This is a genomic window from Marinobacter sp. M1C, from assembly GCF_023314135.1.
In the GTDB taxonomy this organism is placed as follows: domain Bacteria; phylum Pseudomonadota; class Gammaproteobacteria; order Pseudomonadales; family Oleiphilaceae; genus Marinobacter.
The window spans coordinates 4594290-4651960 of the sequence record NZ_CP092289.1; the positions used below are offsets into that span (position 1 = coordinate 4594290).

At 52.6% G+C, this 57671-nt stretch carries 54 protein-coding genes and 2 pseudogenes (2 of these 56 cut by a window edge); 19 read left to right on the forward strand and 37 right to left on the reverse strand.

All coding sequences use genetic code 11. The features are described from left to right. Both MIH19_RS21725 and MIH19_RS21730 read right to left on the reverse strand, forming a co-directional pair. Positions 1-84, reverse strand: the 5' end (the start) of a protein-coding gene (locus tag MIH19_RS21725; RefSeq protein WP_249006835.1) for a YkgJ family cysteine cluster protein. 204 nt of this gene lie to the left of the window's left edge; 84 of the gene's 288 nt are visible here — the first part of the coding sequence; the start codon lies at positions 82-84; the stop codon falls past the left edge of the window. 36 nt (positions 85-120) lie between these two features. Beyond that, positions 121-768 (reverse strand): diaminopimelate dehydrogenase, encoded by a 648-nt coding sequence (locus tag MIH19_RS21730; RefSeq protein WP_249006836.1) that lies wholly within the window; start codon positions 766-768, stop codon positions 121-123. A gap of 451 nt (positions 769-1219) precedes the next feature. Here MIH19_RS21730 and kdpA point away from each other — a divergent pair, with 451 nt between their 5' ends. From kdpA to MIH19_RS21755, 5 genes are read left to right on the forward strand one after another with little or no spacing between them, the layout of a single operon-like run. Further along, on the forward strand, positions 1220-2932 hold the full coding sequence (kdpA, locus tag MIH19_RS21735) for a potassium-transporting ATPase subunit KdpA (protein ID WP_249006837.1): 1713 nt from the start codon (positions 1220-1222) through the stop codon (positions 2930-2932). Positions 2933-2945: 13 nt separating this feature from the next. Continuing rightward, positions 2946-4964 (forward strand): potassium-transporting ATPase subunit KdpB, encoded by a 2019-nt coding sequence (gene kdpB, locus MIH19_RS21740; RefSeq protein WP_249009067.1) that lies wholly within the window; start codon positions 2946-2948, stop codon positions 4962-4964. A gap of 10 nt (positions 4965-4974) precedes the next feature. Further along, positions 4975-5577, forward strand: a complete 603-nt coding sequence (kdpC, locus tag MIH19_RS21745; protein WP_249006838.1) for a potassium-transporting ATPase subunit KdpC — start codon at positions 4975-4977, stop codon at positions 5575-5577. Continuing rightward, on the forward strand, positions 5574-8270 hold the full coding sequence (locus tag MIH19_RS21750; protein WP_249006839.1) for a sensor histidine kinase KdpD: 2697 nt from the start codon (positions 5574-5576) through the stop codon (positions 8268-8270). Before kdpC ends, MIH19_RS21750 begins: the two co-directional genes overlap by 4 nt. Continuing rightward, the gene (locus MIH19_RS21755) at positions 8267-9013 is read left to right on the forward strand and encodes a response regulator (protein WP_249006840.1); all 747 of its coding nucleotides are present in this window, start codon (positions 8267-8269) and stop codon (positions 9011-9013) included. Before MIH19_RS21750 ends, MIH19_RS21755 begins: the two co-directional genes overlap by 4 nt. Positions 9014-9309: 296 nt before the next feature. Here the strand turns inward: MIH19_RS21755 and MIH19_RS21760 are convergent, their stop codons facing one another. Next, entirely contained in the window at positions 9310-10041 is a 732-nt protein-coding gene (locus MIH19_RS21760) for an SDR family oxidoreductase (protein ID WP_249006841.1), read from the reverse strand. 566 nt (positions 10042-10607) lie between these two features. Between MIH19_RS21760 and MIH19_RS21765 the strand changes: the two are divergent. Both MIH19_RS21765 and MIH19_RS21770 read left to right on the forward strand, forming a co-directional pair. Further along, a pseudogene (locus MIH19_RS21765) lies at positions 10608-12202 on the forward strand (IS481 family transposase). 4 nt (positions 12203-12206) lie between these two features. Then, a complete protein-coding gene (locus MIH19_RS21770; protein WP_249006842.1) occupies positions 12207-13163 on the forward strand; it encodes an AAA family ATPase in 957 nt (318 codons plus the stop codon). 245 nt (positions 13164-13408) lie between these two features. Here MIH19_RS21770 and MIH19_RS21775 read toward each other — a convergent pair whose 3' ends face one another. The 8 genes from MIH19_RS21775 to MIH19_RS21810 form a co-directional block, all read right to left on the reverse strand. Then, the gene (locus MIH19_RS21775) at positions 13409-14620 is read right to left on the reverse strand and encodes an MFS transporter (RefSeq protein WP_249006843.1); all 1212 of its coding nucleotides are present in this window, start codon (positions 14618-14620) and stop codon (positions 13409-13411) included. 181 nt (positions 14621-14801) lie between these two features. Continuing rightward, positions 14802-15962, reverse strand: coding sequence for a DcaP family trimeric outer membrane transporter (locus MIH19_RS21780; RefSeq protein WP_249006844.1), 1161 nt, complete (start codon positions 15960-15962; stop codon positions 14802-14804). A 444-nt stretch (positions 15963-16406) separates the two neighbouring features. Beyond that, complete coding sequence (locus MIH19_RS21785) at positions 16407-17717, reverse strand: TRAP transporter large permease subunit (protein WP_249006845.1); 1311 nt, start codon at positions 17715-17717, stop codon at positions 16407-16409. Position 17718: 1 nt separating this feature from the next. Further along, a complete protein-coding gene (locus MIH19_RS21790) occupies positions 17719-18222 on the reverse strand; it encodes a TRAP transporter small permease subunit (RefSeq protein ID WP_249006846.1) in 504 nt (167 codons plus the stop codon). A 57-nt stretch (positions 18223-18279) separates the two neighbouring features. Continuing rightward, entirely contained in the window at positions 18280-19293 is a 1014-nt protein-coding gene (gene dctP / locus MIH19_RS21795) for a TRAP transporter substrate-binding protein DctP (protein ID WP_249006847.1), read from the reverse strand. 58 nt (positions 19294-19351) lie between these two features. Then, the gene (gene leuD / locus MIH19_RS21800) at positions 19352-19960 is read right to left on the reverse strand and encodes a 3-isopropylmalate dehydratase small subunit (protein WP_249006848.1); all 609 of its coding nucleotides are present in this window, start codon (positions 19958-19960) and stop codon (positions 19352-19354) included. A 6-nt stretch (positions 19961-19966) separates the two neighbouring features. Further along, positions 19967-21364, reverse strand: coding sequence for a 3-isopropylmalate dehydratase large subunit (gene leuC, locus MIH19_RS21805; RefSeq protein WP_249006849.1), 1398 nt, complete (start codon positions 21362-21364; stop codon positions 19967-19969). Positions 21365-21548: 184 nt separating this feature from the next. Beyond that, a complete protein-coding gene (locus MIH19_RS21810; protein WP_249006850.1) occupies positions 21549-22340 on the reverse strand; it encodes a GntR family transcriptional regulator in 792 nt (263 codons plus the stop codon). 135 nt (positions 22341-22475) lie between these two features. On the opposite strand from MIH19_RS21810, the gene MIH19_RS21815 reads away from it, so the two are divergent. From MIH19_RS21815 to MIH19_RS21850, 8 genes are all read left to right on the forward strand, one after another. Next, positions 22476-23033, forward strand: coding sequence for a tautomerase family protein (locus MIH19_RS21815; RefSeq protein ID WP_249006851.1), 558 nt, complete (start codon positions 22476-22478; stop codon positions 23031-23033). A gap of 89 nt (positions 23034-23122) precedes the next feature. Next, a complete protein-coding gene (locus MIH19_RS21820; protein WP_249006852.1) occupies positions 23123-24019 on the forward strand; it encodes an oxaloacetate decarboxylase in 897 nt (298 codons plus the stop codon). Between the two features lie 38 nt (positions 24020-24057). Beyond that, positions 24058-24735 carry an isochorismatase family protein gene (locus tag MIH19_RS21825; RefSeq protein ID WP_249006853.1) on the forward strand — a complete coding sequence of 226 codons (678 nt, stop codon included), beginning with the start codon at positions 24058-24060 and terminating at the stop codon, positions 24733-24735. Positions 24736-24809: 74 nt separating this feature from the next. Then, positions 24810-25754: a polysaccharide deacetylase family protein gene (locus MIH19_RS21830; RefSeq protein WP_249006854.1), complete on the forward strand. Its 945-nt coding sequence runs from the start codon at positions 24810-24812 to the stop codon at positions 25752-25754. Continuing rightward, positions 25751-26683 (forward strand): polysaccharide deacetylase family protein, encoded by a 933-nt coding sequence (locus tag MIH19_RS21835; RefSeq protein ID WP_249006855.1) that lies wholly within the window; start codon positions 25751-25753, stop codon positions 26681-26683. The genes MIH19_RS21830 and MIH19_RS21835 overlap by 4 nt, the downstream gene beginning before the upstream one ends. A 3-nt stretch (positions 26684-26686) precedes the next feature. Then, positions 26687-28099, forward strand: coding sequence for an FAD-dependent oxidoreductase (locus MIH19_RS21840; RefSeq protein ID WP_249006856.1), 1413 nt, complete (start codon positions 26687-26689; stop codon positions 28097-28099). 110 nt (positions 28100-28209) lie between these two features. Continuing rightward, positions 28210-29778 (forward strand): hypothetical protein, encoded by a 1569-nt coding sequence (locus MIH19_RS21845; protein ID WP_249006857.1) that lies wholly within the window; start codon positions 28210-28212, stop codon positions 29776-29778. A 216-nt stretch (positions 29779-29994) separates the two neighbouring features. Continuing rightward, positions 29995-30345, forward strand: a complete 351-nt coding sequence (locus MIH19_RS21850; RefSeq protein WP_249006858.1) for a RidA family protein — start codon at positions 29995-29997, stop codon at positions 30343-30345. A 38-nt stretch (positions 30346-30383) separates the two neighbouring features. On the opposite strand, the gene MIH19_RS21855 is transcribed toward MIH19_RS21850, so the two are convergent. The 15 genes and pseudogenes from MIH19_RS21855 to MIH19_RS21925 form a co-directional block, all read right to left on the reverse strand. Next, entirely contained in the window at positions 30384-32270 is a 1887-nt protein-coding gene (locus MIH19_RS21855) for a methyl-accepting chemotaxis protein (protein ID WP_249006859.1), read from the reverse strand. A gap of 461 nt (positions 32271-32731) precedes the next feature. Further along, positions 32732-32916, reverse strand: a pseudogene (locus MIH19_RS21860) (IS66 family transposase); the annotation flags it as partial. Positions 32917-33142: 226 nt separating this feature from the next. Continuing rightward, complete coding sequence (locus MIH19_RS21865) at positions 33143-33628, reverse strand: hypothetical protein (RefSeq protein ID WP_249006860.1); 486 nt, start codon at positions 33626-33628, stop codon at positions 33143-33145. Next, entirely contained in the window at positions 33628-34995 is a 1368-nt protein-coding gene (locus tag MIH19_RS21870) for an amidase (protein ID WP_249006861.1), read from the reverse strand. Before MIH19_RS21870 ends, MIH19_RS21865 begins: the two co-directional genes overlap by 1 nt. Beyond that, positions 34992-35669: a DUF2848 domain-containing protein gene (locus MIH19_RS21875; RefSeq protein ID WP_249006862.1), complete on the reverse strand. Its 678-nt coding sequence runs from the start codon at positions 35667-35669 to the stop codon at positions 34992-34994. The genes MIH19_RS21870 and MIH19_RS21875 overlap by 4 nt, the downstream gene beginning before the upstream one ends. A 36-nt stretch (positions 35670-35705) precedes the next feature. Continuing rightward, a complete protein-coding gene (locus tag MIH19_RS21880; RefSeq protein WP_249006863.1) occupies positions 35706-36989 on the reverse strand; it encodes a TRAP transporter large permease in 1284 nt (427 codons plus the stop codon). After that, positions 36986-37582 carry a TRAP transporter small permease gene (locus MIH19_RS21885; RefSeq protein WP_249006864.1) on the reverse strand — a complete coding sequence of 199 codons (597 nt, stop codon included), beginning with the start codon at positions 37580-37582 and terminating at the stop codon, positions 36986-36988. The genes MIH19_RS21880 and MIH19_RS21885 overlap by 4 nt, the downstream gene beginning before the upstream one ends. Before the next feature lie 64 nt (positions 37583-37646). Continuing rightward, positions 37647-38717, reverse strand: coding sequence for a TRAP transporter substrate-binding protein (locus MIH19_RS21890; RefSeq protein WP_249006865.1), 1071 nt, complete (start codon positions 38715-38717; stop codon positions 37647-37649). A gap of 41 nt (positions 38718-38758) precedes the next feature. Continuing rightward, entirely contained in the window at positions 38759-39511 is a 753-nt protein-coding gene (locus MIH19_RS21895) for a putative hydro-lyase (protein ID WP_249006866.1), read from the reverse strand. A 167-nt stretch (positions 39512-39678) separates the two neighbouring features. Beyond that, a complete protein-coding gene (locus MIH19_RS21900; protein WP_249006867.1) occupies positions 39679-40563 on the reverse strand; it encodes a LysR family transcriptional regulator in 885 nt (294 codons plus the stop codon). Between the two features lie 293 nt (positions 40564-40856). After that, positions 40857-41261 (reverse strand): hypothetical protein, encoded by a 405-nt coding sequence (locus MIH19_RS21905; RefSeq protein WP_249006868.1) that lies wholly within the window; start codon positions 41259-41261, stop codon positions 40857-40859. Then, entirely contained in the window at positions 41236-41589 is a 354-nt protein-coding gene (locus MIH19_RS21910; RefSeq protein ID WP_249006869.1) for an ImmA/IrrE family metallo-endopeptidase, read from the reverse strand. The genes MIH19_RS21905 and MIH19_RS21910 overlap by 26 nt, the downstream gene beginning before the upstream one ends. A 336-nt stretch (positions 41590-41925) precedes the next feature. Continuing rightward, on the reverse strand, positions 41926-42288 hold the full coding sequence (locus tag MIH19_RS21915; protein WP_249006870.1) for a hypothetical protein: 363 nt from the start codon (positions 42286-42288) through the stop codon (positions 41926-41928). A gap of 37 nt (positions 42289-42325) precedes the next feature. Continuing rightward, the gene (locus MIH19_RS21920) at positions 42326-42652 is read right to left on the reverse strand and encodes a hypothetical protein (RefSeq protein ID WP_249006871.1); all 327 of its coding nucleotides are present in this window, start codon (positions 42650-42652) and stop codon (positions 42326-42328) included. Positions 42653-42657: 5 nt separating this feature from the next. Beyond that, the gene (locus tag MIH19_RS21925; RefSeq protein ID WP_249006872.1) at positions 42658-43554 is read right to left on the reverse strand and encodes a LysR family transcriptional regulator; all 897 of its coding nucleotides are present in this window, start codon (positions 43552-43554) and stop codon (positions 42658-42660) included. A 99-nt stretch (positions 43555-43653) separates the two neighbouring features. On the opposite strand from MIH19_RS21925, the gene MIH19_RS21930 reads away from it, so the two are divergent. Next, positions 43654-44637, forward strand: a complete 984-nt coding sequence (locus tag MIH19_RS21930; RefSeq protein ID WP_249006873.1) for an aldo/keto reductase — start codon at positions 43654-43656, stop codon at positions 44635-44637. Beyond that, complete coding sequence (locus MIH19_RS21935; protein WP_249006874.1) at positions 44634-44825, forward strand: hypothetical protein; 192 nt, start codon at positions 44634-44636, stop codon at positions 44823-44825. The genes MIH19_RS21930 and MIH19_RS21935 overlap by 4 nt, the downstream gene beginning before the upstream one ends. Here the strand turns inward: MIH19_RS21935 and MIH19_RS21940 are convergent. Continuing rightward, positions 44791-46245 (reverse strand): MFS transporter, encoded by a 1455-nt coding sequence (locus tag MIH19_RS21940; RefSeq protein ID WP_249006875.1) that lies wholly within the window; start codon positions 46243-46245, stop codon positions 44791-44793. The two genes, MIH19_RS21935 and MIH19_RS21940, sit on opposite strands and share 35 nt — an antisense overlap. Before the next feature lie 98 nt (positions 46246-46343). Here MIH19_RS21940 and MIH19_RS21945 point away from each other — a divergent pair, with 98 nt between their 5' ends. Next, the gene (locus MIH19_RS21945; RefSeq protein ID WP_249006876.1) at positions 46344-47141 is read left to right on the forward strand and encodes a helix-turn-helix transcriptional regulator; all 798 of its coding nucleotides are present in this window, start codon (positions 46344-46346) and stop codon (positions 47139-47141) included. Positions 47142-47222: 81 nt separating this feature from the next. Here MIH19_RS21945 and MIH19_RS21950 read toward each other — a convergent pair whose 3' ends face one another. The 10 genes from MIH19_RS21950 to MIH19_RS21995 all read right to left on the reverse strand — a co-directional run bounded on the left by MIH19_RS21950 (position 47223) and on the right by MIH19_RS21995 (position 57343). After that, complete coding sequence (locus MIH19_RS21950; protein ID WP_249006877.1) at positions 47223-47708, reverse strand: hypothetical protein; 486 nt, start codon at positions 47706-47708, stop codon at positions 47223-47225. Positions 47709-47731: 23 nt separating this feature from the next. Further along, positions 47732-48916: a WD40 repeat domain-containing protein gene (locus MIH19_RS21955; RefSeq protein WP_249006878.1), complete on the reverse strand. Its 1185-nt coding sequence runs from the start codon at positions 48914-48916 to the stop codon at positions 47732-47734. Next, on the reverse strand, positions 48903-49697 hold the full coding sequence (locus MIH19_RS21960) for a hypothetical protein (RefSeq protein WP_249006879.1): 795 nt from the start codon (positions 49695-49697) through the stop codon (positions 48903-48905). Before MIH19_RS21960 ends, MIH19_RS21955 begins: the two co-directional genes overlap by 14 nt. Before the next feature lie 11 nt (positions 49698-49708). Next, positions 49709-50893 (reverse strand): WD40 repeat domain-containing protein, encoded by a 1185-nt coding sequence (locus tag MIH19_RS21965; protein WP_249012554.1) that lies wholly within the window; start codon positions 50891-50893, stop codon positions 49709-49711. Continuing rightward, positions 50893-52827, reverse strand: a complete 1935-nt coding sequence (locus MIH19_RS21970) for an alpha/beta hydrolase (RefSeq protein ID WP_249006881.1) — start codon at positions 52825-52827, stop codon at positions 50893-50895. Before MIH19_RS21970 ends, MIH19_RS21965 begins: the two co-directional genes overlap by 1 nt. Continuing rightward, the gene (locus tag MIH19_RS21975; RefSeq protein ID WP_249018580.1) at positions 52828-53694 is read right to left on the reverse strand and encodes a DUF4123 domain-containing protein; all 867 of its coding nucleotides are present in this window, start codon (positions 53692-53694) and stop codon (positions 52828-52830) included. 169 nt (positions 53695-53863) lie between these two features. Further along, positions 53864-55054, reverse strand: coding sequence for an ammonium transporter (locus tag MIH19_RS21980; protein WP_249006883.1), 1191 nt, complete (start codon positions 55052-55054; stop codon positions 53864-53866). 15 nt (positions 55055-55069) lie between these two features. Then, on the reverse strand, positions 55070-55573 hold the full coding sequence (locus MIH19_RS21985) for a hypothetical protein (protein ID WP_249006884.1): 504 nt from the start codon (positions 55571-55573) through the stop codon (positions 55070-55072). After that, positions 55573-56250: a glutathione S-transferase family protein gene (locus tag MIH19_RS21990; RefSeq protein ID WP_249006885.1), complete on the reverse strand. Its 678-nt coding sequence runs from the start codon at positions 56248-56250 to the stop codon at positions 55573-55575. Before MIH19_RS21990 ends, MIH19_RS21985 begins: the two co-directional genes overlap by 1 nt. 220 nt (positions 56251-56470) lie before the next feature. Next, positions 56471-57343, reverse strand: a complete 873-nt coding sequence (locus MIH19_RS21995) for a DMT family transporter (protein ID WP_249006886.1) — start codon at positions 57341-57343, stop codon at positions 56471-56473. Between the two features lie 263 nt (positions 57344-57606). Between MIH19_RS21995 and MIH19_RS22000 the strand changes: the two genes are divergently transcribed. Continuing rightward, positions 57607-57671 carry the 5' portion of a LysR family transcriptional regulator gene (locus MIH19_RS22000; RefSeq protein ID WP_249006887.1) on the forward strand. It continues 871 nt past the right edge of the window, so only the first 65 of its 936 coding nucleotides appear in the window; it begins with the start codon at positions 57607-57609; its stop codon lies beyond the right edge, outside the window.

Genomic DNA, 57671 nt, shown 5'->3' on the forward strand with positions numbered 1-57671 from the left:
CATGACTTCCAGGCGGCAACAGCAGGCCTGACAGCTTGAGCAGCTGATGGTGCTGTCTGGCAGATTCTCTGCTTCAATCCTCATTGGGATGGGCCATTGTATTCTCCGCGAGCGTTGTAATCAGAGCAGCTCTTTGCGCAGCTGCGACGGACTTTTGGGTGACAGCGAACCTGGAGCAACATCAAACACGGTTTTGGCTCCGATCTCACCTGAGCGCGCCAGCCTATAAACAGCCCGAGAGTAGGCCACCAGAGCACTGGCGGTGAACTCGAGATTACTGCCCAGAGCCAACGAGCACTCGATGATCTGCTTGCTTTGGGTACCCGTATCGGTTTTACCTTCCGGCAAAATGGTTTCACCAAACAGACGGTTCAGTGACATTAGACCGGGGTCCCGGCCCACAGCCAAAAGCGCAATGTTGCCGGACATTTGCGCCGCATCATCCAGTGCTGCAAAGTGTTCATTCACTTTTGCATGGGTATCAAAACTGTCCACCGTGTTAAAAAACTGCGTCAGATATGGCCCCTGTTTTGGCAGATCCGTTTTAGAACCACCGCACAGAATCATCACATCCACTTCATCCTGATACTGCTCGACATCTGCCATGGCGTATACCGGCACTTTGCGATCAAGAAGCGTCACGTTGGCAGGATCACGGCGGCTGAACACGCAAAACAGTTCCATGTCCGGATTTTGTGCCAAAGCCGCTTCCACGCCCCGGCCCAAATTGCCATAACCGGCAATGGCGACTCTTATTTGATCTGTCATGGTGATTGAATCCAATTCTTTAAAGCGATTGTGTGTAAGAGAAAACGGTCCCAGAGCTCTTCAAGCCAATGAATTCAAGACTTTGAATTCTGGCACGTGTAATGGTGCATTGCCATCACAGTGCTTCAGACCGCGTTTATACCTGAAAAGACCTGAAAATCAGAGCCTGTCAGCCCTTGCCAAAAACGCTGTATTTTAACGAAATTTTTACGCCCCGCGCCCTGTTTGGTCATCGAATTTTTACACCCTGCCGCTGCATCATAACCACACACTCACTGAAGGAGTACGAGCGTGTCCACATTCCTTTTATTGGTCTCACTTGCCGTTGGCGTTTATCTGGTTGCAGCGTTGCTTCGCCCTGAGAGGTTCTGACCATGGCACTGATTGGCATCGGCATCATTCTAGGACTTTTCGGCCTGTGTTTCTGGTTCATTGAAATGGAGGAACGGCTGTGAACGAAGTCATTATTATTTATGCCGTTACACTTCTGCTGGCATGGCCATTAGGAGAGTACATTGCCGGGGTTTTCAACGGCCGCGAAGGCACGGGCGCCATGATCTTTCTGCCCGTGGAAAGAGGTATTTACCGCCTGGCGGGAGTAGATCCCGCCCAGCCCATGAGCTGGCAGGGTTACGGCAAAGCGTTGCTGAAACTGCACCTTGTTCTGGCCCTGATTGTGTTTGGGCTTTTAATGACCCAAGGCGTTCTTTTTCTGAACCCGGACGCGATAGGTGGAATGAGCTGGGATCTGGCCCTGCACACGGCGATATCATTTCTGACCAACACCAACCAGCAACATTATTCCGGCCAGGCGCAACTGAGCTATCTGGCGCACACCTTCGGAATTGTTGCGCTGCAGGTGATTACGCCGGCTGCCGGCATGGCGGCTCTGATCGCAATCGTACGCACCCTTCTGGGCCGGTCTGACCGTAAATCCCGAACCCCGTCAAATGACCCAGTATCGGTCGGCAACTTTTACCAAGACATAACCCGGGCTATTGTCCGGATTATGCTTCCCATTGCGACTGTGATCGCTTTATTGCTGGCATCACAAGGCGTTCCCAATAGCTACCACGGTGCGCAAACCGCCATTCCGCTAGACCAGACTGCAGAGATGACTGAGCAGCGTATCCCTATCGGCCCGGTCGCACCTATGGTTGCCATCAAGCAGGTGGGCACCAATGGCGGCGGCTGGTATGGCGCAAACTCAAGCGTGCCATTGGAAAACCCCACGCCCGTGAGCAACTTCATTCAAACGGTTTCGCTTGTTCTTATTCCCGCCGCCATGGTTTTTTCCCTGGGGTTTCTCACTGGCCGCCGGAAGCTGGCACTGGTGATTATGACCGTCATGGTGGTGATGTCCGTTTCGCTTACCTCTGTCGCCATCTGGTCAGAAAACCAGCCTAACGCTGCCTTCACCAACCTTGCCGCAGAAGGACCAAACCTCGAAGGCAAAGAGGTCCGCATTGGTGCCACCGCAACGGCACTGTGGGGCAGCTGGACAACCCAGACCTCCAACGGGTCGGTAAACGGCATGCACGATAGCTTTAATCCCATTGGTGGCATGGTTCTTCTGGTCGACATGTTCATCAATGTCACTTTTGGCGGTATCGGCGTTGGATTGATTGGTTATCTGCTGTTCGTGATACTAGCGGCGTTTCTTGGCTCGCTCATGATCGGACGAGCGCCCGAAATAGCGGGTAAAGCCCTGGAAACCCGTGAGATAAAACTGGTGTGTATTGCCCTGCTTATACAACCTTTACTGATACTGGGGTTTAGTGCCGTCACCGTCGCTTTCCCAACGTTAACCGGAGTCTCTAACCCGGGCTTCCACGGCCTCACCCAGGTGATTTACGAATACACATCTGCCTTTGCGAACAATGGCTCCGGCTTCGAAGGCTTGGGCGATAATTCAATATGGTGGAACATCACCTGCTCCATCAATCTTGCACTGGGCCGTTTTATTCCGATTTTGGTGCCTCTGGCTATCGCTGCGTCTCTGGCAGCAAAACGCTCTGCCCCCGAGGGCCGTGGCAGCTTAAGCATCGATACCGCCACTTTTGGCGTGATGACGCTCGCAGTCATTGTGATGTTCACCTTGTTGAGCTTTATGCCGGTGCTGATTCTTGGCCCGATCGCTGACGCCCTGATTATGTTGCCTTGATTGGAGAAGCATGATGCCTAACGACACTCAAGAAATAACGGATTCGGTCAAAGCCAGCCGCGTTATCAGTCAGTCCTTCAAAAATTTGTCGCCCCAGCACCTCGCTGGCAACCCCGTTATGTTCGTCGTCGGTATTGGCACGCTGATAACCGGATTGCTAGGCGTAACTCACCTAATGCAGGGCCAGCCCGCTGCGCTCGATTTTATAATCTGTGCCATTCTGCTTTTCACGGTGTTATTTGCCAATGGGGCAGAATCTGTAGCCGAAGCCCGAGGTAAAGCCCAAGCAGGTGCTTTGCGGGCGACCCGAACAGACCTCAAAGCTCTGAAAATGATTGGCAATCAGACTCAGCTGGTACCCGCGACGGATTTGCGCAGAGGTGACCGGGTGGTTGTGAAGGCTAATGAACTGATTCCAGCCGACGGTGAGATTGTCAAAGGCGCTGCGACGATCAACGAATCAGCCGTAACCGGTGAGTCTGCCCCCGTGCTTCGCGAGGCGGGCACCGATAACAGCGGTGTCAGCGCGGGAACCAAAGTGCTATCAGACGAGATTGTGATAGAAGTGACCGCCGACCCTGGAAATTCCCTGCTTGACCGGATGATTGCGCTCGTAGAAGGCGCGCAACGCCAGAAAACGCCCAGCGAACTGGCGCTTTCTGTGCTGCTGGCTGCCATGACCCTGATATTCCTGATCGTGGTGGTTACCCTGGTTCCCCTCTCTGGATTTGTTGATATTTACCCTTCGTATTCGGTGTTGGTAGCGCTGCTGGTGTGTTTGATCCCCACCACCATTGGAGGACTGCTTCCGGCCATCGGCATCGCCGGCATGGATCGGGCCTTGCGAGCCAATGTGATTGCCAAGTCTGGCAAAGCGGTTGAAGTGGCGGGTTCCATTGACACCTTGCTGCTGGATAAAACCGGCACTATCACTCTGGGTGATAGGCGCGCCACGGCGTTTGAACCGTTGCAGGGCGTGTCACCCGCTGCGTTAAGGGATGCTGCATTACTGACATCGCTGGCTGACCCCACTCCCGAGGGGAAATCCATCGTCAAGCTGGCTCGGGATAATGGCTCCAGTGCCCAAACTGAAGAAGGCGCAGAGTTTATTGAATTCTCTGCTCATACCCGGATGTCGGGTGTCGATTTACCCGATGGCCGTAAGCTGCGGAAGGGCGCGACAAACGCGATACGCACACTGGTGACCGAAAAAGGTGGCCACTACCCACTCGAAACTGACCGCCTGGTAGAACGGGTGGCAAAAAATGGCGCCACGCCTTTAGTTGTCGCCGAGGGTAATCGGATTCTTGGGGTTATCTCGCTGTCAGACGTTATCAAGCCCGGCATGAAGGAGCGTTTCGGCAAGCTCCGTGAAATGGGCGTGAAAACCGTCATGATTACCGGTGACAACCCGATTACCGCGGCCGCTATTGCGGCAGAAGCGGGCGTTGACGACTTTGTTGCAGAAGCAACTCCCGAGCAAAAGTTGGACATTATCCGCAAAGAACAGGCCGAGGGGCGATTAGTGGCGATGGTGGGCGACGGCACGAACGACGCGCCCGCGTTGGCCCAAGCAGATCTGGGCCTTGCTATGAACTCCGGTACGCAAGCAGCACGTGAAGCGGGGAACATGGTCGATCTGGACTCTGATCCGGGCAAATTGCTGGAAGTGGTGGAAATTGGCAAACAGCTGCTGATTACTCGTGGGGCGCTCACTACCTTTTCATTAGCCAATGACGTGGCCAAGTATTTCGCCATTCTTCCTGCTCTGTTCGTCGGCAGCCTACCCGCTCTGGGCGTGCTGAATATACTTAATCTGTCGAGCCCGATGAGTGCCGTGCTTTCGGCCACTATTTTTAACGCGTTAATCATTCCGGCGTTAATTCCTTTCGCTCTGAAAGGCGTGAGCTACAAGCCGGCCAGTGCATCTCAGCTTCTTCGTCGCAATTTGCTGATTTTCGGCCTTGGGGGGCTATTGCTGCCCTTCCCTGCTATCAAAGCCCTGGATCTTATGCTGACCGTTGTATTATAAGGAGAAAAAAATGATGAAACCAAACTCAGTTGATACGGCCGGCTACACTTCCTGGCTCGCGGCCATACGGGCTGCGGTTGTGTTCATTGTGCTTTGCGGGGGCCTGTACCCACTGTTGGTCACTACCGTCGGCGGGTTATTGTTTCCGTATCAAGCGACCGGAAGCCTGATTATAATTGACGGTACTGTGGTGGGGTCCGAATTGGTTGGACAACCCTTTAAAGCCGCGAAATACTTCCATGGTCGGCCATCTGCAGCCGACTACGATCCGTTTTCTGTCGCCGGCTCTAATTACGCTCCAAGCAACTCGGATCTGCGAGCCAGGGTAAAGTTGGCGTCAGAAGACATTGCCGCGCGCGAACAAGTAATCCCCATCGACATTCCGGTGGATCTGCTGGCGGCTTCGGGCTCTGGCATTGATCCTCATATATCACCGGAAGCTGCCAGGTTGCAGGCCAGGCGTATTGCCGCAACCAGAGATGTGGCGGTCGATCAGGTCAACGAGCTCATCGCGCGTTATACAGAAGGCCCCACGCTCGGCACATTCGGCCAGCCTCGGGTTAATGTGCTGCGGATAAACCTGGCACTGGATGGTAAGGAGTCTTTAGATTGAACCAAGGCGACCAGAACCGCCCAAATCCAGACGCGCTGCTCAGAACCCAGAAGCGCGAACAGGCGGGCGGGCTGAAAATATTTCTTGGCGCAGCGCCTGGGGTTGGCAAAACCTACCAGATGCTCCAAGCGGCTCATGAGCTCAAAAGGCAGGGCGTTGACGTTGTTATTGGCATTGCAGAAACCCATGGGCGCGCGGAAACGATGGCGTTATGCGAAGGCCTTGAGCAACTGCCGTCGAAAGAAATCGAATACGCCGGCAAGCGCTTCCGCGAATTTGATCTGGACGCGGCTCTTCAGCGTCATCCGCAAGTCATGTTGGTCGATGAGCTGGCCCACCGAAACATCCCCGGTACCCGCCATAGCCGTCGTTATCAAGACATCGATGAGCTGCTGAACCAGGGCATAACCGTCTGGACGGCAATAAACATACAGCATCTTGAAAGCCTGTCAGATGTGGTCGCCAATATTACCGGTGTCCGAATGCGAGAAACCATTCCGGACTCCATTCTTGAGCGAGCCAAAAACATCGTGTTGGTGGACCTGGCGCCATCTGAACTGCTCGAACGCCTCAGGCAAGGCAAGATTTACGTACCTGAACAGGCGCGTGCGGCTCTGGACGGCTATTTCTCCCCCTCTAATTTGTCCGCGCTGCGAGAACTCGCCGTGCAGGCAATTGCAGAGCGACTGGATGCAGACGTCCGTGAAAACATGCAATCCCAGGGCATTCAGGGGCCGTGGTCTGTTCGATCGCGCATGCTGGTTGCGGTTGATGGCTCGGGACAAGGTGAAGCTTTGGTTCGGGCAGGACGAAGACTTTCCGATCGCCGTAAAGCGCCCTGGACCGTCGTTACCGTTGACAACGGTCGCTCGAACGCATCTGAGCGTCAGCGGGTAGAAAAGATATTTGATCTGGCTGCCAGGCTGGGCGCAGAAGTGAAAACGCTTCGCGGTTACGACGTGGCTGAAGAAATTCTGGCGTTTGCACGGGAGCAGAACACCACCACATTAATTCTTGGCCGCTCTCACAATCGCTGGTGGCACTTCAAAAAATCCACCAGTCGTCGCCTGTTAACCCAAGCTGAAGCTTTCGAAATCACCTTTATTCCGGTGCCAAAAAAGCAACAAAGGCATACCGCCGAGGCGCAGGTTCATGGCGGCAGACGTTCAGACTATGCCTGGGCCGTAGCGAGTGTGGGCGTCGCAACGGCAATGGCGTTGGGGCTTCAACACATACTTCCGTTTGGAAATCTGTCGCTGATTTTCCTGACGTGGGTGCTTTTAGTCGCTGCAAAAACGGGTATAAGGCCTGCACTGTTCAGCGCCCTACTCAGTTTTTTAACGTACAATTTTATCTTCACTGAGCCAAGACTGACCTTCGGCATCACCGACAAAGACGAACTTCTGACCGTCATTTTTTTCCTCATTATTGCAATCATTGGCGGCAATCTCGCGGGAAAACTCAGAAATCAAATTCGAATGCTACGCTCCTCGAACGATCTTACCGACGCGCTTCTCAAATTTACCCGGCGCCTGGCTTCCGCTCCGGATATTACGTCCGTTCGTAAAGAAGCCGTCGACGTACTGTATGGGCAAGTCAAAATACCTCTGGTTATTGCTCAACGTTGCCCCGAGAGTGGCAGCATCGAGATACTTGCCAGTGCTGGATCCCCGTCCCCATTTAAAGAAGCCGCTTGTTCCGCAATTGACTGGGCACAAAAAAATGGCAAGCCCAGTGGCGCGTTTTCAGATACGTTAAACAGCCTTCCCTGGCGATTCGAGCCGATCTCGGTAGAAAATGAGGTTTACGCCGTGCTGGGACTGCAAGTGGATGATATGGCTGCGGACCGCTATCGAGAGCTTGCAATCGGTACCTATGTACATCAGTTAGGCCAGGCGTGGCTTCGCACCCAGCTGGCGGCCAATCTATCAGCGTCGCGGATGGCAGAAGAGACCGAAAGGCTTCGCTCGGCTCTGCTTGCGTCCATTTCGCACGACCTCCGTACGCCCCTGGCGTCAATGATAGGCTCAGCAAGTACGTTGAAATCCATGCTAAACCGTCTTTCAGATGAAGACCGGGAAAGCCTGCTGGATTCTGTTCTTGGTGAAGGTGAGCGTCTGGACCGTTATATCCGCAACCTGCTGGATATGACGAAATTAGGTCATGGCACATTAAAGATCGAGCGGGATTGGATTGCGTTCACCGATATTCTAGCGTCTGCGTTAAGGCGCACCAGAAACTTGATGGCTCGGGTTAAGGTAGAACGTAGAATCGCGGACAATCTCCCTCTGCTGTTCGTTCATCCGGCGCTGATTGAACAAGCGCTGGTCAATGTTCTTGAAAATGCAGCTAAATTCGCGCCCGATGGATCCACCCTCACCATCAGCGCCCATCAACAAGCCAATGAACTCGTTGTCGCCATATCCGATGAAGGGCCGGGCATTCCCGAAGATCAGAGAAGTCAGGTTTTCGACATGTTCTTCACAGGTGGCGAAGGTGACCGTAGCCCCCATGGCAGTGGCCTGGGGCTCGCCATATGCCACGGTATGGTCGGCGCCCATGGCGGACGAATCCAGGCACTTGCCGGGCCGAATAACAAAGGCGCCACCATTGAAATCACGCTTCCCCTTATAGAACCACCGGATTTAACCGAGCTACAGGAACCAGAAACTCATAGGGAATCTAGTGAATGAACACTCTGACGCAAAACCGGGAAAAGCCGTGCGTGTTGATTATCGACGATGAGCCGCAAATCCGACATTTTTTGCGTATCAGTCTTAAGGTTGAAGGGTGTGACGTGCTGGAAGCTGAAAATGGGGAAACGGGTGTTGAACTATGCGCCAGACATCTGCCAGATTTAGTAATTTTAGACTTGGGGCTGCCCGATATGGATGGTTCTGATGTACTTGCTGCCGTACGGGAGTGGTCGTCTGTGCCGGTCATCGTTCTATCCGTCAGAAATCGGGAGTCAGAAAAAGTAAAAGCGCTTGACCTTGGCGCCAATGACTACATAACAAAACCATTCGGTATAGACGAACTACTCGCTCGAGTTAGAACGCAGTTACGAACTTACCAGCGCACCGGCGGGGCCCCAACAGAAGCATCCGTCATTTATGAAGATGGCATCCTGGCCATTGACCTTTCTAAGCGAAAAATTATGGTCAGTGGAGAGCCTGTCAGGCTGACACCAAAAGAATTCGCGGTGCTGAAGATTTTGATGCTGGCGTCCGGTAAAATTGTCACCCAATCCCAACTCTTAAAAGATATCTGGGGGCCAACTCACACCAAAGATACACATTATCTGCGAGTTCTGGTTGGAAGGCTGAGGCAAAAACTGGGAGACGACCCGACAGAACAACGCTACATACAGACCGAGCCTGGTGTGGGCTATCGCTTTCTTGAGCGCCCCGGAAACGCCCAGCTTACCATCGGCTGAAATACCAAAGCCAACGCACGAACGGCCTGTCTTTTTGGCTTAAAACCAGCCTTATATGTAGCGACCTGCATTGAATAACGCTCCGACCTGCATTCAGCGGCTTTTTCGACCAGAATTAACTGCGACCAGCGCACCCCTCAAACCAGAGATAACTGCGAATGAACCTGCATTCCATCGAGGCCAACCAGAATTAACTGCGACTGAAAACGACCAACAATCCTGGGTGACAGCAATCGACCCATAGCAGCCATTGCTAGCAGCAAGGGCCGCGGAGAAAGAAACGCGCAATTAATGCGTTAAGGGGCGAGTTGAAGGACTGGCCGCATCAAGATTTCTTCTATAAGTACGTTGGCCGGCTGCGCGAACGCATAGACGAGTGCTTGAGCAACGTCCTGAGCGCTCAGGGCATTGAGTTTCTCACGCCGCTCATTCAGCGCGACACTGACGTTATGGCCAAACTCGGTCCAGACGGCTCCAGGTTCGATCACCGATACGCGAATTCCGTCTGGTCCCAGTTCCTTACGCAAGGCGTCATGAAAGCCTACGACAGCATATTTGGTGGCACTGTAAACGGACCAGTTCTCAACGCCATACCGCCCGCCCACACTGGAGACAGACGAGATCATCGCGCCTGGGCGTCCGCGCATGAGCGCAATGGCCGCATGCGTGCAGTTGAACACCCCGTACAGGTTCACATCGACCATTGTCTTCCATTGGTCCCGCGTGCTGTCTGCGAAAGGTGCGCTGATGCCCAGGCCGGCATTGTTGAACAGTAGATCCAGTCCGCCAAAGCGTTCCCGCACCAGGTCGAACAGCGCCTGCACCTGGCTGCCGTCGGTAACATCGGTCTGCACGATGGTTGCCGACGCACCAAGCTCCTCCGCCAGCGCATCAAGTAGGTCAAGTCGCCGCGCTGCAAGCACCACGTGGACTCCCTCTTCCGCCAGCAAACGAGCGGCTGCCTGCCCTATGCCGCTCGATGCGCCGGTGATGACGGCAATTTTTCCGTTGAGGTCCTGCATTTTCATAAATTTCCAATCAATTGTTAACGAGTCACTGCGGATGGCAAAGGTGAAATGCGTACATAAAGAATAGCGGGAATGTAGCTTAACAAAGGCGTGGGCAGGTTAGATCCGCTACAGTACGTCGCGTGATTAAGATCCTGCGCATGCCTTAGACCGGCTGGCCGTCAAGACGCAGTGCATCTTCTGAGTGGTTGCGTCGAATGTAACGGATAGTGGCATGATCAAGGTTGCGATGCAATTCGGAGTTATTCATCGCTCGGCCCGTCGGTTTTTGGCCGGTTGCTGCCGGTCGCCAATATGCCAAGTGTAGTGCAACAAACGGAGGTTTATTGCACTACATCAAGCAAACCGCCAAAAGACGCTGTTCCCCGCATTCCGGCACTCCATCATCCCTTTCCATTATTCAAAGTCCAGCTACACTGAAATTCCGTGATTAATTGGCCTTGCGGCTCCACCATGAAGACAAACACACGATCAGGGAAATCTGCCAAATGATTGGCATTTCCAAATCGACGCTGTACAACTACCTGGCCAAGGCGGACAGCGATGTCGTCGGGCGGCGTAAGCTGATCCCGTCCGATTCGCTGCTGCATCTGCGGCAGCGGCTGGACCGCTTGCCCCGCAAAAGCCGGGAGCGAACGGCACAGGTGCAGGCGAGCGCCGAACTGTACGGCGTCTCCGCCAGCACCGTGTATCGGGCGCTGAAGGACTTCCTCAAGCCGCGCGCGGCGCATCGTGGCGATCACGGCACGCCACGCCTGATGCCGAAATCGGAGCTGGAGCGCTACTGCGAGCTGGTCGCCGCCCTCAAACTCAGGACCACCAACAAGGCAGGGCGGCACCTGTCCACCAAGCGCGCCATCGAGCTGCTGGAAGAGTATGGCGTCGAGACCGGGCATGGCCTGGTGCGCACGCCGCAAGGTGTGCTGACGCGCAGCACGGTGAACGAATACCTCACGCGCTGGCACCTGGATCAGGCGCGCCTGCGCCGGCAGCCGCCCGCCGTGCGCTTTCAGGCGGAGCACAGCAACGATTGCTGGCAATTCGACATGTCGCCGTCCGACCTGAAACACATCGAAGCGCCGTCCTGGGTCGACCCGGGCAAAGGCGAACCGACCCTGATGCTGTAAAGCGTGGTCGATGACCGAAGCGGCGTGTGCTTTCTCGAATACCGCTGCGTTTACGGCGAAGACGCGGAATCGGCGCTGCGCTTTCTGTTCAATGCGATGGCGGCGAAGGACGAGGCCGAATTTCCATTTCAGGGCCGGCCCAAGATGATCTATCTCGACAATGGGCCGGTGGCCAAGAGTCGCGTATTCCAGAACGTGATGCAGGCCCTGGGCATCGACTGGCTGACCCACATTCCCGCAGGCAAGGATGGCGAGCGCGTGACGGCCCGCTCGAAGGGCAAGGTCGAGCGTCCCTTCCGCACCGTCAAGGATGCCCACGAAACGCTGTATCACTTCCACCAGCCGGAAACAGAACAACAGGCAAGACCACCGCACCGAACCGCACTCGCGCATCGAGGACTGGATCGCCAATTTCCCGCCCGACGGTATCCGGGCCATGTGCGCCTGGGAGCAATACTGCCGCTTCGCCCGCGAACCGGAGCGGCGCAAAGTTGGCATCGATGCGCGCGTCTCGGTGGATGGCACCGCCTATGAGGTGGAGCCGGACATGGCCGGCGAAACGGTGCTGTTGTTGTGGGGGCTGTTCGACAGCGAGCTATACGTCGAATATGAGGGTGCCCGGAGCGGCCCTTACCATCCGGTGTCCGACCCGATTCCGTTGGGCCGCTACCGGGCGTTCAAGCGCGGCGCCGCCGGCGAGCGGGCCGACCGCATCCGCTCACTGGCGGACCAGCTCAAGCTGCCGATCGCGGCGCTGGCAGGGGAGGATCTGCGGCTGGCGCCGTTGAATCTGCCCATCGAACTTCCCATACACCCCCTTCGATGCGGAAGTGCACGAATACCATTTCGCCAGCAGCATCGCCGCCAAGCTGGCGATCGCCAACGACTTGGCGCAGCCGCTGGCCAGGCTCGCGCCAGCCGATCGGGCTTTCATCGACCAGGTGCTGGGCGAGACGCTGAACCGCAGCATCGTGCTGGCGCGCGTACGCGATTATTTTCGCAGTAAAAAATCCGGAGAAGACCACGCGAGTTGAAGTAATGCAGTATTACGGACTGACGCAAGCGCTCAGCCAGGCCGGCTACCATGAAACCGAGCATCACCAGCAGCTCATCAAGGACATCAGGGGCGCCATCATGCAAGGGCGGCTGATCGCGGTCTGCGGCGTCGTGGGCAGCGGCAAGACGGTCACCTTGCGCCGCCTGCAGCAGATCCTGAAGGAGGAAAACCGGGTGACCGTCGCCAAATCGATTTCGGTGGAAAAGCACAGCATCAAGCTCGCCACCCTGATTACGGCGCTCTACTACGACTTGGCACAGGACAAGCTGATTCAGATTCCCAAGCAAAATGAGCGGCGTGACCGGGAGTTGCAAGAGCTGCTGAAAAAGGGCAAGCGCCCGGTGGCACTGTTCATCGACGAAGCGCACGACCTGAACGGACACACGCTGATCGGCTTGAAACGCTTGATGGAACTGGCGGAAGATGTCGGCGGCCGGCTGTCGGTGATCCTGGCCGGCCATCCCAAATTGCGCAACGACCTGCGCCGGCCGACGATGGAAGAAATCGGCTACCGCACCGACATCTTCACGCTCGATGGCATCGCCGGCAGTCAACGCGACTACATCCATTGGCTGCTTGGCGCCAGCACCGACAACAAGGCCGAGCCGGAGGCGATCCTGACAGCCGATGCGATCGACATACTGGCCACCAAGCTGCGCACGCCGCTGCAGGTCCAGCTGCATCTGACATTGGCGCTGGAAGCGGGCTACCAGACCGGCGAGAAACCGGTCACGGCGGAATTGGTGGAAACGGTCATGTCGCGCCAACTCGACGATCTGGAGCCGACGCTGGCGCGCCACGGCTATCGGCTCAAGGATATGGTCGAGCAGTTCGACGCCAAAGCATCCGAGATCCGATCGCTGTTCAGCAATCAGCTTGAACCGAAGCGCACGGCGGAAATCCGCGAGCGCATGCTGGCTGCTGGCTTGCCGATATAGCGTCCGATGTAGGGCCGTGCGTGCTCGCGCCGTCCCTGGCCCGGCACAGCGCGGTCAGTCGCAGTTATTGCTGGTTCATGTCAATCTAATGCAGGTCGGCGCGATTGAATGCAGGTTCATTCGCAGTTATCTCTGGTTTGAGGGGTGCGCTGGTCGCAGTTAATTCTGGTCAAAAAGGCCGCTGAATGCAGGTCGGAGCGTCATTCAATGCAGGTCGCTACACCTATAAGTATCGTTAACGTAATTTATTCATCTAGATGCTCATCTCTAAAAGATCGCATCATATACACAATCAGCCCAACGAAAATGAATATAAATACGCCACCGAACAAAAATGCAAGACTGAAGGGCATCACTTCCGCCAGGGCGCCAAGAATCAAAGGTGCCAGGAACTGAACGCCACGATTCGCCATTAAGCGCACCGCCAAAGCTCCAGAGCGCTGATTTTCGTTTACGCTCTCTACTAAAACAACCATCGACAGGGGCTGTGATACCCCGGAGCCAAACCCGATCAGAACGGCCAGCAGCGCAAGGAGCAAGAAACTATCTGTTGTGCCCGTCAGCATAAAACCTAAAGCAACTAAAACAGGGGAGCAGACTATGGCCATAGATCGCCCCCCAACCCACCTGATCACCAACGGCATAAATGGCCGCACCAGCATTGAAAAGAGCGCCCTTAAACTTACCAGAGTTCCGATCATGGTCGCCGACACGGCCAGGCTTTTAAGATAAATTGGCAGGAATGTTCCATAAGCGCTTAATGCGAACACCACAGAAACAGTCAATGCTATAGAAACTTTCACCCCGACATTTTCTTTTAAAAGATGTACCTGGGCCTGAAGTTCAAATAAAGGGCGCTTCACTCGATTACCAATGGCAGCGCTTCCAGTCAGGAAAAAACCACTCAACGTAGCAAAAAATGAAACAACAATTATGACGAGAAAAGACATTGGTATGCCGCTGGTGTCAATTATCCAACCAGCAAGTATTGGGCCGACAAGCTGCCCGGCTGAAAGACAAGTGGTGTACCAGCCAAAGTATTTTTCCAGTTGTTTGCCCTTGCCTAAACTGGAAACAATGGACTGACCAGCCAGAATCATGGCCATATGGGCAATGCTTACAATAACCTGCACAAGGATTAAGCCAGAGAATCCGGGTAGGGCAAGAACAACTGCCGGCCCCAGAATCATCCCGAAACCACCTGTTATTATTACTATTTTTCCTCCTACGCGGGTAATTATTCCACTAAAAGGAATGGCCAATATCAACGGCAGTAAGTAGGGCACAGAGAGGATTAACCCAATAACAAACGGGCTAGCGCCAAGCTCAAAAGCAGATAGGGGAACGGCGATCAAAAGCATGGTTTGAGCCACGAACGTACTGGCCAAACTAAAACAAATAGTAACCAAGTTGATTGTTAATTGACGTGAGCTGTCTGAGCCGATCGGCTTAATCATATTATTTCAAGTTTTGTCATCAGTGAAATCATCTTAATTTTCTCATGAGCAAGCCTGATCGCCTCAAATACCCACATATCTTTAGCACAAAATACTGTTTACAAACAAAAAAAGACCCCGGCTATACACCGGGGCCAAGAAAGTAAAACCCAAAAGGAACTACACTAATCAGAATGCTCGCTTAAAAGCCGTACATCAACATGGCCTGGAGTCGAACGGCACTGCCATCCTTACCATTAACCTGTTCACGAGTGTGGTAGCCCGCTTCAAGACCGTAAGTGATTCGATCAACTGGCGACCAGATGTAGTTAACAAAGGTGCTGCTGAAACGCTCGTTTGCTGTAGCAGCAACGTCGCCATTCCGATACGCATCATCCAGATCTACGATGGCCACACCGTAGCCTAGGTTAATTGCACCAGGACCTACGGCTACGCTAACACTTGCACCACCACCCGTTGCTTCGATCGTTTCAAGATCACCTGCAGAATCGACGTACCCCGGAGCTGATGACGGGCTGATATACAAGTACCCACCAATACCATCACCGTGGGTAATCGAGCCGCGCAGCGTAACCGCATCGGTCAGTTGCGTTTTAGCTTCAAGCGTTACGCCCCAGCCCATGGCAGAGTCGTCAGTAAAAGCTGGGTTTGAAACAGTCGCGCCCTCAGCATCATATTCTAAGAAACGGGCAACGCCAGCGACCGCAAATTGAACCGGGCCGTCAGTATTTTGATAACGAGCTGTTATGTCGGGCAGTCGATACTGGGTAGTGGAGTCAGAATTTATCGATCCACCTTGCTTGGGATCTTCTGCAGAGAAGGAGAATTTCCCAGTGGTATAACGCACTTGCGCTTGCCGCCCGCCGCCCTTGGCCAATGGGCCGTTAAAGTCGACCGTAGGGAATAGGCTAATCGTGTTCCCGAAGTTACTCCAAGTCTGGCCCGCTAGAACACCTTTCCATACACCATAGGCGTGACGCAGCCGGAACCCACCGCCGCCGTCAGCGAAGCCGCCGTCACCGTAAAAGTCGCCTTCAACGTTGGCTTTCAACACATCGTCGCCAAACGCAGTCGTTGTTGTGAGTCCTAAGCGGCTTTGAAAGGCATGCATAGTGGTATGCCCATCAACACCGGGCGTATCATCCAGTCTGATTTTTCCACGATTAACTGTATTAGTAAGGTCCGCGTCAACATCGTAAATAACGTCCAGCTTAGCATAGCCATAGACGTTTACATCGGTCTGGTCGACTTTAAAGTTTATCGCCTGAACTCCAGATGTCACCAGCAGAGTTGCAGTACCTAAAGATAAAATAGCGATTTTTTTTGCAGCATTTTTGCTCATAGAGCCCTCTCAAGTAAGTCTTTTGTTTGGTGTGAACTATTTTTCTTGAGTAAATCAGTTTAAGAATCAATATTCGTAAGCTGGGACTGCTTAGTAAGCAGACCTGCTGAGTATTAATTTTTTGTTTTTAAACTTAATACAATAATACACTTAGATGTATTTTTTTCAATACATTTAAAAGGATTTACTGCTTTTTATCGGTATTGAAAAAGGGGGGATTAAATCAGACAAAAATTGCAAGGGTCAGTCCCTGACACGGTAGTCAGAGAGCACCTGAGGATCAGCAAAACCTTTGCAACATTATTGATTGGCATAGGGATCGTTTTTCCCAAAACCGGTAATCGAACAATAAAATAGGTCCGACTCGACCTTTTTCATGCACTCATAATCAAAGCGGTAACGCTTGAGTCCGCTCCCAGCAGCAGGGGCGGACTCAATCTGATCTCACGACAAATACGGTAGCCAGGTAACCATTCCGGGGAAGATAACCATTATTATCACCAACAAAATCGAACACAGAATGTAAGGAATTGACGCCATATAGATCTCTTTCATTGTGGTTCCTGGCGGCGCAACACCCTTCATAACGAACAGGTTGAGGCCCAAGGGTGGTGTTGAAAAACCCACTTCCAGAGCAACAAGAGTTACAATAGAAAACCATATCAAATCAAAGCCTAATGACTGCGCCAACGGAAAGAAAAAGGGCACAGTGATCATCATGATGGATATCGCTTCCATGAATGTTCCCAGTACCAAAAGCACTAGAAACATAGCCGTCAGCATAAGCAATGGCGATAAGTCAAAGCTGATCGCCCATTGGATCAAACCGCTGGAGGCGCCTGAAAATGCGAGAAGCTGGCTGAACGTAGCAGAGCCAAAAACAATCAGATAAGCCATCAACGTAACTCTCAAAGCACCCACCACGGATAGCTTGAACGATTCAAATGTCAGAGCCTTGAACAGGGCCGCCAAAACAATAATACCAAGAGCTCCAAAAGCAGCCGCCTCTGAGGGCGTTGCAAAACCGGTTAACATCATGATGACGATCATTACGATGACGCTCAGCATCGGCATGATATCTCTGGCAAAAAGTTTGATTTTTTGTGTCAGCGATACGGGCTCGACATCATAGGCCGGTGCCGCATCAGGATCGATTTTTGTCTTAATCCAGATTGTCACCATATAAAAGATGGCCAGAAGCAGTCCTGGAACAATGCCGGCGATCAAAACATCGCCAATGTCGAGCTTAGCAAGCGTAGCCAACAACACTGCAATTGCTGACGGTGGGATAATGATAGCCAAACCGCCAGTACCCAAAATCGGCCCGATCGACATATGTTTCTTATACCCGCGACGTTCCATTTCTGGAACTAGCAGAGAACCCAACAAGGCTGTCGAACCCATAGATGAACCGCTCAAGGTCGAAAAAGCAGTGCCGCCTACCACGGTGACGTAAGAAAGACGCCCCGGAACCCGTCCCATCAACTGATCGATCGCATTGAACATTCTCATGCCCAGCCCGGTTCGGAAAAACAACTCTCCCATTAGAAGAAACAGAGGGATCGGCACCAACCCGAAATTAGACAGCGCGCCAAATCCATTACTCAATAGCTGAGTAAGCCCAACTTCACCGCCCATGAAATACCACGCACCCACAATATTCGCGCCAATAAAAGCAAACGCAACAGGTGCTCCAATAAGCATCAGAATCAATACGGCGGATAAAAGGAACAACAACGCTTCGTGCCAGGCCATATTAGAGTTCCCCGCTTTGAACGCTATGGAAAGCATTTTTGGAAAAAATAAAACGAGTAAACTCGATTCCCATTAGCGCAAAGCTAATCGGATAAGCGACAGTAAGAATCCACATTGGAACGAAATAGGTTCTAACATCGTAATCACCGCCCTGAATGTTAGAAATTACCAACTCCAAACCTTTCCAGGCAAGTACAAAGCTAATGACCGCGCAAATCAACATAACCAGTCTGGACACCGCATCTAGAATTTTTGGAGGTAAATTACTTATGGCCACTTCAATATAAACATGTCCTTTCTCCCGAACCAGCCAAGGCGCCCCGAGCAAGGTAAGATAAAACATTGAATATTCAGTCGAGGTAAACAGCCAGGCCGGAGGTTGAGCGCCAAAGTTTCGAATCAGCACCGACAAAACCACCGCAACCATCAACCAGATCAGCATTAGCCCAGCTAAAAATGCAAAGGCATTAACTAACCTGTCATAGAAGCGAATGAATGAAGACATAGAACTACTCGTCATCAAGATGGGAGTAAAGCCCGGCCAAAGCCGGGCTCCTGTTTACTATTCGGAAGCAGGCTTATTGAATTTCTCGACGAGGTCTTTGTAATGAGTCAAACCGTCAGGGTGCTGCTCCATACGAGCGCGCATCCGGGCCAAAGAAGCATCTTGAGCAGCTTTTAGATATTGGCCAGCTACTTTGTCACTTAAGACAAACGGTTTCATTCCGTTATCTTCCAAGATCACTTGCTGCTCATTGGAGAGGTCAGAAAATGCCTCAGCACTCTTGCGCTCGTGCTCGATAGCCACTTTCTGCAAGATATTTTTTGCTTCGTCACTCAGCCCATTCCAACTCTTCTGATTTACGATTACACCCATATCAGTGGAGTAAAAGGCCGGATCAACCCGGTAATTCAGAAACTTATCCCAGTTGAGATCCTTCATGCCAATTTGAGTCCAACCCGTTGCGTCAACCACGCTTCGCTCCAGAGCCGAATAAACCTCGGTAGTCGGTAAGCTGATAGGCTGAACGTCAAGATAATCTGTAAAGAAGGCATCGTATACTGGGTTACTGCGCAAACGCATGCCCGACATGTCCAGCCCGTCGTCGGCATCCAGCTTTGGTTCGTTAATCGTATAAAGATTGTACTTCACACCGCTATCGAACCAACCTAAATAGTAGACGCCCATTTTTTTCTGGTGAATTTCATTCAAAAGATCGATACCACCAGATTCACGGGCATAGATGGCATTGGTATTAGAGGAAATCAGAGCGTCTCGCTCAGGAATACGACCCGCATAAAAACTTGCTGCAGTGTAGGCCATATCAACCACACCGTTACGAGCGGCATCAGGCTGCTGAGATAACCCGATAACTTCAGGTCCACCAAGAACTCGTATACGAATTACCCCTTCACCTTGTTCGTTAACCTCATCTACAAACTCTAAAAAGCTTTGGGTGTAGATCAAAGAAGTAGGGAAGGCATGGACTGCTTTTAGCTCCTGTTCATTGGCCATAGCGCCCATTGTAAAAAGCATTGAAATACCAGCAGTAATAGCAAGGTTAAATTTTTTCATGGCGATCTCTTATATTTTTTTATTTAGGTTAATGGCTATTGGTTTTTCAGCATTTAAATTATCCCAACCAGGGATAGGACTTCCGGTACTTCTCCCTGAAAGTTGCGATTTTTGGCGCTTCCGCCAGTGTTAGGTCAATATCGTCCCATCCGTTGAGCAGTTTTAACTTCCAGGTTGCATTGATATCGAACGGGATCGTTAATTCCTCACATGTGATAATTTGCGCTGCCAAATCAATATCGATCTGGTTGAGCTTCCCAGCCAACGCTGCCAGCAACTGTTCACAGTCCTGCTCAGATACCAATGCCGGAAGCAGGCCATTGTTCACTGCATTAGATGCAAAGATGTCACCAAAACTGGGAGCGATTACGCAGCGGAAACCAAAGTCTACCAATGCGTACACCGCAGCTTCGCGGGATGAACCACCGCCAAAATTGCGTAAAGCAACCAGAACTTCTGACGAGCCGGCATTGCCAGTATTAATAGTATTCAGAATAGAATCTTGTGGCTCTCCGCCGGCATCAAACCGCATGTCATGCAACAAAAAGTTGGCGTAACCATGCGCTCGAGACTCTTTCATAAATCGTGCTGGAATTAGCTGATCGGTATCGACATTTTCAAGTGGTAACGGGCAAACCAGCGAAGACAACTTAATGAATGATTTCATGTCCGATTACCCTAAAATGTCGCGAATGTCGGTAAGGTGCCCAGTGAGCGCCGCTGCCGCAACCATGGCGGGGGACATCAAATGTGTTCGAGCACCGGGCCCCTGACGCCCCTTGAAATTGCGGTTCGTTGTGGACGCGCAGCGCTCTCCGCTGGCAATAAGGTCGCCGTTCATTCCTACACACATCGAACAGCCAGATTCTCGCCATTCCAGACCTGCATCGATGAACGCCTTGTCTAGGCCCTCAGCTTCCGCTTGAGCTTTTACCAATGTTGACCCGGGAGAAACGATTCCAGGCACCTTGCAGACCTTGCCTCGCAAAATCGCCGCCGCTGCTCTGAGATCTTCAATACGGGCATTGGTGCAAGACCCAATAAAAACTCGATCAATAGAGATTTCAGTTAACTTTTGACCAGGTAACAACCCCATATAGTCGAGGCTATCCTGAATTTGATGCGCCTTGCTTGGGGAACCTGCTTTCGCTGGATCTGGCACAAAAGCCCCAATCGGCAAAGCATCTTCGGGCGACACACCCCATGTGACTGTGGGCTCTATGTCTTCACCTCTGAGAACAACCTCGCAATCGAATTTCGCATCATCATCACTGTAAAGGGTTTGCCAGTACGCAACAGCTTGCTCTAACGCTTCACCTTTCGGTGAGTATGGGCGGCCTTTAACGTATTCGATTGTCTTTTGGTCTGGCGCTATCATGCCGCACCGACCACCACCCTCTATAGACAAGTTACATAGGGTTAAGCGCGCTTCTACACTTAGATTACGAACAACGCAGCCAGCGTACTCAATGGCGTAGCCTCGTGCGCCATCCGCTCCCAGGCGCGAAATCCAGGCCAAGGCAATATCTTTGGCAGTTACGCCCGGTGCAAGCTGGCCATTGATGGTTATCCGCATCCGTTTAGGTTTGTCTTGCCACAATGTCTGCGTTGCTAATACATGAGCAACTTCAGACGCGCCAATACCGAACGCAAAAGCACCAAGTGCCCCGTGGGTTGAGGTGTGGCTATCACCACACACCATCAACAAACCTGGCTGAGTAATCCCCTGCTCTGGGCCGACCACATGAACGATGCCCTGACGCGGGTCATCTAAACCAATCAGCGTTAGGCCATGGCGGCGGGAGTTGTCCACCAACTGTTGAATAACGTTGCGAACTTTAGGCTGTATCGCAATCAAGCTGCGGCTAGTGGTGGGGACGTAATGGTCTGCCACACAAATCGTGTATTCAGGATGCCGTACCAATTGCTCGCGTTCGGCTAACTTGTTGAAGGCGTGAAAAGAGCCTTCATGAGCTAGATGCAGGTCAACCCAGAGCAGGCTTTGGCCTTCTTCATTTTGGCAAATTTCGTGGGCCTGCCAAATTTTATCAAACAGTGTTTTACCTGCCATTGCCCTACTCTCTTTGTGATCCGTGGATCGCCGCCCGGCGCCTTCAAGCAAAAAAATCCGGCTAGCTGTCGCTTATTATAGTCACTAAATGTATTATTTACTATACAGATAAAGGTATACCACTCGTTTAGATGATGTCAACCACTGATAGCAACCAGATCACCTTGTTTGAATTGGCTTGTTATTAACCCTGACCGGGTGCAAGTGGCTGCCAATAGCGCCCGTCTTCACTGCCAGTGCGACACAGGTCAATCTCAATGCGGTAACGGTCTGGGCGATAAAGGGCATGCAAATGTTCAACTCCCTTGCCGTCTTTGTCGTACACCACACGTGTAAGAGAGATCAGAGCGGAACCTACCGCGACGTCCAGCGCATCAGCTACATTCTTTGTCGCCAAGGTTGCGGAGATAGTTTGTGTAGCGTGATCTAGGTGCACACCACTTCGCTCAAGCAGCGCAAACAAAGGCGTTGTTGTCAGTTCATTTTCGTTGTAACTCAGAGCTATGCGCTCCGGGACGTATGTCGTGAGATATGAGAAGGGTTTGTCTTCAGCAAGACGAACTCGAATGGATCTTTGTACGCGGTCGCTAGGTCCTAGCCGCAAACGTTCCCGAACGTCATTCGACGGTTGGCCATAGTTGAATTCCAGCAATCGAACGCGAGAACTCTCACCAAGTTTCACCATATTAGGAAGAAGATTAGAAACGCTGGCTGTCATGACCGTTGCACCTAATGGCCGCTCACATACCAACGTGCCTACGCCAGGCTTGCGGATGATCATTCCTTCCTTGGCAAGCGCTTCCAGTGCACGGCGCACCGTCACCCGTGATACTTGGTGCTCCTGGGCTAACTTCAGCTCTCCCGGAATCTTACTACCGGGCACCGCGAGCCCGCTGACAATGGCGTCCTTCAATAACAAAAACAACTGATGGGACTTGATTCCGCCAGGCCCGTTGGCTTGCGTGGATGTAACCATGTTGCTTATCTCTCAGTTACTCGGCCGTCTAGACTTGACAGCTCATAGAATGGCACATATAAATGTATTATTTATAGAACAATGAAAAACTGAACGAAACCGCAAAAAGCACTCGCAGCGAAAAGGGGAATTAATATGCCGATGTTACAGGTCAGTCTGCTCTCGGGCTACAGCAATGCGCTGAAGGAACGCATGACACAAGCCCTTACCGCCGCCATAGCGGGCATTACGCGTGCCAAGCCCGAAGCCATTTCCATTTGGATTAACGAGGTCGACTCAAGCAACTACAGCCGAGGAGGCGTGGCGCGCCAACCCGGTATCGGAGCCGCTGATCCTACTTCTCTGGTTCACGACTATTTAATGGCTATGGAGCAGCGCGAGCTGGAAAAAGCTCAACGTTTTCTGGATGAGAACTTTGTGATGGCATTTCCCGGCAGTGGCGAGCTGACATCACTCAACCAGGTTGTCGAGTGGTCAAAAGGCCGGTATCAGTTTGTTAAAAAAACTCTGGAATCGACAAACGTTGCCTACGAGATGGATAAGATTGTGGTGTTTGTCAACGGCACATTATACGGCGAATGGCCAGACGGTACGCCCTTTGAGGGCATACGTTTTATAGACCGGTTTGAGATTTTCAATGACCGACTGGTACGACAAGACGTCTGGAATGACCTAGCAACGGCACAAAGATGACCACCAAACACCGGTGAAATCAATTAATCCCTAGCAGGGCGCTAAATTCGCAGCTGCTGACCCACGAAACTCAGACTGAGCACTTACTTATGCCCCACAAAAACGGCCTCACTATTGCGATGACACTGAAAGATCGGCTGCAAAGCCCAAACATTATTGTTGCCCCTGGTGTATACGATGCTCTTAGCGCTTCATTAGCAGAGCAGGCAGGCTTCGACACCGTGTATCTTTCAGGTGCCAGCTTGGCTTACACCAAGCTTGGTCGCCCAGATATAGGCCTGATGAGCCTGACCGAAATCAATGACACTCTGGCCCACGTTCGCGAGCGCAGCGAGATATCAGTCGTGGTGGATTGTGATACGGGTTTTGGTAATGCGCTCAACGTGATGCGCAGTGTTCGTATACTAGAGCGATCTGGCGCGAACGCCATTCAACTAGAAGATCAAACGTACCCTAAGCGCTGTGGTCACCTTCAGGGTAAGACACTGGTCCGTACCGGCGAGATGGTAGGTAAAATCAAAGCGGCTCTAGACGCAAGGCATAGCGATCAAACCCTGATTATCGGTCGCACGGATGCTATTGCCAGCGAAGGTATCGGTAGGGCGTTGGATCGAGCTCAAGCCTACTACGAGGCGGGCGCAGATATGGTGTTTGTGGAAGGCATTCGTTCGTCTGAGCAAATCGATCAGGTTATGAGCCAGTTCAAGGGTAAGATCCCGGTGATGGCAAACATGGTTGAAGGCGGCGACACTCCGCTTCAAGACGCGACCACGCTGGAAGCTATGGGCTTTTCAATGGTGATCTTCCCCGGTGCGCTGGTTCGCGCATTCACTTATATGGCGTCTCAGTTTTTTACCATGCTGAAAGCCGACGGTACCACCAATAATTTCCGCGATCGAATGCTGGATTTCAAACAACTTAATGATTATCTGGGCACCCAAAGCATGCTAGAGCTCGGTCAGCAATACGAAGACGGTACCCGCTGAGCCAAGCCCACACCCAATTTTATGTCAGGAAGAGCAATATGATTAGCAGTGATAAAACCGCAAAAGAGATTTTCTACGAAGTCATGCAAAATCCGCAGCGCGTGCCGTTTGGTTTCGGCAAAAAAGCGATTTTGATCAACGTCGACCCACAAAAAGCCTATACACGCACAGATCTTTACAAGACAGCCTATGAGACCGACCCGCGCCAGCTGGAATATGTAAACAAATTGTCCAAGCGATTCCGCGACCTGAACTGGCCGGTGGTATGGACCCATGTTGCATTTTTGGATTCGGCGGAAGATGCTGGCATTTGGGGCACTCGAACAGACACCCCTGACTCCCTTCAGAATATCAAATACGGTTCTGACCGTGCCGCTTTTGATGAGCGGTTAGAAATAGACGCCTCCCGCGATGTGATCTACAGCAAGCGTATGCCGTCGGCATTTTTTGAAACGCCGCTGCAGTCGCTGATGGTTTGGCACCAGGTGGATACCGTAATTATCACCGGTGGTTCCACCAGTGGTTGCATTAGGGCCACCGCCGTTGAAAGCCTCTCTCGTGGTTACAGAACTATCGTTCCTGAGGAATGCGTGTCTGATAAACATGAGAGCTATCACTTCGCCAACCTGACCGATCTGCACCTGAAGTACGCCGACGTGATGGGCGTTCAAAGCGTACTGGGCTGGCTCGACGAGCAAATTTCCAATAAGGATTAAAAAGCCTTCTCGACGCGGTGTGGCTTCCAATGCCTCACCGCATGCACCCCGCGAAAGAAAAGAGGCGGAGCCTTATGAAAGAGAGTCTCGGCGTTTACGACTATTGGCCGTATAAAGATCGTCCAAAAATTCAGTGGCCCAACGGGGCCAAAGTAGCCTTATGGGTTGCACCCAATATTGAATTCTACGAACTGGACCCGCCCGATAACCCTCATCGCAAAGCCTGGCCGCAACCCAGCCCTGCTGTGCCGGGTTATTCCATCCGTGATTACGGGAACCGAGTTGGCCACCGTCGTCAGATGGATTTACTCGACAAGTATGGTATTCGTGGTTCCGTGTCTTTATCCGTCGCGCTTTGCGAGCACCATCCGGAAATCATCGACATGTGTTGTGAGCGTGACTGGGAGCTATTCAGCCACGGAATTTACAACACACGCTATACCTATGGTTTGAGCGAAGAGCAGGAACGCGACATGATTCGCGATTCTATCGAGACTATTTATCGCCATAGTGGACAAAAATGTGCAGGTTACCTGGCACCGGCGTTGTCACACTCCGAGCGCACCCTGGATCTGTTTTCTGAAGTGGGTTCAGAGTTGTTCGGCGATGAGGCCGGCATCTATACCTGCGATCTCTTCCATGACGATCAACCTACCCCAATTATGGTTCGCAATAAAAAGCGCTTTATTTCCATGCCCTACTCGCTGGAAATGAACGACACCATTGTTTATGCAGTGAATAAGGTAGAGCCTCGCCATTACGGCACAATGCTAAAACGCCACTTCGACCGCTTATACGAAGAGGGTAAAGAATCAGGCACGGTTATGTGCATTCCCACGCATAATTATCAGGTGAGCTGTCCTCACCGCCTCAAAGCGTTCGAGGAAGCTCTGGAATACATCACCGGTCACAGCGATGTATGGGTTGCCACTGGTCGGGAAATTGCCGACTACTACCTCAAGCATTATTACGATGCGGCCCTGGTGGATATTGAAACCAAAAAGGGGAGCATAAGATGAGTCTCGACAACTATTTGGAGTACCCTCAACGCTCCTACGGCCCGGATCACGACCGCTTCAGTTGGTCGATGCTGGCTGACCGCGCGCCGATAAAATGGCCTGACGAAAAACGGGTGGCGGTGTGGATTAACACGTCTTTGCAGTTCTATCCGCTCAATCAGCGTGGAAAACCGTTCAAAGTACCGAATGGGATGGCCATGCCCTACCCTGATCTGCGCCACTTCTCCCTTCGTGATTACGGCAATCGCGTGGGTATTTATCGATGCTTGAAAGCCTTTGAGCGCTACGGTGTACGCCCTACTTTTGCCATTAACAGTCAATTAGCTCAAGACACACCTTATCTGCTTGAGCAATTGAAACAGTTTGATGCGGAGTTCATTTGCCACGGCTGGAATATGGATCATCTGCATTATGGCGGGCAAGATGAACAAGAAGAATCTGAACTGGTCAAACGCTCTGTTGATACGCTCAACGCACTGATAGGAAAGCCGGTACGCGGATGGCTAAGCCCTGCTAAGAATCAAAGTTGGAAAACGCCAGACCTGCTCGCCGCAAACGGCATCGAATATTGTTGCGACTGGGTCAACGACGACATGCCTTACCGCTTCGATACCGAGAATGGGCCGCTGACGATGATGCCCTTATCTACTGAACTGGAGGATCAATTTATTATTGGTCAGAACTTTCACTCAGAAGATTCGTGGGTTGAGCAGATAAAAGATGCTTTCGATTTCCTGCTGAAAGAATCTGCTACTCAAGGCGGTCGGATGCTGGCACTTAACATACACCCCTGGATGATGGGCCAGCCCCACCGCATTAGCAGTCTCGAAGCCGTTTTAGAATACATTATGGGACACGCAGAGGTGTGGCAGGCAACAGCCGGAGAGATCCTTCAGGCATTTAACGCGCAAACACAAAAAAAGGATTGATTCATGGCGGACGTCAGAAACGATGGTGCGACTATCAACTTTGATTTCAGCATTCCCTTGGTCATTATCGGTGGAGGCGCGTGTGGGTTAGTAGCTGGTTTAGCCGCCCTGTCAAAGGGGATTGACGCCGTCATCCTTGAAAGGGACGGCACTCCCAGAGGAAGCACATTCATGTCCTCTGGTTTCATCCCCGCCGCTGGCACACGTTTTCAGAAAACCGCCGGGGTAGAGGATAGCTCCAGCCAAATGGCTGAAGATATTCTTCGTAAAAACTACAACGAAGCGGATCCCGCCATTGTTACGGCCCTGGCCGAAGCCTCGGGCGAAGTCATTGAGTGGCTTGCTGACAAGCACCATATCCCGTTTGAAATCGTCGACGGTTTTCTTTATCCGGGCCACAGCTGTATGCGTATGCACTGCACGCCTCGCCGAACGGGTGAAGAGCTGATGTCCTGTCTGTTAAATGCCGCAGAGCAAGCCGAGCTTCCAATTCTTACCGAAGCTCACGTGACAACCTTACACATCGATGATGACAGTCGGGTGCGTGGTGTGTCGTTCCAACGCAGAGACGGCTCTATTGAACAGGTTGGCTGCGATGCACTGCTGTTAGCCTGTAATGGCTACGGTGGTAACCCTGAATTGATGGCTAGCCACATTCCACAAATGGCAAGCGGCCTGTATTACGGGCACCCAGGCAACCAGGGCGAAGCGGTCATTTGGGGCGAAGCGTTGGGTGCAAGTCTTAAAGACTTGGGCGCTTATCAAGGACACGGATCACTTGCCTGGCCGCATCAAACTCTGATTTCCTGGGCCGTAATGATGCAAGGTGGAATACAGCTTAACCAACGTGGTGTGCGCTTCTCTAACGAACATAACGGATACTCGGAGCAGGCTGCCAAGGTGCTGGCTCAGCCAGACCAGATTGCATTTAACGTATACGACGCCCGCATTCATGAACAGTGCCAGCAATTTGAAGACTACCGGAATGCTCACGCCGCTGGTGCGATTAAAATATTCGAATCTGCTGAAGCGCTTGCCGATGGGCTAGGTTTACCGAACAAAGCCGTGCTAGATACTTTCAGAGATATGAAGAAACTTCAAGAAAATGGCGAGGCAGATTCGTTAGGCCGAAAGTTCCCCCCAGAACAGACACTGGTGGCCCCTTATTACGTGATTCGAGTAACAGGCGCTCTGTTTCACACCCAGGGCGGGCTGGAGATTTCAACCACTGGAAAGGTTATTGATAAGCACGGACAACCACTGCCTAACCTGTTCGCCGCTGGTGGCGCTGCGCGGGGCGTTTCAGGCGCCGGCGACAGCGGTTACCTATCGGGTAACGGTCTGCTCAGTGCCGTTGTAATGGGCGTTTTGGCAGGCAGAGATGCGGCAAAGCTGATCTCCGAAGGCAGTTTTTAGCCGGTGGTTTAGCGTTATTAAAGCGCACTCCGCTTTGGCTATGGGTTTCATTAGACGGTCACAGGAATCATTTAGACTCGGCTCCTCATTCCAAAAAAGAGCAGCAATCCATGTCTGGTGATTCTTCCCTTCTCGTTGAAAAGCTCTGGCGACTAAAACGGCGCATTGGCAAGGGGCAGTGCCCTGGCGTCGAGTTCGTTCATCTGAATATGCTGCTTCGTGAGCCAGATTATCGGGCAGACGTCCTGAGACGCGTGGAATTGTCAGGAACCGCCGAGCTAAAGGCATTGGCCAAAGAAATCCAACTCGGCGATGACGGCCAACCGTTAATGGTGAAGGAAGGCAGCGCTCGTTCCGAATCGTCTCAGCCTGTGGAACAAGAGACCGCAAGCTGGTTCAAACGGAACGCTTCAATTTTTATTCCAGTGGTAGCAATAAGCTCAGTCGCTGTAGGGTTCACTGCATTCGAGAATCGTGCCGTGCGTATCAATTCAGATATCGTCGTTGATACAACCTGGGAAACGGGAAAGAGCTACATTCTGGAGAAAACGATCTATGTTGAGCGCTCGAACCTGACGATCGAGCCCGGGGTTATTGTGGAGGGAGAGAACGGGTCTGCACTTATTGTAACCACCAGTGCAAAACTGTTTGCGCGGGGCAAAGCAGACAGCCCTGTTGTCTTTACCAGCGCCCAGAAAGAAGGAAGTCGATCTCGTGGCGACTGGGGTGGCATCGTTCTACTCGGCAACGCTCCCGTTAACGAGCCCAATGCGTCTATTGAGGGCTTGGCAGAAGCAGAAAACCGGGGACTCTTTGGTGGAACCGACGCTAACGATTCCTGCGGCGTTGTTGAGTATGCTCGCATCGAATTCGCCGGTTTCGAGGTATACAGAGACAATGAGCTAAACGGGCTCACTCTGGGCGGCTGTGGCAGAAACACCATCATCAGAAATGTTCAGGTGCACCGTTCTCTCGATGATGGGATTGAGATGTTCGGCGGCAACGTCGACCTAAAAAACATCGTCGTTTCAGGAGCGGGAGATGACAGTATTGACTGGGACTGGGGCTGGACAGGAAACGTTCAGTTCGCAGTCATTCAGCAGCATCCGGATGCTGGAGACAGCGCCTTTGAAGGCGACAATAACGGGAACGATCACGAAGCACTGCCACGATCAGAACCCAGCTTTTACAATGTGACCCTCGTGGGTGGCGGTAACGGCCCGAAAAAACACCGCGGTCTTGTTCTGCGAGAAGGGTCCGGCGGACACTTTCATAATATGCTGATTGATAGTTACGCTATTGAAGCCATAGATGTCAGAGATGAAGTGCTGTCGTTGACAGATCAGGGGCTTCTCAGCTTTGGCAATAACCTGCTTGCGAACTTGGGCAAAGTAAGCCCGGAAACCGGGAAGGGTGACGATGACTTTGGTTTCGACGAACAAAGCTGGATGGATCAGCCATCGCATAACAACACCTTCCGTGTAGCAACGGCACTATTCCCAACAGCCAACGACCTGAAAAACCCGAATTTTATGCCTCGTGTACCGTTAAAACAAATGAACGCAACACGTCCGCCTCAAAGCGAATTTTTCGATGAATCCGCTAATTTCGTTGGCGCTCTAAACCCGGTCTCTGCAACCAGTTGGCTGGATGGCTGGACTCTCTTCCCCGACTCCTGAGCCGAATATGCCGGTAGTCAGTAAACTCTATCGCTCTTCCGACCAAAGCGAAGCTGGGTGCATATTCTGTTATCGTTCGTTGTCGATATCCACCCGTCCAACGCCTGGACCGGTAAAACGAATGAGATTGCAGGCACAGGCCCTCTTTTCGCCACCTGATTGGGCCGAGGTGCTTCAGTTCTTTTCTTAATTCAAAGATCTTACTAAGAGGGATTTATGGAAATTCAACGATTTGAAACAGGCAATCGAATGAGTCGCGTTGTTGTTCACAATCAGACTGTGTATTTGGCTGGCCAGGTCGGCAACGCCACTGATGACGTCGCTGATCAAACTCGTGAAGCACTTGCCCGAGTTGATGCATTATTAAAGAGCGTTGGTTCCAGCCGTGAAGATTTATTGCAGGTGGTCATCTGGCTGTCTGATATGGCCGACTTCGAGGCTATGAATTCGGTGTGGGACGCGTGGGTACCGGCTGGCCACGCCCCTGCCCGGGCTTGTGGTGAGGCACGCCTGGCAAGGCCTGAATTAAAGGTTGAATTGATCGTTACGGCTGCAGCAAAAAGCTAATTTGATTTAAGCCGCAGCATGATGCTGCGGCTTAAATCTCAAACCCTGAAGCGGGAAACGTTCTTGCTTAGGGTTTGGCCAATGGTTTCGATATGACCACTGTAAACATCGTTCTCACTTGCGGCAGCGGAAGCCTCTTGGCCTTGGTCTGCGATGCGCGTGATGGATGCGTTGAGCTCTTCGGTCACTGAGGTTTGCTCTTCAGAAGCCGTCGCAATTTGCATTGTCATCTGGCTAATGGACGTTATTGCATCAGCCACCCGGTTCAAAGCGTCCATAGCGTCCTGAGCTTTCTCCATGCTGACATTGGATACAGCCTTGGACGCGTTCATCCCAGCGACGGCATCATTAGCCCCCTTTTGCAGGCGCTCAATCATGCTGTTTATCTCTTTGGTGCTAGTCTGGGTTCTTTGAGCCAGGTTTCGCACCTCGTCCGCTACCACGGCAAATCCGCGGCCGGCGTCGCCCGCACGAGCCGCCTCTATTGCGGCGTTCAGTGCCAGCAAATTGGTTTGTTCTGCAATTCCCTGAATGACTTCAAGCACCGAGGTAATCGAGGTTACATCTTTGCCCAAATTGTTGATGACTTCGGCTGCAGCATTCACTTCTTGCGCCAGTTTTCGCACCGCATCCCTGGATTGGCCGACGGTTTCCAATGAAGCCCGGCTTTCCTTATCAGCCGTATTGGCCGCATCGGCTGTTTGCTGAGCATTCTGGGCGATTTCACCCGCGGCTGCAGACATTTCGTTGATGGCAGCTGCCACCATATCCACTTCGGCTTGCTGGCCTTCAACGCTCAACCGGCTTGCGCTGGCGGTCTTTTTCAATGCGACCACATTCGTTGCGAGGTCATCACTACCACTTAGAACATCGTGCACTACCACTTGAATATTTTCGATAAAGCTATTGAAGCTGCCCGCGAGTTCTCCGAATTCATCCTTGGCACTGGCATCCAGGCGCTGGGTTAAATCGGCCTCACCAGAACTGATGTCTGCCATTGCAGAGTTCAAACGCCGCACTGGGGCCATCAGTATTTTGATACACACGTGTAAAATGAACAGCGATACCAGTAGGCCGACGAGCGCGAGGATTATCCCGGTCATACGGGCACTTAGCATGGGAGCGTTGATTTTGTCGACGTTCACAAAAGTGCCCAAATACCAGTCAACGCCCCGCGCTTCTTTAATCGGGTGAAAAGCGACGCGCCACGCCACATCGCCTGATTCATAGAATTGACGATGCCCATCAAACTTGGGGGACACCCCAATCAGGCTTTTGATATTTTGCCCAATCAACTGACTGTCGGGATGGAACAGAACAACACCTGACGCGTTAACCAGGCCCGCATAGCCAGTCTTTGCCAGCGTTATGGTTTCAAGCATTTTACTGATAGCACTCAAGCTTATATCTGCGCCTGCCACACCACCGTTACTTCCACCGCTAACAGGAGCCAAAGCGGTAATGATGGTTTCGGTGCTCGTCGCGTCGCGATATGGCTCGGTAAACGAAGCCTTACCTTCCGCCATGCCTTTTTTGTACCAAGGGCGACCGCGGGGATCGAAGCCAGCCGGGAGTGTTGCTTGCGCAGCCGTTGACTCCATCAGCATGCGACCCTCTTTATTACCGATATACACATTGAAGAAACCACCAGCGGTCGAAACAGTTTGTAAAATGTTACGCCTCTGCTCATCACTCGGTGCGTTTCCAAGGCTTTCGGCCGCCGCCTCAATCATCACTAACCGAGTATTAAGCCACTCAGCGATACTGGACGTGTTCTGCACCACTGCGTCCGCAATCAGTGCGTCGATGTAGGTACTTGTTGTGCTCTTCAGCCGCATGTCGCCAACCATCGTAATAGCGCCCATAACAAGCACCAATAGTATGCCAAAGGTGACCAAGAGCTTTTGCCCGAAAGTTAGTTGCACAGTATGTCCTCGTCTTTTTGGAGGCGGCTTTTAAAAATAGGTACGTATAAAAATAAGTACGTAGAGTTTACTATCGGCTGGCATTGCGAAGTCTTGAGTAAATTCTTCGACTGATTAAAGACGAGCCATAGCAACAAAAAAGCCCCCTGATCCATGAAGGATTGCAGGGAGCTTTTTTGTTCAAGCCTTGAAGTACTCGAACGATTGGTGTCACCCTGTAGTGGTAAACTGAATTTGGTCACAACTTAAGAGACAAGTTGATATCTTGCCTCAGTTGCAGCGGGCGTACGCCTGCCACTAAAAGTATGAGGCCTGATTACGGTTGATCGTTGGTAACGATCCCAACCTTCGACCCCACTCGCAATTGACTCAGCGCCTACATGTTTACCTGATCTTGCAGTTGATTGATTCGCCGGCAGATGACCCTGTTCATTTCCAGCAACTGGTCGATCGTCATGTCTTCAATGCTCATGGCTTACAGACTCCGGCTGGCTTGTCTGTCGGGATGGCGCGGATCCACCAGGGATCTCAGCGACTTGTCCGCGAACCGCAATTTCCAGAGCTTTGGCGGTAAGTCAGCCACCTGGCTGGCCGGGTGTTGGCTGATGCTTTGCAGCACGTCCACCAGGTAGGTGCACGGATTCAGGTCGTACAGTTGAAACTGGCATAGCCGATGTCCTCCTGCTTGCAAAATTGCATGACTGATAAACCGCTGTCACGCTGCTTATCAACCAAGGACTGCCTCATCGGGATGGCAGGACGTCTTGGAATGAACGCTCACAGGCAACATGGTAAGCCAGCAGGTGCAGGAATGGTCTTCAACTCACGATTTTTATTCAGGGAACCGTAGACCGCCTGTTACGTATCCGGCTTTAACAGGTTTCCGTTGTTACCTTGGGCACAAGGGCTCGTCGATACTGCCGCTGACTGACGAGAAACAGGGCGGCGCTGACAACCAGCGAAGCGATCAAAGAGGCTGTAAAGGTCATCATGGGTGGCAGTTTACCCGCCGTCATAGCAAGCACAACAGTGAACGCCACGAGGCTCAGCATGCCCTTTTGGGCGATGGTGACGGTTGCCAGGCCAAGACTAACCAACGCACTGAGGCGGCCCGCCGTCATGACAAAACAGATGCTGAAAAACAATGTCGCTACAAGCGCGTGCAGCGTCGATAACGCCGCCGACTGGATAAACTCAACCGAGCGCTCCTGCAGCATGAAAAAGTAACCGGGGCCTAATATGATTGGCGTTCCTGCAATGATTCCACCCAGTCTTGGCCCCAGCTTATTTACGGCCAGAGAGACCCCGATCACCACCGATGCGGTGGCAATCAGTTTTATCACAATGACCCCAAGCATTAGTATTTCAGTGCCTTTTCCATCGCTTGCGCCGTTCCCAGTAATGCACTATCAGTGCCATTACGACCAACCAGCATCAGACCACTTGGCAAATCACCGGAGCGATGGTTAGGTAGCGTGATGGCGCACAGGTCCAGCAGATTAGCCACCGTTGGGTTGCGCAGAATCAGCAGGTTCAGGTGTGCATAATCTTCGTCAGTTTCGAGTTCGCTCAGTAGCGGCGGCTCAATAGCAACCGTGGGCGCAAGTAGTCCGTCGTAGGAAGCCAACCATTCATCGGCCTGCTTTTTGCGCACAGCGCGACGATGCAACAGCTCTAGATAATCTGCGGCACTGATGCCCGCCCCCCTTTCAATACGTGTGCGTACACGGGGGTCATATTCATCGCCATGCTGCTGCAACCAGTCGCGATGAATATGGTAACTTTCCGCTGCGGTAAAGCCGCCGCCTTCGAGCAGTTCGGGCAGCGCGTCCAACACGGGGGCTGGCGCTTCTACAATATAAGCACCGCAGTCGCGCAACCGCTGAAGGCTGCGAGAAAAGGCTTCAGAAATCGCCGGAGACACATCATCCAGCATGTAATTGGTCGGTACGACAAAGCGACGACCACGTAAGTCCACAGGCGCGCCCGCTTGCCAACGCTGACCAGCAAGAACCGCATCAATACGCGCGCAACACTCAACGCTGCGGGCAATCGGGCCAATGCTGTCCAGGCTGTCGGAGAGTGGAAATGAACCTTCACGAGGGATTCTTTGCTGGGAAGGCTTAAACCCAACCAGGCCACAAAAAGCCGCCGGAATTCGCACTGATCCACCGGTGTCGCTACCAATAGCTGCCACAGCCATACCGTGGGCCACCGCTGCAGCCGCTCCGGATGATGATCCACCGGATATCCGCCCCGGTGCCAGCGGGTTTGCCGGCGAACCATAGTGGGGATTGAGCCCGAGCCCTGAGTAGGCGAACTCCGTCATGTTGGTGTGGCCGGTAATAACTGCACCAGCCCGGCGCAGGCGGGAAACAATCAGCGCATCGCTCTGTGCCGGCTGATTCCACCACTTGGACCCCGAGTGAGTGACTTCATCAGCCACATCAAACAGAACCTTGAGCGCTATCGGCAGCCCGGCGAGTTCACCCAGAGGAACCTTGCCCTTCTGGAGTGCGTCGATGGCTGCCGCTTCGGCTTTTGCCGTTCGGTCAAAGCGGGCCGTATAGACCAGATTGGCGGGGTCATCATGCTGGTCAATGTTGTCCAGACAGGCTTCGAGCAACTGGCTTGCATGCCATTTGTTCTGATGCATCCCGTCAAGTAGCGACGATAATGTCGCTTCTGACAGATCTACAGGAGCCAAACCAGACTGCTGATTCATTTCACCACCGATAATGTCTTTATGTGATAAAAGTGCTCGATTTTCCGGCTCGTTACCGGGTCCTCAAGAACCATGCGGAAAGCTTCGGAGGGGCGTACACCACCGATCACCGGCAGAGTGCCACACAGCATGGCCTGACCAGGCGCGAGCTTCGTTTCATTCAGGCCAAATCGTTGCAACAAATCCTTTGGGTGTAAAAGCCCCGTTACACCACCAGTCTGGTAGAGCACCTCTTTACCGTCAAACGTAGCGTACGAGGATATTTTCAGCTCATCCCAGTGGTCGATAACACTTTCCAGCGTCCACACCTGCTGGCTCACAGGCTTGGCACACACTTGCTTGGAATGCGCCACGGACCAGGCCTCGGCTTCCCGATCGGTGTGATCGGAACCAATGCCTACAAACGTGCCCTGTTCGGTGCCAATCAGAACAACTTCCACTTCACCGCTGGATTCACCGCCCAGCACCTGCACCGTTTCAGCAGTTGTCAGTTGATCCGCCGACACGCGGTAGAACAAAGGTGTGCTTGAAGGCGGCGTAACGCCAATCACTTTGAGCTCTTCAATGTGTTCATCGATTCCAGCCTGCTCACGCCCTGCCCATCCAGCAATAATGAGCTCCTGGACATCAATTTCGAGGGCGTCGTTAGTATCCGCTAAATAAAAGGTTGTCATGAAATAATCCTGTTGTTGCTGTTCATGAATGAATAATTACGTCAGTACCCCGGGCAAATACAACGCCAATGACGGGAAAATAATAAGCAGCACGACCATGAGCAGCATGAACCCTACATAGGGCATGGCTCCGATCATCACATCATTGAATGAGCCACCCTGACGGACGCTCTGCACCACATAGAGATTCAGCCCCACAGGCGGTGTAATCAGAGCCATTTCAATCAGAACAATCAACAAGATGCCGAACCAGACCGGATCAAAACCCAATGCAATAATAATGGGTGCGACAATCGGAATGGTGATCACCATCAGAGACAGTGTCTCGATGAAAAAGCCCAGAACGATGTACAAAGCAATGATAAGCATGAGCGTCATGTACGGCCCGAGGCCGGCTGAATCCAGAAACGAACTCAGTTCACGCGTAATGCCTGTCGAGGCCAGAACGAAGTTAAGAAAATACGAGGCGATGATAATCAGCACAATCATGCCGGTTGTCCGCATGGTCCCGTCAAGGGCTTCGATCACAACACTCGTGCTGAGCTTGCCCATGAACAGCGCAATCAGAAGCGCGCCAATAACACCTAGGGAGGCGGCTTCCGTGGGCGTTGCCCAACCGGCGTAAATCGAGCCGACAACAATACCGAACAGCACCAGTACCGGAACCAGGCTTGTCAGCCCTGAAAACCGCGCGCGCCAGGTATGATGCGTGCTTGGCCCGCCAAGCGAGGGCCGCCAAAGGCAGATCAATGCCGTGCCCACCACAAACAGAAACGCCAGCAACAGGCCGGGTATAAGCCCCGCTGCAAATAGCTGGGGAATTGAGGTCTCCGTGAGGAAGCCGTATACGATCAGGTTGATCGACGGAGGAATCATGATACCGAGGGTGCCACCGGCGGCAATGGAGCCGGTGAACAGCTTCGGATCATAGTTCATGGCTTTGCCCTGAGGGATTGCAACCGTGCCTATGGTGGCGGCCGTCGCAACACTGGAACCGGACGTTGCCGAAAACAGCGTAGCGGTGGCAATGTTGGCATGAAGCAGCCCGCCCGGTAGCCAGGAAAGCCAGCTTTCAAGCGCCCGGTACGTACTCTTGGCAATTCCGGTTCGAACCAGAATCTCACCCAGCAATATGAACAGTGGAATTGCGATCAGCAGAAAACTGTCTGACGCCGACCACAAGACATCCCCCATCGCGTTAATCAGCGGAAAGGGAGAAAAGAACTCGTCAAGAAACAGCCCCAGCACAATCAGTGTGGCGGCAACCGGCACACTGAGCACGAGCAATACCAGCAAAACAACCAGCGAAATAAGAATCATCGGGCAGCTTCCTTATTCTCTTCAGCAACCTGATCATCAAGCGTTGGGCTGCCAGCAATTCTTTGCACGTCTTCGATGTTGCCGCTTAAAAGGCCAAAAAGAACGCGAAGAGACAGCAGAACAACCGCAATGCTGAACCAGAAAAGGCCAATCAGCCACAGTACCTGGGGTATCCACACAGGCGTGCTAAGGGGCGTGTTTGCTCTGGCACCGCCGGTGTAAGACAGCAGGGTAACGTCAAATGCTGCTCCCACAACAAGCACGCAGAAGAGCGCAAGAGATAGCAGGGCAATCAGATCAAGCACGCTACGCACACTGATCGGTAGCGTCAGATACAAGGCATCAATCCGGATGTGAGCTTTGCGCATAAGCGTGTAGGCAAAAGCCCAGCTTGAGCTGATGGCCATGATGTAGCCGGTCAGTTCGGTGGCGTGGACACCGGATCGACCAAAAATTTTGCGTGAAAGCACCTCTGTGGTAACGAGGCCGACCGTGAACAGTATAAGAAAACCTCCGGCCCTGGCCATCCACAGTGATCCGACATCTACACCGATAAGTAACCGATCCAGCCCGCTATTGATCTGCTGTAACATAGGATTCTCCAAGGCGAACGAGGGCTGTCTGTGACAGCCCTCGTTCTTTCAACTGACCAGAGTATTACTTGGCCGCTTTAAGACCCGTTACCTTGCCGATCGTCTCATTCCAGCGATCAACCCACTTTTGGTCAACACGGCCAGCCCAGTTGGGCAACAATGTTGCCTGAAGATGGCGAGACACTTCAGTGAAATCGGCGTCAGTTGCTTCAACCAGGACCATATCTCCGGATTCACCGCGCGCGCACTCACCCTTTCCGGTCAAGCAGGCGATACCTTCGCGAGTCTCCTCAACGGCAGACTCCCACACGGGATCCTCATAGTTGACCTGAATCTCGTTCTGCAGCCAGTTCTGGGTGTCTGCAGACAGTGAGGCCCACTTTTTGCCATTCATTGCGGTGATCACGTAGTCCCAGCCGCCCACAGGCAACGGATAAAGATGCGTGGACACCTCATACCAGCCAGAGCTGTAGCCCGAGAGCGAGCCGGTCACCGCACAGTCGATAACACCGCGCTGCAATGCGCCCGGCACTTCGCTGTAATTCAGGGTTATGCCTTCAGCACCGAGAGCCTGCAGAAACTCTGCCGTAGTGCGCCCGCTGGCGCGGATCTTTTTGCCTTTCAAGTCCAGAAGCCCTTTGATTTCAGTGTTACAAAACACCACCTGGGACGGGTATGGAACAACGGCGAGCACCTTTGCGTTGTCGAAGCGCTCGGCAAAGGCGTCGGAAAGCACGGGGCGATAGGCCTCTGCTATTTTTCGTGCGGTTTCCACATCTGGAGCCATCATCGGCATATCCAGGCCTTCAATCTCAGGGGCATCTGCCACTGCGTAGTCCGCCACCGTGGAGGTCACTTCAATCACGTTGCGCGCCATCAAGCGGTAAACTTCTCCTCCACCCAGACCCATCTGGTCAAAAGTAGTCACCTCGGTTGTGATCCGCCCGTCAGAAGCTTCGGGTATGTGCTCCTGCCAGAACGGCTTTTCGAAATTTTTGTACAGGGACAAGCTGCTCCAGCTCCCGACATAAGAAATACTGGTCTTATCCAGTTCCTGAGCCGATGCCTGTGATGCAGTCACCAACATTGCGGCGGTCACTGCGGATACAAGATATCTTCTTGTAGTCATTGTCATTGTCATCTTCCTCTTCTAGTTTTTTTGGTGTTACAGCGGTCTCACAACAAAGCCACCTGACTTTCAGGAATGTCCGTGACCAACATATGGCCCGGCGTGTGTGTAATTGCAAATTCGATCCCCGAGTCCATGAGGACCTGCTGCGGCGTAACGCCACAAGCCCAGAAAACCGGTATCTCATCGTTCGCTACAGAAACCGCGTCTCCGTAGTCAGGTGAGCCCAGGTTCAGGATTCCAATCAGTGACGGGTCGCCAAGGTGTACAGGAGCACCGTGGGTTTGGGGGAAGCGCGTGGTAATTTGAACAGCGCGAATGGCCGCTGCGGCAAGAAAGGGGCGCATGGATACGACCATATTCCCACTGAAGCCACCGGCCGGTCGCAGCGGAATCGAGGTCTTGTACATGGGTACATTGCACCCTGCCTCAATGTGGCGAACGGGCACGCCATTTTGCAGCAGGGCATGTTCAAAACTGAACGAACAACCAATGGCAAAGGTCACCAGATCACCACGCCATACCTCTGAAACGTCGTTCAGCGTTCCATCAAATTTGCCATTGCGGTAAACACGATAAGAAGGCACGTCCCGGGCAATATCCAGATCCTCGCCCAGCACAGCGCACTGCCGTTCACCCGGCTCACTGACCGCGAGCACCGGGCAGGGTTTCGGGTTTGCCTGACAAAAACGCAGAAAGCCATTGGCCTGCTCTTCTGGCAGTATGACCAGATTGACCTGAACAAAACCGCTTGCCATTCCGGCTGTCGAACCTACCAGCGAGCCATTACGTGCTGCCAACCTGACATCTCCGGGCGTGAGAAAGCGCTGAGGGTGATTCGTCGAAACCATGATTCTGCCTTACTTTGCTTTTCATCAAAGTTAGCGCAGAACCAATGATTAGTTCAAATCGAATTTTAGAATCAACTTTGATAGATAAAGCTGATCAGTCAGCAGTATTGATGACTTTATAGGGGCTTGGACGCCACGATCTTGCGAGAAAGGTCCGCAACGGCCCGCACAACATTTGCACCTGGTGCCGCACAATACGCCATATTGAAAACCAGATCAGGAATGCTGGCCTCAACCTTGAACTCCCGGAGCTGCCCTGTTGCGAGCTCTCTTGTGATGATCTCCTTTGGTAGGGCGCTCACACCGATACCGTCCAGAGCCATGCGGATAATGGTGGATAACGAGGAGCTGGAATGAATCTGAGTGGAACTGCCCATCTTATTGATCAGCGTGCGAATGTTGGTGTGAGGCTCACTCATTCTTGGATAAGTAATAATCGGGATTTTTGCCAGCTCGGAGAGGCTAACGGGTTCCGGGGGTAACGTCAGTTTCGGGCTGACAACCCATATCAGCGAGTAGCTATAGAAAGGCATATTAAAAAAGCCCTCCTGTTTTACTTCACCGATAAGAAACGCAATATCAATCTCCCGTTTCAGCAGTTTTTCTGACAGATTGATAGAGATATCAACATCAAGTTCCAGATTAATAGCTGGGTAGGTTTCATTAATCCTTTCTATCAGTTCAGGGAGCCAGGTATACGCAATGGTTTCTGCAACACCTAGCCGGATAGTGCCCTGAATGGCATCCGGGCTGGCAACAGTCTCGAGCAAGTCCGCATGAAGCTGGAGAATTTGTTCGGCATAGGAGAGCACCTGCCGGCCTTTCGCTGTCAGCACAGCCTTACGGCCAGACCGGTCAAACAGCTCTATACCAAGCTGGTTTTCCAGGCCTGCAATTCGGGCAGAGATCGTTGGTTGCGAAGCGTACAGCTTTTTCGCTGTAGCTCGAAAACTGCCCAGTTTTGCAATCCAGAAGAAAGTTTCTAATGACTTGATATTCATAATGAAATGTGGGATCGGAATAAAGTCGGTAACAAAACTGCCCCCTAACGCCCATTCTAGTGGGCGCCTTCGCTCGCACAAAAAAATAAAGTTGGTAACGGAAAGATACCACTCTCCTTTCCGGTGTGTTTTCCATGTAAAAAAAGATGGTGACTTTTCATTTTATTTTCACGCTAAGCCTTATTCAAAAGTCACGCTAAGCCTTATTCAAAAGTGTAGTGTAAGGTCACGAATGTTCACCTTTTCGAGCCTTACGTGGTACTAGCAAGCAAGTCTCCGAGCCCTTTGCGCTCCTACTTTCGATCGAGAGGAATCACTCGACTACCGCTGTTACTGCTCTGTTGCGAATTTGAGCGTTGTTGGGTACTCGACCTTAAGCGCAATTCGATGACGTTGTTAGTGTCGTCTTGCTCAAAATAGCCTTTGGGGAGATTACAAAGCTCTTCTATAATACCCGCAGGCATTCCCAAGACTTGGCGTAAAGTATTTTTCTCCAAGATCTTATTCTCAACCAACATTTTGACACTACGCTCGATCAATTTAGGCTCTTCAGATACTAACGTTTCATCAAGTGATTCACGTTGTACCAACCCGCGGGCGGAACGTGCTTTCCACAACCGTAAGGCCGTATCTTCGCCTATGATTTCCAAATCCTGACAGCCCTGTGTCGAATCATTGCTGCAGCAGATGCCTTCCATTTTGCTTGAGAGCCAGAAAAGTATCCAGCGTTGGATACCGCACTTCTCGAGCAAAAGAAGCTGCCGGTAATAAAATAGCATTAGCAAAGCGGTGTGCCTGCTTTTCTAATAGGTGGTAGTGTTTCTGGTAGTCTGCATCAGTAACTGCTTTATGAAGTACGATATGGGCTAGCTCGTGCGCGGAATCAAATCGCGTTCTAAAGCCATTGGTTTTATCCACACAAAGAAAGATGTAAGGACGGGTATCCACCTGTGACCAGCGTGAGACTCCATCCATTTTAGCGAAACCCAAGCTGCCACGAGTAACTACAATGCCATTGCTTTCCATGGTATTGACCAAGTTATCAACAGGTGACTGGCCAAGCTTCTAGCGTTGTCGGCACTCGGTAGCAAAATCTTCTATTTCATAGTCAGTCAACGTTTTGAAGTCACCTCTGTGCTCCGGCACATTGAGAACTGGAAATAGGAGGGGACGTGAGTGGTTGCCAGCATGTTGGTATTTTCCAGCTTAAAAATTACTGATGTACTGAAACAATGCACCATCGAAATAGCGCTCAACCTGGACCTCCCCCAGTGTGGAATTGGGTCGCGAAGCAATCGATCAGCTCAGCGGCCTGGGTGCCTTGGCGGAACCGATGCTGCTCAGCGAAATCGTTCGAAGGCGTTAGATGAACTGATGATCGGTATACAAGTCCAGTACAGTATCAACATTCAATCCTGCCGTGCGCTGCCCCGCCAGGGTATTCGCCGCTTCGATGGCGGCTCCGATCATTACGTCGGCCAACTTCACTGCCGGACTGGTCTTAGAATCGACCTGAGTCATGGCCGTTAGTTTGAGCGGAAATCTAACGCGCGCAATTTCGGTCTGTCGGAACTCGATGCTTTGTTCGTGGTCGATATAGCGCTGCAAAAAATCATTATAGGCAAGCAGGTTCTTAGACTGATCGTGCTCCACACAATAAGGCCCCGCAACCATCTCCTTCATGCGACTAATCAACGATTGCAGCACCACGAACGCTGCATCCATGGTGACACCAGACGTTGCGATCGCTCTTAGGACATTTTTAGTTCGCCAAGATTTCGCGCTGCAAGCCAAGCAGTCGGGAATGGTTTCCTGGCCGCCGTGCGAGTGCTCGGTACTTAAGCTCTGACGCCTGCAACTTTAGAAAATACTCCTTGATTAAACGTCCGGCGTCCTCGTCCGTGATAGCAACCGCAGTTGCTCCCTGGAAGCATTGCTCGGGATTCAGAAGGCCAAATCCCGTATAGCCACTTTCGTCAATCCGGAAGCACTCCATCGAAATCGTCCCTTGCACAGTGTTGAACTCAACCCAATCGTCCAAGCCAAACACCGTATCATAAGCATTCGTAACATCCAGCAGGTCATTCAAGTCGCCTACCTGACCCCCGCCAGTCGCTCATGATTACGCTCGACAATTTCCGCAAGATGATCGGCCACGACTCTAATGCGCAACGAAGCGGATAAATCGCTGTGCAGCGCCAGCCAGATTGGCTGATCCAACTCCAACTCAAGCGGCACTTCCCGCAAACCCGCCTCGCGGGCCAGAAAATGTGGCAAAATTGCCAGGCCCAACCCGGCGGTCGCGGAGCTTAGCTGCGCGGACAATGTTGTGGTAGTAACCACAGGCATCTGGCCACGTAAGGTGCGTTCAATCCATTGAGCTGCGGGCAGGCCACCCTGACGTTCCGACCACCCAATGAAGCGATCACCATCGAAACGGCCCGCATCAGGCCCTGTGTCGCGCGCAGCCATATATTCCGGCGATCCGTAAAGACCAAAACCTAAGGTGCCAACACGGCGAACGCTGACGTTGCCGCGCTCAGGGCGCACCATGCGCAACGCCAGATCCGCGTCGCGGCCGTGCAGGTTGATGGTACTTACGTCCGTCAAAATCTCGATGCTTAAACCGGGATGTCGCGCAAGCAGTGGGGCAAGGCCCGGGATAATGATCGAATTGGCGAGATTCTCAGCCGTCGCTAACCGAACATGTCCAATGGCCTCTGTTTCCGTCGCCGCCTGGGCGCGAAATGCTCCCATGGCCTGCTCCAGAGCTTCGGCTCTAGGCAGCAGGGTCGCGCCCTGATCGGTCAGACGATAGCCGGACTGGTGCCGCACAAAGAGTGGCACGCCAAGACGACTTTCCAGCCGCGCGATTCGCCGCGAAACAGTCGCGATACCGGTGCCGAGAGACTTGGCGGCAAAGGTCAGGGTTCCAGTGCGTGCGACCGCAAGAAAAGCCGGTGCATCATCCCAGTTCAGGCGTTCAGTCATAAGCTTTCCAAAAATGAAAATCAGATTTGCATTATAGACTGTAGATTAGCCGATATCGGAAAGTCATGATGATGCAGAATCCAACAAAGGAGCATCATCATGCAACGCAGGTCTCTCGCCCCCGGTTTAAACGTTTCTGCCCTCGGCCTTGGCTGTATGGGCATGAGTGAATTTTACGGTCCACGGGACGATGTGCAATCGATGCAGGTGCTGCGCCGCGCCGCCGATCTGGGCGTAACTTTTTTCGACACCGCCGACATGTACGGCCCGCATCATAATGAAGAATTGTTAGGGCGCTTTTTGCGGGAACGGAAGCCGCAAGTCGAAATCGCCACAAAGTTCGGAATCGTACGCAAGCCCGGTGAGTATGCCCGCACAATTGACAACAGCGCTGAGTATGCCAGGGCAGCCTGCGAGGCTTCACTGCGCCGCCTCGGGGTCGAGCGGATTGATCTTTATTACGTTCACCGAATCGACCGCAGCCGCCCCATTGAAGAAGTTATGGAGGCGCTTTCCAGTCTAGTCCGCGCCGGCAAGATCGGCCATATTGGCCTAAGCGAGGTTAGCGCGGCCACGCTGCGCCGCGCCCACGCCGTTCATCCGGTCGCTGCGGTGCAGACCGAATACTCGCTCTGGTCCAGGGATGTCGAGTCGGACGTTCTGCCCACCTGCCGTGAACTCGGTATTGGGTTCGTGCCTTATTCGCCCCTTGGCAGGGGATTTCTTACCGGCACATTCGATGGTCAGAGTGATTTCGCCGACGGCGACTTCCGCGCAAACCTGCCGCGTTTTTCGGCGGAAAACATCGACGCTAACCGCCGTATTGTCGATGTCGTGCGCTCGCTGGCGTTAACCAAAGACTGCACGTCAGCGCAGATTGCACTCGCCTGGCTATTGTCGAAGGGCGACCATATCGTGCCGATTCCCGGTACCAAACGACTGAAATACCTCGAAGAAAACGTTGAGGCCGTCGATGTAGTGCTGTCACCAGATGAGATTACAGCACTGGAAGCCGAGGTATCGGAACTGAAGGTGGCCGGTGGGCGCTATACCGATGAAGGCATGAAGGGGCTGGATGCATGAGCGGCGTAACCAGATCCAATCGGCTTACCTGTGCTCTCTCACTGCTGAAAACACTGGAAGCCGATGCTTCCACCAAGGTGACAGCTAGCCTGGATGCTTTGTCAGACGCTTTTGCCGAGGTGGTGCCGAAACACCATTACTTGCTGCCTGTTGTCAGCTCGCCGATCTCTGCGCCCTTGCCAGCATAAGCAACAACAGACAAACAAGCATCGCAGCGCCCAGGTTGTAGAGCATTCCCGCGACAAAGGCCGAGGTGTATTGGCCCGCTTGCACTGCTGCACCATCGCCTGTAGCCAACGCTGCACTGAACAGAATACCGACCACGGCTACACCCAGCGCCGCACCAACCTGTTGAACGGTAGAAATCACACCCGCCGCCATACCGGCCTGGTTCTCTTTGACAAAGCCGAGCACCAAATTCAGTAGCGGCGTCATGATGAAGCCCTGACCGGCTCCGATCACAATTAGCATGGGAATCAGGCGCACCGGCACCAACTCCGCGCCTGCCTTCTGCACCTGCGCAATCAACAGCCCGATGGAAATCGCGTAGATCAACGCGCCCCCGAGAATGGCGCGTGTTCCCCATCGTGCCACCAGCCGAGGCGCGGCTAGTGATGCCAGGACGAAGCCCACGCTGCACGGCGCGAAGATGCTGCCCGCCATGAAAGGGTCAAGGCCCAACCCGGTCTGCACCAGCAAGGCAAAACTCAAGAAAAAAGAACTGGATGTGGAATAGACCAGCAGCACCAGCAATGCACCCAGTGCAAAGCGGCTCTGGGTCATCAGTCGCATGTCCACCAGCGGCAATCCACCGGATACTCGCCGTTGCTCCTGTTGCCGATAAAACAGCGCAAGCAGCACCGCCGCCGCGCCCAGCGACCATAGGCTCCATACTGGCCAGCCTTGCCCCGGACCCTCGATCAAAGGCACCAGCAGTAGCGCCAGGCCGGCGCTGACCAGAGCCACTCCCGTCCAGTCTAGAGTCGGGCGCTGCGGCGCATGGGATTCTGGGATCCACCTTGCGGCGGTGATGGCGAACAAGCCAATGGGCACATTGATAAGAAAGATGTTACGCCAGCCCAGCCCGAACAAGTCGGCATACACCAGCCATCCGCCCAGTACCTGCGCGGCGATGGCCGCCAGGCCCAGAGTCATCCCCAGCAGGCCGAAGGCACGGCGGCTGTCGTCGCCATCGAAGTTGACGCGGATGGATGCATAAACCTGCGGAAACAGCAATGCGGCAGCCAGCCCTTGCAACACCCGTGCGCCGATTAGGAGGCCGGCGCTGGGGGCCAGCCCACACAAGACCGAAGCCACAGTGAAGCCGGCCATGCCGACGATGAACAACCGGCGGCGTCCGAACAGGTCTCCCAGCCGCCCGCCGGTAATCAGCAGAACACCAAAAGCCAGCTCATAGCCGGCCACGATGAAACCTATCTGTGCAAAGCTTGCGCCCAGCCCAGCCTGCATACTGGGAATGGCCACATTGACCACGAACAGGTCAAAGATGGTGACGAAGCCAGCCAGTAACAGAACGGACAGACCCAGCCACGGGGCGCGTTTTGGGGGGACGACAGCCGTTGTGAAAAATTGAGAATCAACGCTCATATTGCATCTCCAGAGTCATAAAGCGATCATTCTCAAATCTTTATTAAACGATTACAATTTAACTAGTTATACTATTACTAAAAGCAACGAGGTAAGCTATGCGTACCCTGAAACGAACTCGCGACGACCTCGCGACTTTTTTGCGCTCACGTCGCGAGCGTCTTTTGCCCACTGATGTAGGCCTGCCCAGCGGAGGACGTCGGCGTACGCCGGGACTTCGCCGAGAGGAGGTGGCAGCACTCGCGGGTGTCGGGTTGACTTGGTACACTTGGCTGGAACAAGGCCGCGACATAGGCGTATCAGCCACGTTCCTGGACAATTTGGCAAGGGTGCTGAGGCTAGATGCAGCCGAACGCCGCCACCTGTACTTACTGGCTCATGAACGGCCGCCCACCGAACCGGGCAAGACATGGTGCATAGTGCCGCCATTAATACGCCGCCTAATGAGCGACCTAGCCCCACATCCAGCCTACGTGTTGAACCTGCGGTGGGATGTCCTGGCCTTCAACGAACCGGCCAACCACCTCTTTGACTTCGAACGTCATGCGCCTGTAAGACGCAACCTTCTTTGGATGCTATTCACCGATCAAACTCTTCGCAGACTCTTTGCCGACTGGGAAGAACAAGCGCCACGAATGTTGTCTAGCTTCCGGCGCAACTATGCTCGTGCTACCCAGGAAAGCGACATTCGAGAATTGGTGGACGAACTGCAAAAGGTGTCTCCTGACTTCCATACCTGGTGGCAAAAGCACGACGTGCATGCACCGTGCAATGGCGTGCGCAATCTTCGGCTGGATGATAAAGTAGTTGCTTTCGAGCACACTTCGCTGACCATCGACGCAGATCGCCATCTGCGCTTGGTGGTTTATGCAAAAAGTGAGAAAACGGCATCCTAGGCGATGGATGGCCCTTGCTGCCGCCCAATCTCCCACGGTAATTTCCCCCGCTAAAAATGGGAGGATAACTACCTCACTGCCTCACGCCATCGCCGCAAGCACCCTATCTGCCCAATGTTGCAATGAGCTAGACTCTAAAAGTCCTTTGTTGCCTAAAGGCGTTCTGGGTGGAGTATGCGCAGAGCCGAAACGCAAAACGTAGTCTTTGGCCATTTGAGGGCTTACGCTGGCCTGGTGGTTTAAGGGGGCCAGCAGGGTGTAGTCAGGCTGCCGCTCGCCGTTGCGCAGGCAGTCTATACAGGGCTGCCACAAAGCGATTGCTTCGGTGAGAATGTCCCTTTCAAGTCGCGCCCAGTTCTCTTGAATTTCGGTTTTTATCCTGCTGAGAGCCGCGTCAAGACGATCAGCTCCTTCACGCGTTGTGACATAGGATCCAGAAGGTCTGTCAGGATGATCGAGAATTCTCAGTGGAAGATAATCTTTGTACAGCTTTTCGATGGCAGGCCCGAACCCGTTATCCAGAAAGCTCGGGAAAGTCCACCATTTTTTACCATAGGCTTCCCGCAAGTTACCGAGCAGTTCAACTCATGCTATTCCACCACCCAAACCCGCTCCAACGTCAGCTCGTCTGGGTCAAACTGGTACACGCTGATGCCGCCGGTAGACTGGTGACCCATCGCCAGAATGCCCGCCTCCGGTGAAGTGGCGATGGCGGTGTTGCGGTCGTACTGGCTGCCGTAGGTGACCAGTTTGGGTGACGCGCCAAGATCAAAGTATTTCACAGGCCAGGGGCTGCCGGTTTTGAACAGGGCGGCAACGTGGCTGTTGTTGCCGAAGCGGAGGTAGTACTCGCTGTTGTGAATGAAGGCTAGGGCGATAGTGAAATCATGAACGCCGCGCGGAGCTTCGATCAGTCCGCTCTTATCAAAGTAGTCAGAATCTGGAAGGTCGTCAGGAAGACCATCAATATACAGTCCTGAGTTGTAACGTGCGGCTCGCATTCGGTGTTCAGGATTGGATGTATGCCAAGTGATACTATTGCCAGCTTCATCACCACTGACCACCCACCGCCCATTTGGGCTGATGGCGGCGTGGGTTTTGGAGGCGTTTCCGCGGAGTTTTGCAACAGGCTGTTTTGTTTTCGCATCCCAAAGTGTGACGCCCCCATATTTTGAAAACCGTTGGCTGCTATTCATTGGTGAATGGTCTGCGATTGCTGAGCGGTCACTATCGACGCCGGCTGTAACAAAGAAGGTGTTGTTTCGGTCTATGGCGAGGTTGAACAGCTTGCCGGATCCTAAAAAGCTGGGGCTGATGCCATCACTAAGGACAGTACGTTTTGTGTCCCCATAGCCAGAAAACACATTCCAATGCTCATCAGCAGACAAGTAGGTCTCAAGATCGCCACTGATAACGTGGCCGTAGGTTGGGAAGTGCTGAAATCGCTTCAGTACTTTTCCGTCAACCGTTTGTGCAGTAACGGTATTGTCTGTGTCCTGCCACAAAAAAGCGTTTTGACCCGGCACAAAATAGGCGCTGTAAAGGTTGGCTTTACCGGACAACGTATTCCACTGTTTTTCTTGCAGATCCCAGAGAATGAGCTTGTTGTCTGTGTGGGCACTGACGACATAGCGGCCAGACTCCGATACACCCATGGACATAACCGGCCCAGCCCAGACTCCCAGGAGGTTGGAGTTCAGCAGGATGCTAATAAGCACAAAGGCACCAAGCACCGCGCCTATCCAGCGCACTTTGTTAGCGTTAATAACGGCCAAAACCCACTCCTTCGTCTGATATACGACGTATAATTTCTGCTCTGTAAGAGCGATCGAACACTTCATCACTTGGAATCCGCATACCCGAGTGGCTAAAAAGCCATTTTGATTGATCAACAGGGCTGAACTTTTCGTCATCCAGCGACTGTTCGATAAATTCATCGAATCCTGTCGCACCTCGCCGGGTCACTTCCTCAAACCCCACATACCCCAACGCAGGCCGAGGCCGTTGCTCTGGAACCCAGTTATTCACCGCAAGCTTTTTCAAACGCACAACGTAGTCTTTGGCCATTTGGGGGCTTACGCTGGCTTGGTGGTTTAGGGGGGCCAGCAGGGTGTAGTCAGGTGGCCGTTCGCCGTTGCGCAGGCAATCTATACAGGGTTGCCATAAAGCGTTTGCTTCGGCGAGGATGTCTTTTTCTAACCTCGCCCAGTTTTCTTTAACGGTTTTTTTGAGCCCCGCAGGTGTCGCCAAAGATCGCTGGGGGTGTGCGGTCATCCACGCCTCGAAGGTGAGTGGTAAGTAGTCTTTGTATAGCTTTTCGATGGCAGGCCCGAAACCGTTGTTCAGAAAGCTTGGGAAGATCCACCATTTCTTGTCATAAGCCCCCCGTAATTTACCAAGTATGTCGTCCATGGGGTCGTCGGCGGTTGCGAGATCCCATGCTTTGGATGCTGCCCGAAGATGTCGTGGTATGGCGTATCGCCACCAAGCATTATCTGCAACGGCGGGTTGCCAGAGAAACAGGTGATCGATCAGGTTGTTTTTCCCTGAGTTCATTTCGCCTCATGCTATTTCACCACCCAAACCCGCTCCAACGTCAGCTCTTCTGGGTCAAACTGGTACACGCTGATGCCGCCGGTCGATTGATGCCCCATCACCAGGGTGCCCGATTCGGGTGAGGTGGCGATGGCGGTGTTGCGGTCGTACTGACTGCCGTAGGTGACCAATTTGGGTGACTCGCCGAGATCAAGATACTTCACGGGCCAGGGGCTGCCGGTTTTGAACAGGGCGGTGAAGTGGCTGTTGTTGCCGAAACGAAGGTAGTATTCGCTGTTGTGGATGAAGGCGACGGTGATGGTGAAGTTGTTGAGGCCGGCGGGTGCATCGATAAGTTCACTTTTATCGCTTTTTCTGGGATCGCCATCTTCAAAAGGCGCATCGTCAAGATAAATACCGCCTTCGTATGTCGCTAATCGATGTCGGGTTTCGGGTTGGTCAGTGTTCCAGAACGACCCGATTCCATTTTCATCCGCACTGATTACCCATTGTCCATCGGGGCTAATGGTGGCGTGAGTTTTAGAAGAATTGCCATCCAGTTTGGCAGTTGGCTGTCCGGTTTCGAGGTTCCATAAAGCAACGCTGTACAGGTGCTGGTAGTCCGCACCCTGATCCAGAACTTCTTGTAGCGACCGATAATAAGGTGGTTCAAATCCTTTGGGCTCCCCACTTCCTGCAGAAACTATCCATTGCTCAGACTCGTCCATCGAGAGATTGAAGAGCTTGTGATAGCCAAGAAAAGCCCTGCGATCGGTTGCTTTCAGAGTCTCTGTAGAACCGTCTTCTGTTCTCCGAAATATGCCCCAGCCAATGCCGGAGTAATAATAGGTGCTGAGATCGTGAGTCATGAGGTGACCATAGGTGGGCTTGTTTAGCTCAAAAGCTGTTTTAACCTCGCCGTTTACCGATTGAGCGGTTACCGTATTGTCGAGATCCTGCCAGAGGAAAATGGGCTGGCGTTTGATGAAATATGCGCTGTAGATATTGGCGTTGCGACTGATAATTTTTCGTCTATGCCCTTCCAAATCCCACAGAATCAGCTTCTGATCCTTGTGAGCAGTAATGGCGAATGTCCCGTTTGAGGAAATTGAGGCGCTCATGATCGGCCCGGAGGAATGATATGCTTGCCACAAGCCGTATCCTGCAGCCAACGTGAGTCCCAGCAGCAAAAGCGCCCGTAGATTGAATTTGCTCATCAGTAACGTCCAAACTTTGAATTTGCCAGCAATCGGTTCTTCATGATTTGTCGCTGATAGACTTCTTCGAACAACTCTTGAGTGGGAATCCGCATCCCAGAGTGGCTAAAAAGCCAACGACTTTGATCTACCACTAGCCAGGACTCATTCAATAACCTATCTTCGAGGAATTTATCTCGAAAGGGTCCGGCAGTCTCGCCTGTCACTTCCTCAAACCCCACATACCCCAACGCAGGCCGTGGCCGTTGTTCCGGTGCCCAGTTGTTCGCAGCAAGCTTTTTTAAACGCAGAACATAATCTTTCGCCATTTGCGGGCTTACGCTGGCGTTATGGTTCAATGGCGCGAGCAGGGTGTAGTCAGGCGGCCGCTCGCCGTTGCGCAGGCAATCTATACAGGGTTGCCATAAAGCGTTTGCTTCGGTGAGGATGTCTTTTTCTAACCGGGTCCAGTTTTCCTGAACGGTTTGTTTGAGCGTTTCGGGTGTGGCCAAAGATCGCTGGGGGTGAGCAGTCATCCACGCCTCGAACGTGAGTGGTAAGTAGTCTGTGTACAGCTTTTCGATGGCGGGCCCGAACCCGTTGTCCAGAAAGCTCGGGAAGGTCCACCATTTTTTATCATAGGCTCCCCGCAAGTTACCGAGTACGTCGTCCATGGGGTCGTCGGCGGTTGCGAGATCCCATGCGGTAGTTGCTACTGGATGCTTGAATGACAGAGCCTTTCGCCACCAAGCCTCATCTTCACTATTATCCGCCCCAAGAATGCCGTCGCCACGGGAATGCAGCACCACAATCTTGCGAGCTGCGCTATGGGCGGCAGGAAACACGCCCAGCCCCAAAGGATGCACGTCTCGGCTGCTGTCGTTGGTGAGGGCATTGTCGGCAACGGCGGGTTGCCAGAGAAACAGGTGGTCAACCAGATCGCGTTTTCCGATGATGCCCATAATGTTCAGGGCGGTGAGCGCTACCCGTGCACCAAGAGAGTGAGAGAGCAGGTTGATGGCAATGCCGGCATTTGCCAACTGCAACAATAGCGGAGCCAGGCGCCGCCCGGATGCCATGGCGTTCAGCTCCGCCTGCATGAAATCGGTGGAACCGGTATCCCCCGGCCAGGAAATGTTAATGATGCGGCTATAGGGCATCCAGTCTTCGCCGTCGAAGCCTGCGGCGCGGTTCAACTGGTACTCCATATGAACAGCCCAATTATGAGCGCCGCCACCATTCAGCTTTTCGTCTTCCAGCGACACGAAGCTATTCGCCGACAGTGCTGCCGTATCCTGCCAGACCGTGGCTTTATTGGGATGCCAGGTATTGGCTTTCGCGAATGACGGCGCATTACCGTGGTAGGCCTCCCGGCTGCCGTCGTACTTCAAGAATCGCCCCCATTCACCATGAGGAACGTTGTAACCGTGCATAAAGATAAGCGCGTTGTTGCCGTTTGCCCGAAAGTAATCCAGTTGGTCGTCCGTCAGCAAATCTTCAGATGGGGAGGCCTCTTCACGCAGATTAATAAATACCGGTGGCGGTAGGTGTATCGCTCTGGCTTTGCGCTCGCCCTGGATGACGGTTAGCTCTACGCCTTCGCTAAGGGTATGGCCCGGGGCGAAGCGAAGCTGCTCGCTTACAGTATCAAACCCGATCAAATGCTCGCCCTTCGGTTCCTCAGGCCCGTACCACTGTGCGTTGCCCGTAAGGAGTTTGGTGAAGCGAGCCTCTGCATTGTCTGGCGTATGTTCTGTGCCATTTTGCAGCGTGGCGGTGAATGATCTACCGCTCTCATCCTCGATTTTGCCGGCATCAATAAAAGCCCTTGGTCGCCCCAAGGTGTCAGAGCGGCTCAACAGTACGTTTGCGGTTTCGCGCTTGCAAACGGGCGCGCCGTGGGCGCCGAGAGGCGTTGTGCTGGGAGAGAAGGGCAGGTTGCCAGTGAGTGTCATTCAGGTTCCGTCCTGTGAATGCGTTAATGTTGCGAGTGCGTCCAGCGTGTCGGACCAGTAGGCTCTTTGCCTCGTTCTACTTACGGTCGCAAGTTCCGCTTCGCTCAGCGCGCGGGTAAAACCCTGTGCTATTAATAGACCGGCGCCTTCCACCAAACCCTGCTCACTCGACGCGCCGAGTGTTGTCAGTTGTTGGAACCAGCAGGAAACAGTTTGCGCCGCTAATTTATTGTTGTCCGCCAGGCCTTTCGCCAATAGATCGCGACGATACACTTCGACGAAGGCGAGATTCTCCTGGGTTACTTCAAGAGGCAGAGGGTTCTGCTCTTTCGCTTCGGTCGGATGTGCCGGGGAATGGTCTTTTTTCAGCGACCAGTTGGTGCCGGCATAGCAGCCGTGTATTGCGGTTAGCGGGCCGAGAACCCGCAGGCGTTGGTGGTGTGACAGTGAGGCACCAAGGCTGCCAAACGTTGCCGTGTCTGCGTAGCGAAAAAGGCTGTCGCCATAAGGGGTACGAACAGTGTTCAGGCTTATAAGATGATCGCGTATTTCTTCTAATGTCAGCAACGGGCCCTGCAGAGCCAGAGCTTTGGCCTCTGCCAGCCATTTATGCAGCCATTTTTCACTTTGGTTTGTGGTGGGCTTGATAATTAATGGCCCGTCAAACGCCTGTTCATGATATTGCGTATGAATATAAGGCAAGTCGTAGATGGGTGAGGCGTCGTGCTCAAACAGTAAGCGCAAAACATCTGGGTGCTTGGCCTGGTCAACGAGATACCAACAGGCACCTGCATTAATGGGGTCTGCGTGAGGGTAAAACGACGTGGTTGTTTGAGCCTCATGGCTCAAGGCTGTGGCGTCCTTCATGGCTGCTTTCATCTATCCTTAGATGGCCGAATCTGTGCCATATGTTAGCTCAAGTGGCAGTTTCGATCAGCTTAAACCCGGGAAACGTGTCAGGTTTCTAAAATGGATGCCTCAAAATGCGAAGGGGCGCCCAAATGGGCGCCCCTTGTCACTGCTGTTCACAGCTTTGCTACTTGCTGCTAACAAACTCCGGGTAGGCTTCCATGCCGCACTCGGCAATATCCACGCCCTCGTACTCTTCCTCTTCACTAACACGTAAGCCCATGACCGCCTTGATAATGCCCCAGGTTACCAAGCTAGCCATGAACACCCAGCCAAAAATGGTTGCAGCGCCTATGAGCTGGCCGCTGAAACTGGCACCATCGTTGGTCACCGGTACCAGCAGCAGACCTAGCAGACCACAAACTCCGTGGGCTGAAATGGCGCCGACCGGGTCATCAATGCGCAGCTTGTCCAGACCGATAATGCTAAACACTACCAGGATACCGCCAAGCGCGCCCCAAAGGGTTGCCTGTAAGGCCGTGGGTGTGGATGGCTCGGCGGTAATAACCACCAGGCCAGCGATAGCACCGTTCAACAGCATGGTCAGGTCGGCTTTGCCAAACAGTATGCGAGCGGTAATCAGGGCGGCAATGGCACCGCCCGCGGCAGCTGCGTTGGTGTTCAAAAACACCACGGCGACCGAGTTGGCGCTGGCGATATCGCCCAGTTTGAGTACAGAGCCGCCGTTGAAACCGAACCAGCCCATCCACAAAATGAGGGTGCCCAAAGCCGCCAGGGGCAGGTTGGCGCCGGGAATCGCGCGGATTTCTCCGTTCGAGCCGTACTTGCCTTTGCGGGCACCTAAAAGCAACACACCTGCCAGTGCCGCCGCGGCGCCTGCCAAATGCACAATGCCAGAGCCGGCAAAGTCACTGAAGCCCAAATCACCGAGGTTATAAAGACCGAACACGTCTTTGCTACCCCAGGTCCAAGAACCCTCCAGCGGATAAATCACGCTGGTCATCACCACCGCAAAAGCCAGGAAAGCCCAAAGTTTCATTCGCTCGGCAACTGCGCCGGAGACAATGGACATGGCTGTTGCCACAAACACCACCTGGAAGAAAAAATCTGCGGCTGTGGAGTAAATGGCCGCGCCCTCGAAACCGTCTTCGCGGCCGGCGAAATCGGTCAAAACCGAAGCTGTATCGGTTTGGCCAATGCCCGAAAGCAAGATTGCGCCGTCGTACATGATGGCGTAGCCGCACACCATGTACATGGTGCAGGCGACGGCGTACAAGGCGATGTTTTTGGTCAGGATTTCGGTGGTGTTCTTGGCGCGTACCAGACCGGATTCGAGCATGGCAAACCCGGCGGCCATCCACACAAGGCTCTATTAAATGAAACAGTTTTTTGCGTTGGTAGCTAAAGCATCAGAACGGTCAAATCGTTTGTTTGGCCAAGGATGCACAACTCTAGGTTGTGACAGCGCGTCTCGCAAGAACTGACCGAAGCGCGCCCACACGAGACAGTAGCGCTGGCTTCTGCGCCGCAGCGCTTTCATCCAGAGCTTTCCCAGTTCCGTGTGGAAGCGGCCGATGCCTGTTTGGTATACCCCGTCCTTGACGCTGTGCAGCGTTCGTCGCATGCGGCTCACAGATGTTTGCCGCAGCAACATGAACGTCCGTCTATCACGCAGGACTGCGCAGCTGTGCGTAAACCCCAGAAAATCGAACGACTCAGGCTTTGGTAGCCCTGCAGTCGCGCAGTCCCTCCGGGCAAAGCGTCCAAAGCGGATGAGCTTCGTCTTGTCCTCGTTGAGCGACAGTCCAAAGCGATCCAACCTCTGGTGCAGCTGACTCAGGAACGCCTCCGCATCGTCTTTTCTCTGAAAGCCCATTAAGATCGAAACAGCGCCTGTCTGAAACGCGCTTCCTTTCTCTTCGCCCTTTCGATGTTGTGGGTGGAACAAAGCGGGATCGTTTGAAATACATGTAGTTTTTCGATAGCCCTCACATATGCGTTGATATTTTGAAATTGCTTTTCCACGACAATATCGCCCAACATTCGTTGACTAAAAGACCACGCCACAGCGACGGTGATTCCAGCTTGCTCAATAGAGCAGTCTGTCGATGGTTTTGAGCTATCTATTTCGTAATCAAGTTCACGAAAAGCCGCCAAAAGTTGTGCGGTAATACGATCCACCCACGGTTCATATTGTTTGTCCAATGGACGCATTTTTCTCTCGTAGATAATTTGAATAGCCTTTTCGCAGGCTGCAAGAGCAAGTCCGATTGTTCGCACCGCACGCGCCTGTTTTAATGGCTCGTCTGGCATCAGGCGGCGCCCCGTATGGTTTTGTCGTTCGAAGTAATCGAGGATCAGACTTGAGTCGAGCAGAACACCACCATCATCAAGAACAATTGTTGGCGCTTTTACGACAGGATTTATTTTTGCGAACTCGTCAAACGAATCAAATACTGAGATGGGCTTATGTCGGTATCGGATGCCGTAATACTCGAGAGAGATGGCAACACGCCTGACATAAGGAGAGTCCAGTGTTCCTATCAAATCCATGGTTTCCACTCCTTTATAGGTCGAACGAAATATAAAGTGCTCACATGACCGAGTACGCAAAATAGGATCAAGTCATGAATTTTTAGTTAGGGCACGGAACTCCTAAGTGAAAGTGGAGAAGAGTGCTATCTTGGAGTTCACGAGAAATGCTATTGGCATTGCATGAACCGTTTCCACTTGACATTACAATGGTCAAGCTGCATTCGAGAATTTTCGGTTACTAGGCAATTTTTCGGTACATTAACAATGAAGCGACCACCATAATTCCACCACCAAATGTCATGAGTGTTACCGGCGTGTCATATACCAAATAATCTAGGGTATAAGTGATTACTGGAACTAAGAAAAATAGAGCTGCAACCTTACTAGCCTTATCATTGTTGAGCATAAAAACCAGCAGCAGTATCGCACCCACTGAAACGACTAGAATCATCCAAATAGCCGAAAAGACAAACTGAAGACTTGGATTGACTTCGAAACTAAAAAGTAAAACTGCCATTGTAAATACAAATGAGGAAACACAATATTGAGCGAGCACTGAGCCAATAACATTAACGTGTGTCCGCTTCTGCAAGATAGTACCTATTGTCATTGCCAATACGGCCAAGAGCGCAGAAATAACTCCGGGTAGGGTAATCACATCAATCTTTCCGCCCCCGAGGATGGCTATTACCAGGCCAGTGAAACCGAAAAGCAATACACAGTATCCCTTAACCCCGATTCGTTCAAAAGCAAGTAACGGCGTCAGTAATGGTTGACAGCCGAGAACGATGGCAAGCATCCCAGGGGAGAGCCCGTATGCGATTGAACTAAAGAAAAATCCCTGATATAAAACCTGGAGAAATATACCCACAAGAACAATGTTGAGCCATGATTTCCAGGTCAGTAATTGGAGACTCCGAACTTCGCCCTTTTTGAATATCACGACCATTAAGATCATAACCAATAAAGCGCCCAACGACCTTACCAGGAGGAAGGAGAGAACAGAGGCTTCTTGGAGGCCCGCTTTAACGAAAATAGCACCACTACTCCACATTAATAGAAACAACAACGGTGCCATACGAGCCAAATCTAATCGAGTATTTTGCCACATGATTATTATGCTCAGTGCCCTTGGGCAAATTCATCATATTCTTCATGGATTTTAGGCAAACTGTTAAGCCACTCGATTTCTTCGCTAAAATCAACGTTACGTAGGTCAAGCTTCCCAACGATATAAGAGGACATTTGCTTTCTCCAAATTAAAACCGAGGTTTCAACTTAGCAATCATTGAATTACGATAGAAGCGAAGGAATTTGATAGGGGCCTATCAAGTCGCTCGATGGGATCGAGCCTCGTGACATGGGAGAAAGTAGATGGATCTCGATATCGATTGTTTGCGCAGCTTCATCGCGGTATCCGAATTAGGTAGCTTTTCGAA

Bases quoted from the DNA above. Each gene is read 5' to 3' on its own strand.
- MIH19_RS21730 (WP_249006836.1), bottom strand. From the start codon at position 768: ATGACAGATCAAATAAGAGTCGCCATTGCCGGTTATGGCAATTTGGGC.
- kdpB (WP_249009067.1), top strand. From the start codon at position 2,946: ATGCCTAACGACACTCAAGAAATAACGGATTCGGTCAAAGCCAGCCGC.
- kdpC (WP_249006838.1), top strand. From the start codon at position 4,975: ATGATGAAACCAAACTCAGTTGATACGGCCGGCTACACTTCCTGGCTC.
- MIH19_RS21755 (WP_249006840.1), top strand. From the start codon at position 8,267: ATGAACACTCTGACGCAAAACCGGGAAAAGCCGTGCGTGTTGATTATC.
- MIH19_RS21760 (WP_249006841.1), bottom strand. From the start codon at position 10,041: ATGAAAATGCAGGACCTCAACGGAAAAATTGCCGTCATCACCGGCGCA.
- MIH19_RS21770 (WP_249006842.1), top strand. From the start codon at position 12,207: ATGCAGTATTACGGACTGACGCAAGCGCTCAGCCAGGCCGGCTACCAT.
- MIH19_RS21775 (WP_249006843.1), bottom strand. From the start codon at position 14,620: ATGATTAAGCCGATCGGCTCAGACAGCTCACGTCAATTAACAATCAAC.
- MIH19_RS21780 (WP_249006844.1), bottom strand. From the start codon at position 15,962: ATGAGCAAAAATGCTGCAAAAAAAATCGCTATTTTATCTTTAGGTACT.
- MIH19_RS21785 (WP_249006845.1), bottom strand. From the start codon at position 17,717: ATGGCCTGGCACGAAGCGTTGTTGTTCCTTTTATCCGCCGTATTGATT.
- MIH19_RS21790 (WP_249006846.1), bottom strand. From the start codon at position 18,222: ATGTCTTCATTCATTCGCTTCTATGACAGGTTAGTTAATGCCTTTGCA.
- dctP (WP_249006847.1), bottom strand. From the start codon at position 19,293: ATGAAAAAATTTAACCTTGCTATTACTGCTGGTATTTCAATGCTTTTT.
- leuD (WP_249006848.1), bottom strand. From the start codon at position 19,960: ATGAAATCATTCATTAAGTTGTCTTCGCTGGTTTGCCCGTTACCACTT.
- leuC (WP_249006849.1), bottom strand. From the start codon at position 21,364: ATGGCAGGTAAAACACTGTTTGATAAAATTTGGCAGGCCCACGAAATT.
- MIH19_RS21810 (WP_249006850.1), bottom strand. From the start codon at position 22,340: ATGGTTACATCCACGCAAGCCAACGGGCCTGGCGGAATCAAGTCCCAT.
- MIH19_RS21815 (WP_249006851.1), top strand. From the start codon at position 22,476: ATGCCGATGTTACAGGTCAGTCTGCTCTCGGGCTACAGCAATGCGCTG.
- MIH19_RS21820 (WP_249006852.1), top strand. From the start codon at position 23,123: ATGCCCCACAAAAACGGCCTCACTATTGCGATGACACTGAAAGATCGG.
- MIH19_RS21825 (WP_249006853.1), top strand. From the start codon at position 24,058: ATGATTAGCAGTGATAAAACCGCAAAAGAGATTTTCTACGAAGTCATG.
- MIH19_RS21830 (WP_249006854.1), top strand. From the start codon at position 24,810: ATGAAAGAGAGTCTCGGCGTTTACGACTATTGGCCGTATAAAGATCGT.
- MIH19_RS21835 (WP_249006855.1), top strand. From the start codon at position 25,751: ATGAGTCTCGACAACTATTTGGAGTACCCTCAACGCTCCTACGGCCCG.
- MIH19_RS21840 (WP_249006856.1), top strand. From the start codon at position 26,687: ATGGCGGACGTCAGAAACGATGGTGCGACTATCAACTTTGATTTCAGC.
- MIH19_RS21845 (WP_249006857.1), top strand. From the start codon at position 28,210: ATGTCTGGTGATTCTTCCCTTCTCGTTGAAAAGCTCTGGCGACTAAAA.
- MIH19_RS21850 (WP_249006858.1), top strand. From the start codon at position 29,995: ATGGAAATTCAACGATTTGAAACAGGCAATCGAATGAGTCGCGTTGTT.
- MIH19_RS21865 (WP_249006860.1), bottom strand. From the start codon at position 33,628: ATGCTTGGGGTCATTGTGATAAAACTGATTGCCACCGCATCGGTGGTG.
- MIH19_RS21870 (WP_249006861.1), bottom strand. From the start codon at position 34,995: ATGAATCAGCAGTCTGGTTTGGCTCCTGTAGATCTGTCAGAAGCGACA.
- MIH19_RS21875 (WP_249006862.1), bottom strand. From the start codon at position 35,669: ATGACAACCTTTTATTTAGCGGATACTAACGACGCCCTCGAAATTGAT.
- MIH19_RS21880 (WP_249006863.1), bottom strand. From the start codon at position 36,989: ATGATTCTTATTTCGCTGGTTGTTTTGCTGGTATTGCTCGTGCTCAGT.
- MIH19_RS21885 (WP_249006864.1), bottom strand. From the start codon at position 37,582: ATGTTACAGCAGATCAATAGCGGGCTGGATCGGTTACTTATCGGTGTA.
- MIH19_RS21890 (WP_249006865.1), bottom strand. From the start codon at position 38,717: ATGACAATGACTACAAGAAGATATCTTGTATCCGCAGTGACCGCCGCA.
- MIH19_RS21900 (WP_249006867.1), bottom strand. From the start codon at position 40,563: ATGAATATCAAGTCATTAGAAACTTTCTTCTGGATTGCAAAACTGGGC.
- MIH19_RS21905 (WP_249006868.1), bottom strand. From the start codon at position 41,261: ATGGAAGGCATCTGCTGCAGCAATGATTCGACACAGGGCTGTCAGGAT.
- MIH19_RS21910 (WP_249006869.1), bottom strand. From the start codon at position 41,589: ATGGAAAGCAATGGCATTGTAGTTACTCGTGGCAGCTTGGGTTTCGCT.
- MIH19_RS21915 (WP_249006870.1), bottom strand. From the start codon at position 42,288: ATGGATGCAGCGTTCGTGGTGCTGCAATCGTTGATTAGTCGCATGAAG.
- MIH19_RS21925 (WP_249006872.1), bottom strand. From the start codon at position 43,554: ATGACTGAACGCCTGAACTGGGATGATGCACCGGCTTTTCTTGCGGTC.
- MIH19_RS21930 (WP_249006873.1), top strand. From the start codon at position 43,654: ATGCAACGCAGGTCTCTCGCCCCCGGTTTAAACGTTTCTGCCCTCGGC.
- MIH19_RS21935 (WP_249006874.1), top strand. From the start codon at position 44,634: ATGAGCGGCGTAACCAGATCCAATCGGCTTACCTGTGCTCTCTCACTG.
- MIH19_RS21940 (WP_249006875.1), bottom strand. From the start codon at position 46,245: ATGAGCGTTGATTCTCAATTTTTCACAACGGCTGTCGTCCCCCCAAAA.
- MIH19_RS21945 (WP_249006876.1), top strand. From the start codon at position 46,344: ATGCGTACCCTGAAACGAACTCGCGACGACCTCGCGACTTTTTTGCGC.
- MIH19_RS21960 (WP_249006879.1), bottom strand. From the start codon at position 49,697: ATGAACTCAGGGAAAAACAACCTGATCGATCACCTGTTTCTCTGGCAA.
- MIH19_RS21965 (WP_249012554.1), bottom strand. From the start codon at position 50,893: ATGAGCAAATTCAATCTACGGGCGCTTTTGCTGCTGGGACTCACGTTG.
- MIH19_RS21970 (WP_249006881.1), bottom strand. From the start codon at position 52,827: ATGACACTCACTGGCAACCTGCCCTTCTCTCCCAGCACAACGCCTCTC.
- MIH19_RS21975 (WP_249018580.1), bottom strand. From the start codon at position 53,694: ATGAAGGACGCCACAGCCTTGAGCCATGAGGCTCAAACAACCACGTCG.
- MIH19_RS21980 (WP_249006883.1), bottom strand. From the start codon at position 55,054: ATGGCCGCCGGGTTTGCCATGCTCGAATCCGGTCTGGTACGCGCCAAG.
- MIH19_RS21985 (WP_249006884.1), bottom strand. From the start codon at position 55,573: ATGGGCTTTCAGAGAAAAGACGATGCGGAGGCGTTCCTGAGTCAGCTG.
- MIH19_RS21990 (WP_249006885.1), bottom strand. From the start codon at position 56,250: ATGGATTTGATAGGAACACTGGACTCTCCTTATGTCAGGCGTGTTGCC.
- MIH19_RS21995 (WP_249006886.1), bottom strand. From the start codon at position 57,343: ATGTGGCAAAATACTCGATTAGATTTGGCTCGTATGGCACCGTTGTTG.